Source organism: Pseudomonas sp. GCM10022186 (assembly GCF_042656385.1).
GTDB lineage: Bacteria > Pseudomonadota > Gammaproteobacteria > Pseudomonadales > Pseudomonadaceae > Metapseudomonas.
The window spans coordinates 1-57,546 of the sequence record NZ_JBHSOU010000075.1; the positions used below are offsets into that span (position 1 = coordinate 1).

At 66.8% G+C, this 57,546-nt stretch carries 49 protein-coding genes (1 of these 49 only partly in view); 24 read left to right on the forward strand and 25 right to left on the reverse strand.

Annotation, left to right across the window (positions count from 1 at the left end; all coding sequences use genetic code 11):
* Positions 1–666: aconitase family protein (locus tag ACFPU0_RS27595; RefSeq protein WP_377696479.1), on the forward strand; the 666-nt coding region annotated here is incomplete at its 5' end.
* A 144-nt stretch (positions 667–810) separates the two neighbouring features.
* Here ACFPU0_RS27595 and tagQ read toward each other — a convergent pair.
* The 12 genes from tagQ to tagH all read right to left on the reverse strand — a co-directional run bounded on the left by tagQ (position 811) and on the right by tagH (position 18,127).
* Positions 811–1,698, reverse strand: coding sequence for a type VI secretion system-associated lipoprotein TagQ (gene tagQ / locus ACFPU0_RS27600; RefSeq protein ID WP_377696480.1), 888 nt, complete (start codon positions 1,696–1,698; stop codon positions 811–813).
* A gap of 89 nt (positions 1,699–1,787) precedes the next feature.
* Positions 1,788–3,491, reverse strand: a complete 1,704-nt coding sequence (locus ACFPU0_RS27605) for a formylglycine-generating enzyme family protein (RefSeq protein WP_377696481.1) — start codon at positions 3,489–3,491, stop codon at positions 1,788–1,790.
* Positions 3,484–4,668, reverse strand: coding sequence for an ABC transporter permease (locus ACFPU0_RS27610; protein WP_377696482.1), 1,185 nt, complete (start codon positions 4,666–4,668; stop codon positions 3,484–3,486). Before ACFPU0_RS27610 ends, ACFPU0_RS27605 begins: the two co-directional genes overlap by 8 nt.
* Positions 4,665–5,381 (reverse strand): ABC transporter ATP-binding protein, encoded by a 717-nt coding sequence (locus ACFPU0_RS27615; protein WP_377696528.1) that lies wholly within the window; start codon positions 5,379–5,381, stop codon positions 4,665–4,667. Before ACFPU0_RS27615 ends, ACFPU0_RS27610 begins: the two co-directional genes overlap by 4 nt.
* Before the next feature lie 47 nt (positions 5,382–5,428).
* Positions 5,429–8,482, reverse strand: coding sequence for a serine/threonine-protein kinase (locus ACFPU0_RS27620; RefSeq protein ID WP_377696483.1), 3,054 nt, complete (start codon positions 8,480–8,482; stop codon positions 5,429–5,431).
* Positions 8,483–8,496: 14 nt separating this feature from the next.
* A complete protein-coding gene (locus ACFPU0_RS27625; RefSeq protein ID WP_377696484.1) occupies positions 8,497–9,225 on the reverse strand; it encodes a PP2C family protein-serine/threonine phosphatase in 729 nt (242 codons plus the stop codon).
* The gene (gene tagF / locus ACFPU0_RS27630) at positions 9,225–9,920 is read right to left on the reverse strand and encodes a type VI secretion system-associated protein TagF (protein ID WP_377696485.1); all 696 of its coding nucleotides are present in this window, start codon (positions 9,918–9,920) and stop codon (positions 9,225–9,227) included. The genes ACFPU0_RS27625 and tagF overlap by 1 nt, the downstream gene beginning before the upstream one ends.
* A complete protein-coding gene (tssM, locus tag ACFPU0_RS27635) occupies positions 9,917–13,429 on the reverse strand; it encodes a type VI secretion system membrane subunit TssM (protein WP_377696486.1) in 3,513 nt (1,170 codons plus the stop codon). Before tssM ends, tagF begins: the two co-directional genes overlap by 4 nt.
* Complete coding sequence (locus ACFPU0_RS27640; RefSeq protein WP_377696487.1) at positions 13,426–14,781, reverse strand: DotU family type VI secretion system protein; 1,356 nt, start codon at positions 14,779–14,781, stop codon at positions 13,426–13,428. The genes tssM and ACFPU0_RS27640 overlap by 4 nt, the downstream gene beginning before the upstream one ends.
* Before the next feature lie 4 nt (positions 14,782–14,785).
* Positions 14,786–16,120 carry a type VI secretion system baseplate subunit TssK gene (gene tssK, locus ACFPU0_RS27645; RefSeq protein ID WP_377696488.1) on the reverse strand — a complete coding sequence of 445 codons (1,335 nt, stop codon included), beginning with the start codon at positions 16,118–16,120 and terminating at the stop codon, positions 14,786–14,788.
* Between the two features lie 19 nt (positions 16,121–16,139).
* Positions 16,140–16,607, reverse strand: a complete 468-nt coding sequence (gene tssJ / locus ACFPU0_RS27650) for a type VI secretion system lipoprotein TssJ (RefSeq protein WP_377696489.1) — start codon at positions 16,605–16,607, stop codon at positions 16,140–16,142.
* A gap of 116 nt (positions 16,608–16,723) precedes the next feature.
* Positions 16,724–18,127 (reverse strand): type VI secretion system-associated FHA domain protein TagH, encoded by a 1,404-nt coding sequence (gene tagH / locus ACFPU0_RS27655; protein ID WP_377696490.1) that lies wholly within the window; start codon positions 18,125–18,127, stop codon positions 16,724–16,726.
* A 370-nt stretch (positions 18,128–18,497) separates the two neighbouring features.
* Here tagH and tssA point away from each other — a divergent pair, with 370 nt between their 5' ends.
* The 17 genes from tssA (at position 18,498) to ACFPU0_RS27740 (ending at position 37,552) form a co-directional block, all read left to right on the forward strand.
* A complete protein-coding gene (gene tssA / locus ACFPU0_RS27660; protein WP_377696491.1) occupies positions 18,498–19,538 on the forward strand; it encodes a type VI secretion system protein TssA in 1,041 nt (346 codons plus the stop codon).
* 72 nt (positions 19,539–19,610) lie between these two features.
* Positions 19,611–20,126, forward strand: coding sequence for a type VI secretion system contractile sheath small subunit (gene tssB / locus ACFPU0_RS27665; RefSeq protein ID WP_377696492.1), 516 nt, complete (start codon positions 19,611–19,613; stop codon positions 20,124–20,126).
* 26 nt (positions 20,127–20,152) lie between these two features.
* Positions 20,153–21,637 (forward strand): type VI secretion system contractile sheath large subunit, encoded by a 1,485-nt coding sequence (gene tssC, locus ACFPU0_RS27670; protein ID WP_377696529.1) that lies wholly within the window; start codon positions 20,153–20,155, stop codon positions 21,635–21,637.
* A 75-nt stretch (positions 21,638–21,712) separates the two neighbouring features.
* Entirely contained in the window at positions 21,713–22,201 is a 489-nt protein-coding gene (locus tag ACFPU0_RS27675; protein ID WP_377696493.1) for an Hcp family type VI secretion system effector, read from the forward strand.
* A 70-nt stretch (positions 22,202–22,271) separates the two neighbouring features.
* On the forward strand, positions 22,272–22,703 hold the full coding sequence (locus ACFPU0_RS27680) for a type VI secretion system amidase effector protein Tae4 (RefSeq protein ID WP_377696494.1): 432 nt from the start codon (positions 22,272–22,274) through the stop codon (positions 22,701–22,703).
* The gene (locus ACFPU0_RS27685) at positions 22,700–23,134 is read left to right on the forward strand and encodes a hypothetical protein (protein WP_377696495.1); all 435 of its coding nucleotides are present in this window, start codon (positions 22,700–22,702) and stop codon (positions 23,132–23,134) included. The genes ACFPU0_RS27680 and ACFPU0_RS27685 overlap by 4 nt, the downstream gene beginning before the upstream one ends.
* Positions 23,135–23,269: 135 nt before the next feature.
* Complete coding sequence (gene tssE, locus ACFPU0_RS27690) at positions 23,270–23,785, forward strand: type VI secretion system baseplate subunit TssE (protein WP_377696496.1); 516 nt, start codon at positions 23,270–23,272, stop codon at positions 23,783–23,785.
* Positions 23,782–25,641 (forward strand): type VI secretion system baseplate subunit TssF, encoded by a 1,860-nt coding sequence (gene tssF / locus ACFPU0_RS27695; protein WP_377696497.1) that lies wholly within the window; start codon positions 23,782–23,784, stop codon positions 25,639–25,641. Before tssE ends, tssF begins: the two co-directional genes overlap by 4 nt.
* Entirely contained in the window at positions 25,605–26,654 is a 1,050-nt protein-coding gene (gene tssG, locus ACFPU0_RS27700) for a type VI secretion system baseplate subunit TssG (RefSeq protein WP_377696498.1), read from the forward strand. The genes tssF and tssG overlap by 37 nt, the downstream gene beginning before the upstream one ends.
* Positions 26,651–29,362: a type VI secretion system ATPase TssH gene (gene tssH, locus ACFPU0_RS27705; protein ID WP_377696499.1), complete on the forward strand. Its 2,712-nt coding sequence runs from the start codon at positions 26,651–26,653 to the stop codon at positions 29,360–29,362. The genes tssG and tssH overlap by 4 nt, the downstream gene beginning before the upstream one ends.
* An 18-nt stretch (positions 29,363–29,380) precedes the next feature.
* Positions 29,381–31,606 carry a type VI secretion system Vgr family protein gene (locus ACFPU0_RS27710; RefSeq protein WP_377696500.1) on the forward strand — a complete coding sequence of 742 codons (2,226 nt, stop codon included), beginning with the start codon at positions 29,381–29,383 and terminating at the stop codon, positions 31,604–31,606.
* Between the two features lie 18 nt (positions 31,607–31,624).
* On the forward strand, positions 31,625–32,077 hold the full coding sequence (locus ACFPU0_RS27715) for a DUF6484 domain-containing protein (protein WP_377696501.1): 453 nt from the start codon (positions 31,625–31,627) through the stop codon (positions 32,075–32,077).
* Positions 32,078–32,089: 12 nt separating this feature from the next.
* Positions 32,090–33,202, forward strand: coding sequence for a DUF2169 family type VI secretion system accessory protein (locus ACFPU0_RS27720; protein ID WP_377696502.1), 1,113 nt, complete (start codon positions 32,090–32,092; stop codon positions 33,200–33,202).
* Positions 33,202–34,239 carry a hypothetical protein gene (locus ACFPU0_RS27725; RefSeq protein ID WP_377696503.1) on the forward strand — a complete coding sequence of 346 codons (1,038 nt, stop codon included), beginning with the start codon at positions 33,202–33,204 and terminating at the stop codon, positions 34,237–34,239. The genes ACFPU0_RS27720 and ACFPU0_RS27725 overlap by 1 nt, the downstream gene beginning before the upstream one ends.
* On the forward strand, positions 34,239–35,318 hold the full coding sequence (locus ACFPU0_RS27730; RefSeq protein WP_377696504.1) for an HNH/endonuclease VII fold toxin-2 domain-containing protein: 1,080 nt from the start codon (positions 34,239–34,241) through the stop codon (positions 35,316–35,318). The genes ACFPU0_RS27725 and ACFPU0_RS27730 overlap by 1 nt, the downstream gene beginning before the upstream one ends.
* A gap of 28 nt (positions 35,319–35,346) precedes the next feature.
* Complete coding sequence (locus ACFPU0_RS27735) at positions 35,347–36,243, forward strand: hypothetical protein (RefSeq protein WP_377696505.1); 897 nt, start codon at positions 35,347–35,349, stop codon at positions 36,241–36,243.
* Positions 36,244–36,304: 61 nt separating this feature from the next.
* The gene (locus ACFPU0_RS27740) at positions 36,305–37,552 is read left to right on the forward strand and encodes a TIGR02270 family protein (RefSeq protein WP_377696506.1); all 1,248 of its coding nucleotides are present in this window, start codon (positions 36,305–36,307) and stop codon (positions 37,550–37,552) included.
* A gap of 72 nt (positions 37,553–37,624) precedes the next feature.
* Here ACFPU0_RS27740 and ACFPU0_RS27745 read toward each other — a convergent pair whose 3' ends face one another.
* From ACFPU0_RS27745 to ACFPU0_RS27755, 3 genes are all read right to left on the reverse strand, one after another.
* Positions 37,625–38,563 carry a cyclase family protein gene (locus ACFPU0_RS27745; protein ID WP_377696507.1) on the reverse strand — a complete coding sequence of 313 codons (939 nt, stop codon included), beginning with the start codon at positions 38,561–38,563 and terminating at the stop codon, positions 37,625–37,627.
* Positions 38,564–38,663: 100 nt separating this feature from the next.
* A complete protein-coding gene (gene dkgB / locus ACFPU0_RS27750; protein ID WP_377696508.1) occupies positions 38,664–39,467 on the reverse strand; it encodes a 2,5-didehydrogluconate reductase DkgB in 804 nt (267 codons plus the stop codon).
* A gap of 44 nt (positions 39,468–39,511) precedes the next feature.
* Positions 39,512–40,693, reverse strand: coding sequence for an MFS transporter (locus ACFPU0_RS27755; protein ID WP_377696509.1), 1,182 nt, complete (start codon positions 40,691–40,693; stop codon positions 39,512–39,514).
* Between the two features lie 228 nt (positions 40,694–40,921).
* Between ACFPU0_RS27755 and ACFPU0_RS27760 the strand changes: the two genes are divergently transcribed.
* A complete protein-coding gene (locus tag ACFPU0_RS27760; RefSeq protein WP_377696510.1) occupies positions 40,922–41,707 on the forward strand; it encodes an SDR family oxidoreductase in 786 nt (261 codons plus the stop codon).
* 65 nt (positions 41,708–41,772) lie between these two features.
* Here the strand turns inward: ACFPU0_RS27760 and ACFPU0_RS27765 are convergent, their stop codons facing one another.
* From ACFPU0_RS27765 to ACFPU0_RS27775, 3 genes are all read right to left on the reverse strand, one after another.
* On the reverse strand, positions 41,773–42,183 hold the full coding sequence (locus ACFPU0_RS27765) for an SRPBCC family protein (RefSeq protein WP_377696511.1): 411 nt from the start codon (positions 42,181–42,183) through the stop codon (positions 41,773–41,775).
* Between the two features lie 86 nt (positions 42,184–42,269).
* The gene (locus ACFPU0_RS27770; RefSeq protein ID WP_377696512.1) at positions 42,270–43,280 is read right to left on the reverse strand and encodes an aldo/keto reductase; all 1,011 of its coding nucleotides are present in this window, start codon (positions 43,278–43,280) and stop codon (positions 42,270–42,272) included.
* 209 nt (positions 43,281–43,489) lie between these two features.
* Complete coding sequence (locus tag ACFPU0_RS27775; protein WP_377696513.1) at positions 43,490–44,794, reverse strand: MFS transporter; 1,305 nt, start codon at positions 44,792–44,794, stop codon at positions 43,490–43,492.
* 472 nt (positions 44,795–45,266) lie between these two features.
* Between ACFPU0_RS27775 and ACFPU0_RS27780 the strand changes: the two genes are divergently transcribed.
* Both ACFPU0_RS27780 and ACFPU0_RS27785 read left to right on the forward strand, forming a co-directional pair.
* Positions 45,267–46,430 (forward strand): iron-containing alcohol dehydrogenase, encoded by a 1,164-nt coding sequence (locus tag ACFPU0_RS27780; RefSeq protein WP_377696514.1) that lies wholly within the window; start codon positions 45,267–45,269, stop codon positions 46,428–46,430.
* Positions 46,431–46,465: 35 nt separating this feature from the next.
* On the forward strand, positions 46,466–46,780 hold the full coding sequence (locus ACFPU0_RS27785; protein ID WP_377696515.1) for an NIPSNAP family protein: 315 nt from the start codon (positions 46,466–46,468) through the stop codon (positions 46,778–46,780).
* Positions 46,781–46,823: 43 nt separating this feature from the next.
* Here ACFPU0_RS27785 and ACFPU0_RS27790 read toward each other — a convergent pair whose 3' ends face one another.
* Complete coding sequence (locus ACFPU0_RS27790; RefSeq protein WP_377696516.1) at positions 46,824–47,747, reverse strand: LysR family transcriptional regulator; 924 nt, start codon at positions 47,745–47,747, stop codon at positions 46,824–46,826.
* A 327-nt stretch (positions 47,748–48,074) separates the two neighbouring features.
* A complete protein-coding gene (locus ACFPU0_RS27795; protein WP_377696517.1) occupies positions 48,075–48,971 on the reverse strand; it encodes a LysR substrate-binding domain-containing protein in 897 nt (298 codons plus the stop codon).
* Positions 48,972–49,104: 133 nt separating this feature from the next.
* Between ACFPU0_RS27795 and ACFPU0_RS27800 the strand changes: the two genes are divergently transcribed.
* From ACFPU0_RS27800 to ACFPU0_RS27810, 3 genes are all read left to right on the forward strand, one after another.
* Positions 49,105–49,896, forward strand: a complete 792-nt coding sequence (locus tag ACFPU0_RS27800) for an SDR family NAD(P)-dependent oxidoreductase (RefSeq protein WP_377696518.1) — start codon at positions 49,105–49,107, stop codon at positions 49,894–49,896.
* Between the two features lie 365 nt (positions 49,897–50,261).
* Positions 50,262–51,704 carry a SulP family inorganic anion transporter gene (locus ACFPU0_RS27805; protein ID WP_377696519.1) on the forward strand — a complete coding sequence of 481 codons (1,443 nt, stop codon included), beginning with the start codon at positions 50,262–50,264 and terminating at the stop codon, positions 51,702–51,704.
* An 88-nt stretch (positions 51,705–51,792) separates the two neighbouring features.
* Positions 51,793–52,179 (forward strand): VOC family protein, encoded by a 387-nt coding sequence (locus ACFPU0_RS27810; protein WP_377696520.1) that lies wholly within the window; start codon positions 51,793–51,795, stop codon positions 52,177–52,179.
* Between the two features lie 158 nt (positions 52,180–52,337).
* On the opposite strand, the gene ACFPU0_RS27815 is transcribed toward ACFPU0_RS27810, so the two are convergent.
* The 5 genes from ACFPU0_RS27815 to ACFPU0_RS27835 form a co-directional block, all read right to left on the reverse strand.
* Positions 52,338–53,426, reverse strand: a complete 1,089-nt coding sequence (locus ACFPU0_RS27815) for a PAS domain S-box protein (protein WP_377696521.1) — start codon at positions 53,424–53,426, stop codon at positions 52,338–52,340.
* Between the two features lie 67 nt (positions 53,427–53,493).
* Positions 53,494–54,465, reverse strand: coding sequence for a PDR/VanB family oxidoreductase (locus ACFPU0_RS27820; RefSeq protein ID WP_377696522.1), 972 nt, complete (start codon positions 54,463–54,465; stop codon positions 53,494–53,496).
* Positions 54,466–54,530: 65 nt separating this feature from the next.
* On the reverse strand, positions 54,531–55,979 hold the full coding sequence (gene gabD / locus ACFPU0_RS27825) for an NADP-dependent succinate-semialdehyde dehydrogenase (protein ID WP_377696523.1): 1,449 nt from the start codon (positions 55,977–55,979) through the stop codon (positions 54,531–54,533).
* A gap of 55 nt (positions 55,980–56,034) precedes the next feature.
* Complete coding sequence (locus ACFPU0_RS27830; protein ID WP_377696524.1) at positions 56,035–57,156, reverse strand: aromatic ring-hydroxylating oxygenase subunit alpha; 1,122 nt, start codon at positions 57,154–57,156, stop codon at positions 56,035–56,037.
* Between the two features lie 244 nt (positions 57,157–57,400).
* Positions 57,401–57,546 carry the final stretch of a BCCT family transporter gene (locus tag ACFPU0_RS27835; RefSeq protein ID WP_377696525.1) on the reverse strand. Its footprint extends 1,468 nt past the window's final position, so the window shows 146 of its 1,614 coding nt (coding positions 1,469–1,614); the start codon falls outside the window, past its right edge; it ends in the stop codon at positions 57,401–57,403.

Here is a 57,546-nt window from a genome sequence, read left to right on the forward strand (position 1 = left end):
CAGGCCATGGAAGCCTGGCTGGCCAAGCCGCAACTGCTGGAAGCCGACGCCGACGCCGAATACGCCGCGGTCATCGAGATCGACCTGGCCGAGGTCAAGGAGCCAGTGCTCTGCGCGCCGAACGACCCGGACGATGCCCGCCTGCTGTCCACCGTGGCCGGCGACAAGATCGACGAGGTGTTCATCGGTTCCTGCATGACCAACATCGGTCACTTCCGCGCCGCCGGCAAACTGCTGGACAAGGTCAAGGGCGGTATCCCGACCCGCCTGTGGCTGGCCCCGCCGACCAAGATGGACCAGCACCAGCTGACCGAGGAAGGCTACTACGGCATCTACGGCCGCGCCGGCGCGCGCATGGAAATGCCGGGCTGCTCGCTGTGCATGGGCAACCAGGCCCGCGTGCAGGCTGGCTCGACCGTGGTCTCCACCTCCACCCGCAACTTCCCCAACCGCCTGGGCGACGCCACCAACGTCTACCTGGCCTCCGCCGAACTGGCGGCCGTGGCCTCGATCCTGGGCAAACTGCCGACCGTGGCCGAGTACATGGAGTACGCGAAGAACATCGACAGCATGGCTGCCGATATCTACCGCTACCTGTCCTTCGACCAGATCGCCGAGTACAAGGAAGTTGCGGCCAACGCCAAGATTCCGGTGATCCAGGCCTAAGCCGCCATCGGTAGCTCGGTAATGAAGAAGCCCCGCCCCGCGCGGGGCTTCTTTGCTTTCTCCGCTGGAAAAAGCAGGGCTCCAAGGCGATGCAACAGCGCGGCGAAGCGCTGTTTCATGGCGTTGCGTGACAGGATGCCGGCATCACACGCTGGAACACTGTTCGGCGCCCCAGTCGCCCACGTCCGGGTTGTTGCAGGCACTGGAAATCATGCTGGTGCCACGGGAGGTCACCTGCTTGATCTGGGTGCGCCTGGTGTCGGCCTGCTGCAGTTTGACTTCGGTGTCGACGGCTTCCTTCGGCACCTTCTTCGCCACCGCCGGCTTGCTGGTCTTCGTCTTGGCCACCTGGGTGACGCTCTGCCGCTCCACGCCGATCTGCTGGAGGTCCTTCTCGTAGGCCTGGGTGTAGGTGTCGATGTTCTCACCCGCGCGGCCGTCCGCCGCCGCCAGCAGCGCGTTGGTTTCCTTCAGGCCGCTGATGATCTCGGCGAAGCGCTTCTTGCCTTCCGTCTCGCTCATCTTGCCGGCCTTGTGCGCCGCTTGCAGCCTGGTGAATTCGCGCTGGTAGCAATCCTGCGCCGCCGTTGCGTAGGCGATGCTGCGGTCCATCTCACCGACGCTGTTGTCGATGTCCGTCCCGTAGGAGGCAATGCGTGCGCGGTCGTCGGTGATCTGTTTCTGCCGCTCGGTGTAGTAGCCGGCCGCGCCGCCGACCACCGCGCCGGTGGCCGCGCCGATCAGCGCATTGCGCGCGGCGTGGTCGCCGCCGGTCAGGGCGCCGGTCAGGCCGCCCAGCAGGCCGCCGGCAACGGCGCCGGTGGTCACGGATTTCTGCATGGCGGCATCGGAGCCGCGCAAGTGGTCGACAGGTTCGTAGCAGCCCGGGTAGTACTGCGCCTGGGTGGTGGCGGCTACCTTGGCGCTCGTTCCGCCACGGAGCGTCGTGCAGCCGCTGAGGAAAACGGCGGCACAGATCGCACCTACGGCGATACGCCGGCAGACAGACAAGCTATTGCGCTGATTTTCCATGGTCGCTTTCTCCTTTCAGTTGATTTCCGCTTCGGCCCCGTCGGCGGCTCCCCCCGACGCCGCATGGGACCCAGGCTTGCGCCGGCCCCTCAGGGCGCGAGCAATTCCTTCAGGATCGCCGCCGGTTCGGCGCGCTGTTCCTTGCGATACCGATCGACATGGCGAACGAACAGGGTGGCGCGCTTGACCAGGCTGTCGCCCAGTACCGGCTTGCGACCGAGTTCTTCCCGGGTGCGCTGGAACTGCGCCTGGATGACCGCATCGGTATAACGCGTACCGGTCGCCAGGTTGTCGATGTAGATCGCCACGGCGCCATCGAGGGCGCTGCGGCCATTGCCGATGGCGGTTTCGTAGAGTTCGGCGGCGGCGCTGTCCTTGGCCGCCCTGGCCTGCTGCAGGCTCTTGTTCAGGTTGGTCAGGCGGATGTTGTAGTTGTTGACGGTTTCCGCCACCAGGGCGGCCGACTGGATCAGGTTGCCGGCGGCCTCCTCCCGCTGGCGGGCGATCAGCGAGACGTTGCGCTTGAGCTCCTCGTTCACCAGCGACAGGCGCGCCTGCAGGTTCGGGTCGGTGCTGCCCTTGATGATCTCGTCGAGCAGCTTGGTCGGGTCCTCGGCGTCCTGGATTTCGTCGGTGAGCCCGGCCAGCCGGCCTTCGAGCTGCCATTGCTCGAACAGCTCCGGGTAACGCGAGCGTGGCGCCGACAGCGCGCCCAGCGCGACGCGGAAACCCGTGGTTTCGTTGCGCTGTGCGCTGCCATCGGCGGCGAACAGCGGGTACTCCCGGCGCATGCCGGTGAACAGGGTCATCTCGCCTTCCAGGTAGTTGCCGCCCTTGACCACGAAGCCGCCATAGGTGCCCTGGCGGCGCCCGGCGTGGACCAGCTGGAAGGGTTCCTCGACCATCTCGGCGGCATTCCCGAGCACGTCGAACAGGCCGATGGGATTGGGCTTCTTCAACCCGACAGGGAGCAGCCGCGCGCCCTGGCCGGTGCCACCGGCGACCTGGCTGAACACCGCCCAGTCGCTCAGCGGCCCCTCGTTGTCGCTGCCTTCGACCTTGCGCGGGAACAGCCGGGCTTCCAGTTCCTGGCGACTCACCCCATGGGCGCCCCGGGCGGCGAACTCCCATTCCACTTCGGTGGGCAGACGAACGAACCCCATGCCGCCGTCCTCGGCATTCGCCTGGCGTCCGCTCACCGGCAGGCGGTCGCGGTGATGCTTCAGCAGCCAGGCGCTGTAGGTCGCGGTGAAGCGCTCGGCCTCCAGGCGCGAGAGTTTCACCTTGGGCAGGCGCGCCTGCATGCCGGTGGCCGGTGGCTGGCAGGCGGGTGGCTCGCCCTGCTCCTCCAGCGCCGCTGCCTGGGCCATGACCAGGTCGTACTGGCGCTGGGTCACCTCGTACTTGCCGAGGAAATAGAACATCGGCTTGAGCGGGGTATCGGCCTCGGCCTTCGGCAGGTTCGGTTCGATGCGCGTACGCCAGTCCGCCGGCAGGTCGCCCAGCACGAACTGGCCGTTGATGTAGTCGCGCCGGTAGCCGGAAATGAAGGATTGCTGGTAGCCCGCATCGCCCTCGCTGAAGGGGTAGCCCAGGTTCACCTCACGGTCATCCAGCGTGCCCCGCGCCAGGACATAGACATAACGGAAGACCATTTCGCCCTCGCAGGGCAGCGGCAGGCTGACATCGTCCGCCAGCGGCCTGGGGTTGTCCGGCGAGGTGGTTTCTTCCGCCACTGCGGCCCCGGCCAGCAGGGTGAAGGCGAGCATGCAGCGGACGACGGGTCTAGACATCGCGCAATCCTTCCGAGGCTTCGATCCGCGCCGCGCGCCAGCCACCCGAGGCCGAGGCCAGCACGCAACAGGACAGGGTGGTCAGCAACGCCGCGAGGTAATGGCCCGGCAGCAGGCGGCAGGCGTATTCGCCGGCGCCCGTCTCGAACAGCCGGTTGAGGCCCATCTGCGCCACGCCGTAGAGACCGGAAGCCAGCAGCACGCCCAACAGGCCGGTGTAGAGCGACTGCAGCACGACGAAGGCGATCAGCGCCGCGGTGGAGAAACCCAGCAGGCGCAACACCGCCAGCGCCCGGCGCTTGCGCTCCACCGCCGCCAGGGTGCTGGCGGTCATCGCGGCGAAAGCGCCCAGCACCGCCAGGCCGGCGATGATCCAGAACACCAGCGCCAGGTTGCGGCTGAGGGAGCGCACCTGGGCGATCGCCGCCGCCTGGGTCGCCACCTCGAGCCCACGGTCGGCGAACAGCCGCCGCAGCCCTTCGACGCTGTCCAGGTCGCGGGCATAGAGGCGGAATCCCGGATACACCCGCGCGGGATCGGGCGTCGGCCGAAAGCCGGGCCAGGGCTCGCCGTCCCGGTAGTCTTCGGCGGCCTCCAGCAGGCCGGCACGGGAAAACAGCGCGTCACGGGGGAAGGCCTCCAGTGGCAGCACGCCTTTCACCCGCAGGCGAATGCGCTGGTACTCCTGCCGACCGTCGCGCTGGCGGCCGAAGGCGGCGGTGAAGCCATCGCCGGCCCGCAGGCCGAGCTTTTCCGCCGCCCGCCGGCTGAGGGTGACTTCATCCGCCGTTTCCGGCAGCAGCATGGGTGAGACGAGGGGATCGCCTTCGGCCGTGGGCAGCATTTCCACGGTCAGCGGCTGGCCCTCGCCGGCGTAGAGGTCGGCGGTGGCGGCGATCTGGCGGGTGCGCGGCAGGGCGAAGGCGACATCCTGGCGGGCCGCCAGTTCGGCGATGTCGCGGGCGCTGAAACGTCCGCCGGCCAGGGGGATGATCTCGCGTACCGCCGGGTCCTGCTGCAGGCGTTCGGTGAGGGTGGTGACCAACCCGAACTTGAGGCCGAACAGCACCAGCAGCGGCGCCAGCACCGCCACCAGCGCGAGTACCGCGCACAGCGACAGGCGCGACTCGGTGCGGTAGTCGTGCCAGGCGAGCTGAAGCATCAGCCCCGGCTTCATGAAGCCGCCTCCAGGGTCGCCGTCACCCCGCCGTCGTCGCCGGGCCGCACCTGCAGTGCCCAGGGTTGCAGGCCGGCGCGCCGGGCCAGGTTGGCGTCATGGGTGGCCACCACTATGCACACACCACGCTCTTCGGCCTGGGCCACCAGCAGGCGCATGACCCGCTCGGCATTCAGCGGATCCAGCGAGGCGGTGGGCTCGTCGGCCAGCACTATGGGCGGGTCGTGGGCCAGCGCCCGGGCGATGCCGACCCGCTGGCGCTGGCCGACGGAAAGCGCGGAGGGTCGCTTGTTCAACTGCTCGGCGATTTCCAGCCGCTCCGCCAGGCGCCGCACCGCGGGCTCCGCCGGCAGGCCGAGCAAGGCGCGGGACAGGCCGATATTGCGCTCCACGTCGAGGAAACCGAGCAAGCCGCCGGTCTGCAGCACGTAGCCCACCAGGTGGCTGCGCAGATCAGCCAGGGCGCTCTGCCGGCCGGCGTGCCAGAGCGCGGCGATGTCATGGCTGCGACCGTTGGCGGTAAGCTCGAAGCGGCTGCCCGGGTCCGGCGAGAGCACCAGGGCCAGCAGGTCCAGCAGGGTGCTCTTGCCACTGCCACTGGGGCCGATCAGGGCGAGCCGCTGCCCCGGCTCCAGATCGAGCCGGGGGACCACCAGGCGATAGCGCTGGCGCCCTTCGCCACGGGTCTTGCTCACCTCCCTCAGCCTCAGCATCGGCACGCTCTCGGCCCGGACTTCGCGCATTTCACCCTCCAGCCCCCTCAAGGCAATGTCGCCAGCGGCACGCGGTACAGCGCGTCGCCCGGCTGGGCATCGCCGAAGCGCACCCAGTTGGCGATGTCGTTGTGGAAGGTTTCGTAGAGGCGGATCTTCGATTCCAGCTCGTCGATGAAGTCCTGCTGCTCCGCCACGCTGAGGGAAAGCCAGAGCTCCTGGGTCATGTTCAGCGACTTGCTGCGGTACGGCAGCCCTTCCAGGTATTCGCCGAGCACGCCGCTCTGCAGCAGGTTGCTGCCACGGGCCAGCCGGGTCGGGTCCCGGCTCATGTGGGCGCTGGCGCTGGCGATTTCCTGGAAGAAGTCCTTCGGCGAGGTCTGGGTGCGCCGCGCGGCCTCGACTATGAGCTTGAGCGATTGCTGCAGTTCGTTGAGTTGCAGCTTGCTCAGCAGGACGCAGACCTGGAAGGCCGGCAACGAAGGGTTGGCCAGGTCCCGGTCGGCGGTCCAGGCGGTGACCAGTTGCGGTGCCCGCGCGGCGGAACGGCGGCCGAGGAAGTCCATGTGCATGGCATAGCCCACCGCCGTGGTCCTGGCTGCGACGCTGGCCCCTTCGCGCAGGGGCGGCAGGCTGGGCAGGCGGTCGTTGCGCGCTTCGTGGACCAGGTTGGCGATCACCGAGCCGATCTCCGCGACGGTGTCGCCGAAGCGGTCCACCCCGCCGTCGGCCACCGGCACATAGAGGTCGGCGATCTGCGGGTTGGGGTCGGCGGTCAGGCTGCGGTACTGCTGCTCGGCGAAGCCATGGTTGTTGCGCCCCGCCGGCGTGCGCAAGTGCAGGGCGAAGATGCGGATCTGCTTGGCCCTCGCGGCTTCGCGCACCTCCGCCTCGTTCATCTGGGTGCGCCCCAGCGGGTCGTTCTTGCGCAGGGCACCGGCGTCGGTGATCAGCAGGATCATGCGCCCGGCATAGGGCGTCCAGTCCATGTTCTCCACCGCGTCCATCACCCCGGCGAAGGCGTCTTCGTTGAAGGCGTGGCTGGAGACATCGGTGGCCCTGACCTGGCCGGCCAGTTCGGCGAAGCGCCGGGGATCGCCCCCCTCTTCCAGGGTGACCAGGGTCCTGGTCACGTATTCCAGGCCCGGCGTCTTTTCGACGTTGCTGCGAAAACCGACCAGGCCGAAGCTCACGCTTTCCAGGTCGCCCCGGCTGGCGATCTGCTGCTGCAACTCCTGCACCACCCGGTTGACCCGGTCGATGTAGGGCTGCATCGATACCGAGGTGTCCACCACCAGCACGATGCCGGTGCGGAAGCTGTCGCCGCCGGCGGCCGGCGCACCGCCCTCGCCCCTGGTCCGGGGAGCGTCGCCGGGGTCGATGGACGCCACGTCGAGCAGTTGCACGGGCTGGCCGCTGGCATCGAAGCTTTCCCGCGACTCGAAGATCGGCAGCAGGTAGAAGCTGTCCTGGGGCACGGCGCGGTCGCCGGGCTCCAGCGCCACCACCTGCGGATCGGCCTGGTCGAAGCGCGCCTTGTGCAGGGTATCGCGGGCCCGGGCCGGGTCGGCGAGCAGGCGCTCCACCGTCGCGGCATCCTTGAGGAACATCACCGGCGAGCGGCCGGAGCGTTCGGTGAACTTCAGCACCAGGCTCTGCTTCCAGTCGCTGACCTGCTCGGCCGGCAGCCAGCCGTCGCGCTGGCCATCGCTGGAGGCGCCGACCTCGACCCAGTGGCGCCCCTCCAGGTCCTTGCGCTGGTAGACGTAGAACACCGAGAACGCCGGGATCTCCGCGCCAGCGGCCGGCCCACCGGCCTCGCCGGCGAAACGCGCCCCGGGTTTGCTCAGCACGCGCTGGAACAGGGTCTTCTTGCCATCCATGAGCAAGGGGCGCTCCCCGCCGTCCCCGGTCGCCGTCACGTCCGCCGCGGGCCGGGTGTCGTCAGTGGTCGCGGCGTCACCACCGCTATCCTCCAGCGGCTCGCTGACCTCCCCGGTCCGGGCACTGTCCGGCTGCGCCGGCGCGTCCGGGCGCATGAACCAGTAGCCCGCCCCTGCCGCGACCACGACGCCGAAAAGCGCCAGCGCGGCCACCAGCGCCCATGGCTTGCGCGCCGGGCCGGGCGGAGCGCCTTCGCGGTTGGCCGCCGGGTCCGGCATGCGCAGCTCCGCCACGGCGGGATGGGGGATGGCGGTATCCAGTGCCGGCGTAACCCTCACCGGCTCCGGCTGCAGGGCTGCGGCCGGGAGTGCGGAGCGGCCGATCGGGCGGAGCTGGGTCGCCTCGTTGTCGGCCACCGGCACTGTGACTGTGAGATGGTCCAGCGCGGCGATCAGGGCGTCGGCATCGGCGAAACGGTCGGCCGGGTCCTTGGCCAGCAACCTGCGCAGGACGCCCTGGTAACGGCCGCGATCGATCGGCAGTTCGGGCAGCGGCTCGGTGAGATGGGCCAGGGCGGTGGAGAGCGAATCGCTGCCGCTGTAGGGCAGCTTGCCGGTGAGGATCTCGTAGAGCACCACGCCGAGGGCGTAGAGGTCGGCGCGACCGTCGATCTGCTGGCCGCGCGCTTGCTCCGGGCTCATGTAGCTGGGCGTGCCGACGGCGAAGCCGGCCTGGGTGAACTGGGTGTGGTCCTCCAGGGACTTGGCGATGCCGAAGTCCGAGAGCACCGCCGAGCCGTTGGCGCGGAACAGGATGTTGGCCGGTTTCACGTCCCGGTGCACCAGGCCCTGGGCATGGGCGTAACCGAGCGCCGAGGCGATCTGGCGCAGCCAGAGGATGCCCTGCTCCGGCGTCACGCCCTCGGCGATGCGGTCCTTGAGCGTGCCGTTGGGCAGGTACTCCATGGCCATGTAGTAGTGGTGGCCGACGTTGCCGATGTCGTGGATGGTGACCGTGTGCGGATGGCTGAGCCGCGCCAGGGTCTTGCCCTCGCGCAGGAAGCGCTCGCAGAAGCTCGGGTCGGCGGCCAGCGCCGAGGCCATGACCTTGAGCGCCACCTTGCGCTCCAGCGAGCGCTGGGTGGCCAGATAGACCACCGCCATCGCGCCGTTGCCGAGCTCTCGCTCGATCTGATACCCAGGAATCTCGATGTCCATGCTCGCTGCTTCCATCAACAGGCCTTGACCACCACCGCGGTGATGTTGTCCGGCGCCCCCCGGGTCAATCCCAGGTGCACCAGGCTGCGCACCATTTCGTAGGGCGCCGCGTAACCCAGCACTTCCCGCAGCTCGTCGTCCTGGACGGTCTTGTTCAGGCCGTCGCTGCACAGCAGGAAGCAATCGCCCTGCAGCACATCCAGTTCGGCACTGGCCAGCTCCAGCCGCTCCTGGGCACCCACCGCACGGGTGACCATGTTGGCCATGGGGTGCGTTCGCGCTTCGGCTTCGCTGAGCAGGGTGCTGTCCACCAGCTCCTGCACGTAGCTGTGGTCATGGGTGATGGTCTCCAGGCGGCCGTCGCGCAGGCGGTACATGCGGCTGTCGCCGGCCCACAGGCAGATGGCCCGGCCGCCACGGGCGGCGAGCAGCACCAGGGTGCTGCCCATCAGCGGCACGCCGCGCCGCGCGGCCTCTTCCCGGACCGCCGCGTTGAGCCGTTCCAGCATGGCGCGGATGGCCTGGACATAGGCCTGGAGGTCGGGCTCGGGCGGAATGCCGCGCAGGGTATCGACGATCAGGCTGCTGACGAAATCGCCGGCGGCATGCCCGCCCATGCCGTCCGCCACCACCCAGAGACCGGCTTGTGTCGCGTCGAGGCAGGCGTCTTCGTTGACCTGGCGCACCATGCCGACATGGCTGTGGCTGGCGGATCTGTATTGGTTCACGGCTATCGAGGCCATCAGAGGCTTCCAGACTCGGACCGAACGCATTCGGGGATGGACGGATGCCCGCCCTCGCCCACCAGGAATCCCGTGAAACTCTGTGGCGCCGGCAGGCCCCGGTAACGCAGCAGCCCGGCGGGGAGCCGCTCGGAGCCCTTGCCCCACCAGAGGCTGGCCCCCTCGCAAGCCAGCTGGAACAGGGCGGCACTCCGGCCCTGGGGCGTGGCGGCAGCGGCATGCAGGTGCCCGTCCCGGCCCTGCCGCCAGGCCGGCCCGGCGCTGCAGGCCGGACCACCGAGGCGTGCCACCGCCGACTCGAAGGCCTCGACTTCGGCGTCCTCGCCGAGAGTCGAGAGCAGCAGCGCCTCGGCCCGCTCGTACCAGTCCTCCGGCCCGCTCACCAGGGCGCCCAGGTCGGTGTTCGCCGGCAGCAGCGCCGCCACGGTGAGCGGGAAATAGCGCCCGACGCGGTCGATGCTGGGCATCATCACCCCGGTTACCGCCTCGCCGCCGAACAGGCCCGGCGCCACGGCGAAGCGCCACAAGGGGCTGACCAGATAGGCATCCAGCCAGCCGGCCCCGAGTTCCGCCTGGCTCGCCGCCATGCCCGCCGCCAGCCAGGCGTCCCAGGCCTCGATGAAGGCTGGCGGCAGGTCGCGGTGCAGGAAGTCGCCGCGGCCGGCCAGTTTTCCGTAGAAGCCGGGTGTCGTCATAGGCGCTCCGGCAGGCTGAAGCCGGATACCACCCGGCTGCGGAAGGGGTTGAAGGCGCTGCTGGCGCGCAGCTCGTAGGAGATGCTGGCGTTGTCCACGCGCATGCGCAGGGTGAAGCGGTCCGGCGAGCTGCCGGGGGTCAGGTCGGACTGTTCCAGCAGGCGGAACCAGGCCCAGGGGCCCTCCAGGGTCATCCCCGAACGCCCGCCGCTGGTGGGCGGATTGACGGAGACGCGGACCATGCCCAGGGCGTTGGGGCTGGGCCACTGCATCGCCACCGGGCGGCTCGGGCCGTGGTCGTAGCTGAGCTGCTGGCCGTCCAGGTCGAGCATGAACTGGCTGACCGAGGCGTCCATGGCCACCGGCTTGAGTTCGAAGCGCACCGCCGGCTGGGTGCCGCCCGCGCGGAAGAAGGCATCGCGGATGTTCGCCGCGCGCTGGAAGGTCTGCAGCACGCCGGAACCGATGCCGAGCTTCTCCGCCGCGCCCGGCTGCCAGCGCCAGGTGCTGGCGGAGGTATCCACGTAGGGTTGCAGGTACTTGCGGAAGTAGCTGTCGAGCACGCCACCCACGCCGAAGAAGTGGCCGAAGTCCTCCAGCGTCGCGTCACGGCTGCTGGAGCGGTCGAGGGGGTAGCGGCCGGCCAGGGACTGGCGGTAGACGCTCACCACTTCGCTGAGCCAGGCGGCGTTCAGTTGATTGCGGATGCCGCCCATCATGCTGCTGGTGGTGGCGCTGACCACCGACTTGACCAGGTTCTGCACCACCGGCGGCTGGCGCTCGGCGCTGAGCGCCACCCGGGCCGCCGCTGCGGAGGCCTGGTTCTTCGCTTCGCCCAGCAGGGCGTCGCCACTGGCGCCGCTCATGCCGCTGACCTGCACGTAGAGCTCGTTGAGGTCGGCCAACAGGCCATCGATGGGCGCGGGACCGTCGCCGTCCTTCGCCACCAGGCTGTTCAGTTCGGCAAAACGCGCACTGATGGGGTCTTCGACGGTGGCCGGCCGGCTCTCGCCGCCGCCGGACTGCCCCACCAGCGAACCCAGCTGCTGCTTGAGCTTGTCCACCGTGCCGTCCGCGGCCTTGGCCTTTTCCGCCAGCAGGCGCTCTTCCTGCTGCAGGTCGGTTTCCCTGGCCACCGCCACCAGCAGTTTCTTCAACGGCGAACCCGGCCCGGACAGCACCCGCAGCACATCGGCGGCCTGGGCCACGTTGGTGATGGCCACGAAGTCCAGGTCGGCGAGCAGCGCTTCCCAGTGGTTCAGGTAGTCCTGGAAGTACAGCTGGCGCACGTCCAGCGCCAGGCTGGCGGCGTCCTGGTCGTCGTCCAGGGTACGGCCGAGCACCCATTGCTCCTCGGCCAGCGAGCCGGACTGGGTCAGGCTGGCGGCGAGGAAACCTTCGCGGTAGCCGCGCTGGGTGAACAAGCCGCTCAGCGGGTCGTTCAGCGGCCGCCCGCTCTTGCGCGTGAAGACCAGCGGCGCGTCGCGGCCGGCGGCCTCGCTGATGCGGAAGTCCTTCACGCCATCGGGCAGCTTCTGCCGCTTCACCCGGTTGTAGACCCGTTGCGCCACCGACATCTGCTGCAACTGCCGGCGCTGGTCGGCGATCAGCGCCTCGTCCAGCCGGGCCGGCGGCGGCTTGCGCTCGAACAGTGCGTCGAGGTGCTCGCCCAGCGCCTGGCGCTGCCCGGGCGCGAGGTCGCGCGGCAGGCTCTGGTCCCAGTCGAGGTTGATCCAGGCCTTGATGAAGTCCGGGTCGTAATGCTCGGCACTGGCCAGCATCAGGTAGGCCTTCAGCCCCTCGTAGAGAAAGTCGGAGTTGCCGCCGTTGCGCAGCTGTTCCTCGATTCGGCTGAGCAGGCGCGGCGCGAGCACGGCGACCAGCAGCTTGCGGTAGACGCTGCCGGCCTCGGCACCGAGCATGTCGCCCTGGAACAGCCCGAAGCCCTGCGCCCAGGACGGTGGATTGGCCGCCACGTCGCGGATCGCGTTGAGCACCGGCAGCACGGCGAGCACGTCGCGCTGGGCCGGACCGATGGATTCGACCTGCGTCCTGAGCGGCTTGACCCGCCCGTCCACGGCGGCGATGTAGTCCTGGTTGGCGCGGTAGCTGGCGGCCCACACCAGGCAGACGGCAACGAACAGCAGCGCCGTCGTCGCCAGCGCCCCCCGCGTCACCCACCTGCGCCGCCGCTCCACCTTCGGATTGCTGCCGACCAGCCCGCGCTCGCCGAAGGCGACCTCGCGGAACAGCCGCTCGATGAAGTAGCTGCGGCCGCTACCGGTCTGCCGCGCCAGGTGCTGGCGGTCGAGGTTCATACTCTGCGCCATGGCGCCGATCAGCCGGTCGATCGGGCTGCCTTCCTGGGTTCCGCTGGTGAAGTACAGGCCACGCAAAAGCGGCCGCTCCTCATAGGGATTCGGCTTGAACACGGCGTCGAGGAAGCTGCCCAGGTTGTCGCGGATCGCCGCGAACTGCTGCCCGAAGCCGTAGATCAGGTCGCGCCGCGCCGGGTCGCGCTCCTGCTGCAGGCGCTCGACCAGGCGCTCGGTGAGCCGCTGTTCGAGGGCGGCGAACTCCGCCGGGAAGCTGGCCAGCGGGCCTTGCGCGCTCTTGCCGTCGTCCAGGGCGAAGGTGGTGCCCCAGACCTGGGCGCGCTCTTCCTTGCCCAGGTTGTCGAAGAACTCCATGAAGCCCGGCACCAGGTCGAGCTTGGTGAGCATCACGTAGATCGGGAAACGCACCCCGAGCTGGGTGTACAGCTCCTGCACCCGGGCGCGGATGGCCTGGGCATGGGCGGTGCGCTCGGCGTCGCTGCCCAGCAGCAGGTCGGACAGGCTGATGGCGATGAAGGCACCATCGATGGGCCGGCGCTTGCGCTGGGTGCGCAGCAGGTCGAGAAAGCCCAGCCAGGCGGCCTTGTCCACGGCGGCGTGGCTGTCCTGGGTGGTATAGCGGCCGGCGGTATCCAGCAGCACCGCCTCGTCGGTGAACCACCAGTCGCAGTTGCGCGTGCCGCCCACCCCGCGAATGGCGCCGCCGCCCATCTGTGCGGCCAGGGGGAAGTTCAGCCCGGAGTTGATCAGCGCGGTGGTCTTGCCCGAGCCGGGCGGGCCGATGATGACGTACCAGGGCAGCTCGTACAGGTTGCGCCGTTCGCCGCCGCCAAGCCTGGCGCGCTTGAGCAGCGCCAGCGCCTCGTCCATGCGTTGCCTGAGCGTCGCCAGCTCTTCGGCGGTGGCGACCGTGGCCGCGTCCGGCGCCACGGCCACCAGCCCCTGCATGACCTTCGCCGCGTTGCGCCGCGCCTGGACGATGCGCAGCACGCGGAAACCGATCCACAGCGCGAACAGCAGGGCTATCAGCAGCCAGCGCGCGGTGGCCGAAGACAGGGGTTCGTAGCCACCGAAGGCGATCAGCGGACCGAGGAACCAGATGACCAGGCCGAGGGCGACCAGCCCGAGCACCGGCACCACCCAGCGGATGCAGACATTGAAGAAGGTCTTCACTGGGCACCCTCCGCGAAAACGGTGATCTCGACCCGACGGTTGCGGGCCCGCCCTTCGGCGCTGTCGTTGGACGCCACCGGCTCGGTGTCGCTGCGCCCTTCGGCGGTGAAGCGCGCGCTCTGGCCGGTACGCGCGGTGAGGATCTCGAGCACCTGCTGGGCGCGGTCCTGGGAGAGCTTCCAGTTCGACGGATAGCGCAGGGTCTTGATCGGCCGGTTGTCGCTGTGGCCGGCCACCAGCACCTCGCCCTTGACCTTGCCGATGGCGTCGGCGATGCGCAGCAGCAGCGGCTGCAGGTCGCCTGCGATCGCCGCGCTGCCGGGCGCGAACAACTGGTCGCCGCGGATGGTCAGCACCGAACGGTCCGCCGCATCTTCCACGGCGACCCGCTGCGCCTTGATGTCCTCGGCCAGCAGACCGGCCAGGCGCGGCCGCTCGATCAGCCGGGGTTGCAGCGGTGGCCGGTCGATGGTCTGCACCGGGATTTCGCCCAGGGCATGGATGTTCCTGAACACCGGCTCGGCATCGGCGGCGAGCTTCAGGCGCAGACCGAGCAGGAGCAACAGCAGCAGCGCGGCGCAGACGGCGAACCCGACCCAGGGCGGCAGGTACTGGGTGAGCCGGTCGCGGGCCACCGTCAGCCCGCGCCAGTGCGGCGACAGCTCGCGCTCGATCTCGCCGCGCACGCTGCGGATGGTCGCGCCGGTACGCTCACGCAGCGCTTCGAGCTGGCTGCGGCCATCGTTCATCACCCGGTAGCGGCCTTCGAAGCCCAGGCACATGCACAGGTACAGGAGCTCCAGCAGGTGCAGGCGCCGCCGTGGATCCTGCAGGCAATGTTCGAGCAACTGGAAGACCTTCTCGCCGCCCCAGGCCTCGTTGTGCAGGGTGATCAGCAGGCTCTGCTTGCCCCAGTCGCTGCCGCTGCCCCAGGGCGTGCTGAGCACGGCTTCGTCCAGGGCGGTGCAAAGCACATAGCGGCTGAGCATCACCTCGTCCGGCGCTACCCCCGCCTCGCGCGCCTGCTCCTCGAACTGCCGCAGGTAAGCCAGCAACTGGGCCCGCAGGCTGGCGGGCATGGGGTGGGCCAGGGTCCGGCGCAGCCGGGTGAGCAGGGCCAGCAAGGGGCCGGCCGCCCGCTCCAGGGGGTTGAGGCCCTGGGCGCGGACGTTCGCCAGCGGTGCGCCGGCCATATGCGGCGTGGGCCCCGGCGGCGGGCTGGGGTCCGGCCGTGCCGGCTGCGGGTCGGGCCCCCGTCCGCCGGGCCGGGGCATGATCATGGTGCGGTCGCTGCCGCCCCCGGAGCCGCTGCCGACGGGCGCTCCGCCGAAGGGGTCGTCGATCGGATGCATCGGATTATCCTCGAATGGCCCAGAAGGCCAGGTTCAGGCCGGGGAACTGGCCGGCGACGTAGAAGGCGAAACCGCCCGAGTGGGTCAGTTGCTTCCAGTGGTCGCTGCCGCGATCCAGTTCGAAGTAGGTGGAGCCGGCGTGATAGGGAATCTGCCGAGGCGCGACGGGCATCGGCAGCAGCGCGATGCCCGGCAGTTGCAGGTTCACCAGATCGCGGATGTGTTCTACCGAGCCCACTTTCGCCTGCTGCGGGAACAGGCTGCGCAGGTGCTCGGCCGGCACGTCGGCGCGCACCACCAGGACGAAGCTGGCGGAGTCGATGAGGGTGCGGTCCGGCAGCATCGCCACATGCACCCCGTAGGATTTCTCGACGATGGGAATCGGGATGGCGCGGCTATCGATCACCATCGACAAGGCCTGACGCAGGGCGAGCATCACCGGCGCAAAGCTGGCGGCGAGGTCGTCGTGCTGGTAGGCCGGAAACTCGGCCGGGCGCCGCTCGCTGGAGGAAAAGGTGCAGAACTCTCCCGCCAGGGCCACCAGCTCGCGGTAGAAGGGCTCCGGGTGCACGGGGCTGAGCCGGGCCAGGTGGGCCATCAGCGGCTCGGCGCGGTTGACCAGCTGCAGCAGCAGGAAGTCGGCGATTTCCGAGGCGCCGCCGGCGCCCGATGCCACCACCCGCCCGGCCAGCGCCTCGCCACGTTGGTGCAGCAGGCCCTGCAATTCGTGGCGAAAGCCGGACAAGGTGGCCGAGGCGGCCACGTCCAGCAGCGGTGGAATCCAGGTCTCGTCCAGTTGCAGCGCACCATCGGCGCGCTTCTCCAGCACCCGCACCAGCCCCAGGCCGGCATATTCGCCCAGGCCGTCCCGTTCGGTCAGCAGGCGCAGCGCACGGGCTCCCACCGCCACCGGCGCGCGGCTCTCGAAGGCGGCGTTGTCGTCACGCACCTCGCGGACCCGGCTGATATAACGGGCGCCGCCCGGCGGCTCGCCCTCGTCCGCGGTGTCGCGGGTACCGGCTCGCTTGAGCGGCAGGGCCAGATAGACCAGCCCATCGCGCAGGCTGTCGTCGACGTTCAGCGGCGGCGGCGGCGGATCGTCGCCGGGAATGTCGAACGGCGTGCCGTCGGGCAGCACGCCACGGGCGGCGACTATGGCCAGCTTGCCCTGGGTCAGCAGGGCGTCGTCGATGCGCAGCTCGGAGAAGCCCCAGCCACCGGCGATCAGGCTACGGCAGCGGCCGTCCACCAGGGTTTCGAGGAAACGGTCGTGCTGCTGGAAGTGCTGGGGCCGGAGGAACATTCCCTCGGACCACACCACGCGGTTGTTCCAGGACATGATTGGGCTCCCGACCGGCCTATTGCTCTTTCACGGGCACGGCGGTCACGGCGCGGGCCCCGAGTGCGATGTCGAACCGGCTCTCCTGGTTGGCCGGAACCGTCACCAGCTGCCGCCACACGGCGCTGTCCAGGTCGCGGTAGGCGACCACTATGCCGAGCAGGCGGGTCGCGGCGTCGAGGGTCCGTTCCAGCGCCTGGCGGTCGCCGGGTCGGACCAGCAGCTCATCCTGTTCGACGAGATCGGCCGCGAGGGTGGCCTGGGGGGATTCGACCAGGGAAAAGTAATCGGCCCGATTGAACGCGGCGCCGCTCTTCAGCTCGAAGAGCCGGACGCGCACCGGGGCGGGCTGGCCGCTGGCGGAGGGATTGAGATCGGCGGAAGCCTGGAACTGCAGCAGGACCCGGGTCGGTGGTGGAGGCGGTTCGCTGGAAGCACAGGCAGAGAGTAATAACACGGCCACCGCTATCCATAATCTCCTTGGCATGTATCCGTCCTCCATGACGTTCGATTCCAAACCAGAATAGTCCGCAAAAACCAACCGGACTTGCAGAAGCGAGAAACTTATCAAGTCCAATAAAGTGCCACTATTTCAATATCTCGCTAGTTGCGCCTCAGCCTGAGACTTTGCTCTTCATAGGCACGACTGAATTCGCGCCCGAACAGATCCTGGAAATCATCTTCGGCTTCTTTCGAGATACTGGCATAGAGTTCGGTGAACAATTCCCAGTATTGCGCCTGCCTTCCCCCCGGCAATAACCCGGAAAGTCCCGAAGGTTTATCGAGGCGCGCTTCCAGTTCCGCCGGTTCGAACCGTTTCAGCAGATGCTTGATGGCGGCCTGCACACCGGCCATGACGGCCAACTGGTGCGCCTTGAGGTCTTCGAAACTCTCGGCGATGGCCCGGTCCGGCGCCATGAAGGCCTGGTTTCCGTGGCGCAACAGCAGCAGCAAGGCTTCATCGACATTCGGCGCGAACTTCAGCGGGTTGTTCTCCACCGGGCGGATCATCGTCTGGGCCATGCGAAACTCGCCTTTCAGGCTGCTGCGGGCACGCAACACGTCCAGCAGCCCTTCCACCATGAGCCGGTAGCTACGGCCGATGGCTTCCATCTGGGCCGCGGCTTCGGCACGGTCCACCTTCAGCTGGTCCATGCCGGCACCACGCAGGAAGGCTTCCAGGGCCTCGCTGTGGCTGGCCGGCGCGGCGCTTCGTTCGGGCTGGGGCGCAGGGGGAGCGGGTTTCGGCGGCGCTTCGGCAGCCAGCGGCATCGCCGCGGGCGGTTCGCTCGGCCCGGCCTGCGGGACGCTTGCGGCCGGCTGCGAAGGCGCGACAGCGGCGCCCGCCGCAGGCGCACCCGGCTCGGCGAAGGGGTCCCAGTCCGCCGGAATCGCCGGCTGCCGGGCGGGTTCCGCGGCGGCGCTGGCCGGCTCCGGCGGCCGGAAGTCGTGACGCTCGGCCGGTACGTGGTCCGGCCGGGGAGCCGGCGGGGCCGGTGGCGCGGCGAGGAAGTCGAACAGGTCGGGCTTGGTGTCGAGAGGCGAGCGCCCCTGGAAATGCGCGCTGACCGGCGCGTCGGGCACCGCCGGCTGGGGCGCCGGGGATGCGTCCGGCGCGCCGGCCTGGCGGCTCATGAGGGCGTCGAAGCTGGTGAAGGGATCGGCCGTCGCCACACCCGGGGCGACGGCTTCGAGCTGCACCAGGATCTCGTATTCGCCCAGGCGCAGCACTTCGCGGTCCTGCAGCGACTCGCTGTTGCCGCGACGCATGCGCACGCCGGAATTCACCAGCAGCACGCCGTTGGTGCTGGTATCGGTCAGGTAGTAGGTCCCGTCGCGGAACTGGATGGTGCAGTGCTGGCTCGACACCAGGCGCTCCGGATCGGGCAGCACCCAGTCGTTATCCGTGCCCCGTCCTATCTTCAGTTCGCCTCGGTCCAGCGTCATTTCCGCACACTGTCCCGGTGTGATCTTGTGATAACTGGTGATGGTCAAACGCAGCGGCATCAATGCTCCTTTTTCTCCGTCCATGATGGCCATTAAACATCATTACCCGTGGAATCAAGTATAAACTTCACAAAGGCAACGAGTGTCGCCCATGAACTGAATTAGTGTTATGTTTTTTTGGAATTTGATCTATCTCGAAACAAGATAAACATATCCCTACCGCTTCGCCTATCTTGTATTCCCCTGAACTTCCGCCGCCACTCAGGACTTCTTGACAAGTTTGAATGGCGACCAAGAATTGGATCACTCCTACATGCAGATTCACTGATAACGAATTTGCCTGAACGTAATTCCAAGGACTGCATCAAGTCTTGCGTACATGACATCGGCTCGCCGGCTTTGATGCAGGTTGATATGGAGATCATCCGCCGTGGTGGACTTACCACTGTTGATTGCGGCCGTTAGCGCAGACTCGCCCTGTGGCGAGGACCTTGAATACGATTCCTCCTTTCTCGAACTGGAGCGTGCCGCGCAGGGCCTGCCTGAACGGCAGATGGGCGATGCCGTGCTGGCGGCCGAACCGCCCGAGTGGCGCAAGGTCCGCGATCTGGCCGCGGGATTGTTCGGGCGCAGCAAGGACCTGCGCATCGCCAATTACCTGGTGCAGAGCGCCGTCGCCCTGGATGGCCTGCCCGGCCTGACCCGGGGGCTCGCCCTGGTCCGCGAACTGCTCGAACGCTACTGGGACGGGCTCTACCCCCGCCTGGACAGCGAAGATGACAACGACCCCACTTTCCGCCTCAACGCCCTGCGCGGGCTGGTCGCCGACACCCAGCTGCAGTTGCTGCGCGATGCGCCGCTGGTGCGTTCGCGGGCCTTCGGTACGGTCAGCCTGCGGGCGGCCCTGAATGCCGCCGGGCTGCAGCGTTTCGCCTCGGAAACCCTGAACCTGGAGCAGGTCGCCGGCGCCTTCCAGAACGGCGAAGCCGGGGAGCTGGAACGCACCCGCGCGGCGCTCGCCGAGGCCCAGGCCCACCTCGCGGCCATCGAAAGCCTGGTGAGCGAGCGGGTCGACGCGGCCGAGGGCATCGATCTCGCGCCGCTCAAGCAGTTGATCCGCCTGGCGCTGCAATTGATCGACGAACACGCTCCGCAGCTGGACGGCGCCCCGGCCGGCATGGCCGACGCCGGGGCCACCGCGAGCGATGCGCAACCCCATGACGCTTCCAGGGCCGGCGACGCGCCCGCCGCGCCCCGGGTTTCGGCCGAAATCGCCAGCCGCGACGACGTGCTGAAGACCCTCGATCGCATCCTGGCCTACTACGCCAGTCACGAACCCTCCAGCCCGGTGCCCGTCCTGCTGAGCCGCGCCAAGACACTGGTGACCGCCGATTTCGCCGCCATCGTGCGCAACCTGATCCCGGACGGGCTTTCGCAATTCGAGAATCTGCGCGGCCCCGGTTCCGAGTAGCGCACAGAGGCTGCCGCAAAAGATCCGTTTCCGACGCCAACCCAGCCGTAGAGGCTTTCAAGGAGGAGCAACATGGCCAACAGCAGCAGTCAGAAGTTCATCGCGCGAAATCGCGCACCCCGCGTCCAGATCGAATACGACGTGGAGCTCTACGGTGCGGAGAAGAAGGTTCAGCTGCCGTTCGTCATGGGGGTGATGGCGGACCTCGCCGGCAAGCCGGCCGAACCGCTGCCGGCGGTGGCCGACCGCAAGTTCCTGGAGATCGACGTCGACAATTTCGACTCCCGCCTGAAGGCCATGAAACCGCGCGTGGCCTTCGGCGTGCCGAACGCGCTGACCGGCGAAGGCAACCTGAGCCTGGACATCACCTTCGAGAGCATGGACGACTTCAGCCCGGCGGCCATCGCCCGCAAGGTCGACTCGCTGAACCAGTTGCTGGAAGCCCGCACCCAGCTGGCCAACCTGCTGACCTACATGGACGGCAAGACCGGCGCCGAGGACATGATCCTCAAAGCCATCAAGGACCCGGCATTGCTGCAGGCGCTCGCCAGCGCGCCCAAGCCGACCGATCCCGAGCCGCAAGCCTGAGGAGGACCCGAACCATGGCCGACCCCATGAGCACCGAAGCGCTGCAGCCCGAAGCCGCCACCGAGCAGACCAGCGAGTTCGCATCCCTGCTGCTGCAGGAATTCAAGCCCAAGACCGAGCGCGCCCGCGAGGCGGTGGAAACCGCGGTGCGCACCCTGGCCGAACAGGCGTTGTCGCGCACCGAGCTGATTTCCAACGACGCGATCAGCTCCATCGAGTCGATCATCGCCGCGATCGACGCCAAGCTCACCGCGCAGGTCAACCTGATCCTGCACCACCCGGACTTCCAGCAACTGGAAAGCGCCTGGCGCGGTTTGCACTACCTGGTGAACAACACCGAGACCGACGAGCAACTGAAGATCCGCGTGATGAGCATCGCCAAGGGCGAGCTGCACAAGACGCTGAAGAAATTCAAGGGAACCGCCTGGGACCAGAGCCCGATCTTCAAGAAGATGTACGAGGAGGAGTACGGCCAGTTCGGCGGCGAGCCCTACGGCTGCCTGGTGGGCGACTACTACTTCGACCAGTCGCCGCCGGACGTTGAGCTGCTCGGCGAGATGTCGAAGGTCTGCGCGGCCATGCATGCCCCCTTCATCGCCGCGGCCTCGCCCACCGTGATGGGCATGGGCTCCTGGCAGGAGCTGTCCAACCCGCGCGACCTGACCAAGATCTTCACCACCCCGGAATACGCCGCCTGGCGCTCCCTGCGCGAATCGGAAGACGCCCGCTACATCGGCCTGACCATGCCGCGCTTCCTCGCCCGCCTGCCCTACGGCGCGAAGACCGATCCGGTGGACGCCTTCGCCTTCGAGGAGGAAACCACCGGCGCCGACAGCTCCAGGTACGCCTGGGCCAACTCGGCCTACGCCATGGCGGTCAACATCAACCGCTCCTTCAAGCTCTATGGCTGGTGCTCGCGCATTCGCGGCGTGGAATCCGGCGGCGAAGTGCCGAACCTGCCGACCCACACCTTCCCCACCGACGACGGCGGCGTGGACATGAAGTGCCCGACCGAGATCGCCATTTCCGACCGCCGCGAAGCGGAACTGGCGAAGAACGGCTTCATGCCGCTGCTGCACAAGAAGAACACCGACCTCGCGGCTTTCATCGGCGCCCAGTCGCTGCAGAAACCGGCCGAGTACGACGACCCGGACGCCACCGCCAACGCCAACCTGGCGGCGCGCCTGCCCTACCTGTTCGCCACCTGCCGCTTCGCCCATTACCTCAAGTGCATCGTCCGCGACAAGATCGGCTCCTTCAAGGAGAAGGACGACATGCAGCGCTGGCTGCAGGACTGGATCCTCAACTATGTCGACGGCGACCCGGCGCACTCCACCGAGACCACCAAGGCCCAGCACCCGCTGGCCGCCGCCGAAGTGGTGGTGGAAGAAGTCGAGGGCAACCCCGGCTACTACAGCTCGAAGTTCTTCCTGCGCCCGCACTACCAGCTGGAAGGGCTGACGGTATCGCTGCGCCTGGTATCCAAGCTGCCGTCAGCCAAGGCGGCCTGACCGCTCACGACAAGCGTCCGCCGCGGAGGCGGCCGCCACAGGGAAAACAGTGGCGCGAGCCACTAGGGAGGCAAGATGGCTGTAGATATGTTCATCAAGATCGGGGACGTCAAGGGCGAGGCCAGGGACAAGGCGCACGTCGACGAGATCGATGTGCTGGCCTGGAGCTGGGCCATGGCGCAGTCCGGCTCCATGCACATGGGGGGCGGAGGGGGCGCCGGCAAGGTCAACATCAACGACCTGTCCTTCACCAAGTACGTCGACAAGGCATCGCCCAACCTGATGATGGCCTGCTCCAGCGGCAAGCATTATCCCGAGGCGAAACTGACGGTGCGCAAGGCCGGCGGCGAGAACCAGGTCGAGTATCTGGTGATCACCCTCAAGGAAGTCCTGGTGTCCTCGCTGAGCACCGGCGGCAGCGGCGGCGAGGACCGCCTGACGGAGAACGTCAGCCTCAACTTCGCCCAGGTGCTGGTCGACTACCAGCCGCAGAAAGCGGACGGCGCCAAGGACGGCGGGCCGATCAAGTACGGCTGGAACATCCGCGAGAACGTCAAGGTCTGAACCCGCCGTCCCCTGCGGTGGTCGCCGCAGGGGACGCGGAACCTTGCCTGCCACGAAGAGGAGCTTCGACATGGCAAAGCCGGCATTCATCAACCTCTGGAACAACTACCCGAGCGAGAACCACCCCTGCGACGGGGGCTGGGACAACCAGTGCGCGATCCGCATGAGCATCACCCTGAATGCCGAGCGCACCCTGCACGTCGACCGCAACACCTACTCCGAACCCAAGTGCAGCCATGGCCATGCCCGTGGCGCCGAGTCCCTCGCCAACTGGCTCTGGCGGCGTCACCTCGGGCGCCCGGCCATCTACACCGACGGTGCCGCGGCCAAGCGCACTCTCATCGACAAGACCGGGATCATCTTCTTCAAGGACTGCTTCACCCGCCAGGGCGAGAGCCGGGCCGTGGGCGACCATATCGACCTGTGGAACCGCGGCTTCACCAAGACCTACGACGACCCCTCGAACCTCTCCGCCCAGGTCTGGTTCTGGGAGCTGTCATGATGCGCCCAATCCATGCCCTGCTCTGCACCGCCCTGTGCATCGCCCTGCCCGCCTGCGCCCAATCCGGTGCTGATACCGCCACCCAGGCGCGCTTCGGCGAACGGCAACTGGCGCTGCAGGAGCGCGAGGGCCGCTGCGCGCTGGTGGAGCCCGGCCAGGCCAACCTGGATCTGCAACTGAAATGGCCGTGCCAGTTCCATCTCGACCAGGAGGGCGGCCTGAGGACGCGGCAGGTGGGTGACAACCGGGTGCTGCTGGTGGAGAGCAGCGAAAAGGTGCCGGACAGCCAGGACTGCCGCACCGAAATCCAGGCGATCAGGGCCCACGGCAATGGCCTCGAAGCCTCGAGGGCGGTCAGCCGGGTTGCGGCCTGCCCCCCCTTCCAGTGGGACGAGAAGGTCTTCATCGGGCTGTTCGAGTCCCGTCCCTGAGCCGCTCCGGCGGACAACCGGAGGAAGCCGCGATGAATGCCGATGAATCACTCCGTGCAGGGCGCCTCGACCAAGCCCTGGATGCGCTGCAGGCGCAGCTGCGCAGCCTGCAGTTCGATGCGGCGGAAGCCTGAGATGGCCGAACTGACGCCCCAGGAACGCCTGCAGCCGTCGCTGCTGGACCGCCTGACCGACGACGAGCCGGGCAATCCGCGGGAAGGCGCCGACCGCCGGATCATGTCGCTGAACCAGCTCAAGGCCTCGGTGCTGCGCGACCTGGCCTGGCTGTTCAACACCACCGCCCTGTTCGCCCCGGACACCGGCACGCAGATCCCGGCCGGCAGCTCGGTGCTCAACTACGGCCTGCCGGCCCTGGCCGGGCATACCGCGTCGAGCGTCGACGTCCAGGCGCTGGAGGCGCTGCTCGCCGACGCCATCGCCGCCTACGAGCCGCGCATCCTGCGCAGGTCCCTGAAGGTGCGCGCGCAACTGCGCCCGGAAGAAATGGACCACAACGCCCTGAGCTTCGAGATCGAGGGCGACCTGTGGGCCGAACCGGTGCCCCTGCGCATGCTGCTCACCACCAACCTCGACCTCGAGACCGGCCACGTCCAGGTGGTGCCGGCCGAGCAGCAGCGGAGGCCACGATGAACCCGCGCCTGCTGGACTACTACAACCAGGAACTGCTGCACATCCGCGAAAGCGCGGCGGAGTTCGCCAGCGAATATCCGAAGATCGCCGGCCGCCTGGGCCTGTCCGGCGTCGACTGTGCCGACCCCTACGTCGAGCGCCTGCTGGAAGGCTTCGCCTACCTCACCGCGCGGGTGCAATTGAAGCTGGACGCGGAATACCCGACCTTCACCCACAACCTGCTGGAAATCGCCTACCCGCATTACCTGGCGCCCACGCCGTCGATGGTGGTGGTGCAGCTCCAGGCCGATCCCAACGAAGGCTCGCTGACCGGCGGCTTCACCGTGCAGCGCGACGCGGCGCTGCGCGGGCTGCTCGGCGCCGAAGAGCAGACCGCCTGCGAATACCGCACCGCCCACCCGGTCACCCTCTGGCCCCTGGAAGTCGCCCGTGCCGAATACTTCGGCTCGCCGGCCGCCACCCTCGGACGCCTGGCCGCCGGCGAGCCCCGGGCCAAGGCGGGGCTGCGCCTGCGGCTGCGCACCGGCGCCGGACTGCCCTTCAACAGCCTGGGCCTGGACAGCCTGCCGCTGTACCTGCACGGCGCCGACGAGCAGCCCTTCCGCCTTTACGAGCAACTGTTCGGCAAGGCATGCGCACTGCTGGTGAAGTGCCCGCAGGAGGACTGGGTGGAACGCCTGCCACCGGGCGCGCTGCGGCCGCGCGGGCTGGACGACGAGGATGCGCTGCTGCCGGTGGTGCCGCGGGCCTTCCAGGGCTACCGCCTGCTGCAGGAGTACTTCGCCCTGCCCCAGCGTTTTCTCTTCGCCGAGTTCTCCGGGCTGGGGCCTGCGGTGCGCCGCTGCGCCGGCCAGGAGCTGGAGCTGATCGTCCTCTTCGAACAACTGGACCCGACCCTGGAAGGCACGGTGGGCGCCGAGCAGTTCGTGCCCTTCTGCACCCCCGCGGTGAACCTGTTCCCCCGGCGTACGGACCGCATCCACCTGTCCGAACGGGTGCACGAGCACCATGTGATCGCCGACCGTACCCGCCCGCTGGACTTCGAGATCCACTCGCTGCAACAGGTGACCGGCTACGGCAGCGGCCCGGAGCAGCCCTTCCAGCCTTTCTACGCAGTGCGCGACCCGGCCCGCTACGGCCGCGACCAGGCCTACTACATCGTCCGCCGCGAGCCGCGCCGGCTGCCCAGCCAGCGGCGGCGGAGCGGCCCGCGCGCCAGCTACATCGGCAGCGAGACCTTCGTGTCCCTGGTGGATGCCAACCAGGCGCCCTATCGCCATGACCTGCGCCAGCTGGGCGTCAAGGCGCTGTGCACCAACCGCGACCTGCCCCTGCTGATGCCGGTGGGCACCGCGAAGAGCGACTTCACCCTGGAAGACAGCGCACCCGTGCTGGCCGTGCGCTGCCTGGCCGGGCCGAGCCGGCCGCGGGCCAGCCGCGCCCACGACGCCAGCGCCTGGCGCCTGATCAGCCAGCTGTCGCTGAACTACCTGTCGCTGACCGAGCAGGGCCAGGGCGCGGCGGCCCTGCGCGAACTGCTGCGGCTGTACGGCGACCCTGGCGACCCGGCGGTGCAATTGCAGATCGAGGGGCTGCTCGAGGTACGCAGCCGGCCCTGTACCCGGCGCCTGCCGATGCCGGGGCCGATCGTCTTCGGCCGCGGCCTGGAGATCAGCCTGGAGTTCGACGAGAACGCCTTTCGCGGTAGCGGGGTATTTCTCCTCGGCAGCGTGTTCGAGCGTTTCCTGACCCGTTATGTGTCGATCAACAGTTTTACCGAAACGGTGCTGCGCACCACGGATCGAGGCGAGGTGATGCGATGGCCGGGGAGTCCCGGACGCCGTCCGAACCTGTGAGCACCATCGCCGCGATGGCGGCCGAGCCCTGGGACTATGACTTCTTCCAGGCGCTGCGGCGCATCGAGTGCGAGTTGCCGACACGCCCGCGCATCGGCCATTCGCTGCGCCTGGGTGAGGACCCACTGCGCCTCGGCCAGCGGCCGGACTGCGGCTTCGCCCCCTCGACCCTGGCCGCCGTCGATGTCGGCGCGGAAGGCCGTCCGCCGCGCCTGGAGCAGTTCTTCTTCGGCCTGACCGGCCCGAACGGGCCACTGCCCCTGCATCTGACCGAATATGCCCGCGAACGCCTGCGCCACCATAAAGACGGCGCCTTCAAGCGCTTCCTGGATGTGTTCAACCATCGCCTGCTCACCCTCTTCTACCGCGCCTGGGCCGAATCGCGGCCGACGGTCAGCCACGATCGGCCGGACGATGACTACTGGGCCGCACGCCTCGGTGCGCTGTCCGGGCGCGGCATGCAGAGCCTGCTCGGCCAGGGACCGCTCTGCGACAGCGCGCGCTACCACTACACCGGCCACCTGGCGGCGCAGACCCGCTACCCGGACGGCCTGCGCGCCATCCTCGCCACCTATTTCGAACTGCCGGTGAGCATCGAGGAATATGTCGGCCAGTGGCTGGAACTGCCCACATGCAGCCGCCTCGGCCACGGCGCCAGCACACTCGGCATGGACCTGTGCCTGGGCAGCCACGTCTGGGATCGCCAGCACAAGTTCATGATCCGCCTGGGCCCGCTGAACCTGTCGCAATACCAGCGCCTGCTGCCCGGCGGCGAGCTGTTCGGCGAGCTCGCCGCCTGGGTCGCGGAGCATCAGGGCGAGGAACTGGACTGGGAAGTGAACCTGGTGCTGCGCCGGGAAGAGGTGCCGCCGCTGCACCTGGATGGCGGCGCGCGCCTCGGCTTCGACACCTGGCTGGGCACGCCGGACAAGGCCCCCGCGGACCTGCTGCTGGCCCGCCACTACGCATTGGAACGCCCCTCCACCCCAAGGAACGAGGAGACAGGAACATGAGCGAAATCAGCCGCGCCGCGCTGTTCGGCAAGTTGAACGGTGTTGCCTACAAGGCCATCGAAGCCGCCACCGTGTTCTGCAAGCTGCGCGGCAATCCCTATGTCGAACTGGTGCACTGGCTGCACCAGATCCTGCAGCTACCGGATTCGGACCTGCACCGGCTGATCCGCCAGTTCGACGTGGAACCCGCGCGCCTGGCCAGGGACATGAGCGATGCGCTGGACCGCCTGCCGCGCGGTTCCACCTCGATCACCGACCTGTCCTCCCATGTCGAGGAAGCGGTGGAGCGCGGCTGGGTCTACGGCAGCCTGATGTTCGGCGAGAGCCAGGTGCGCACCGGCCACCTGGTGGTCGGCATCCTCAAGACCCCGAGCCTGCGCCATGCGCTGCTGGCCATTTCCCGCGAGTTCGACAAGTTCAAGGTGGAGGCGCTGACCGAACGCTTCGGCGAATACATCGGCAATTCGCCGGAGAACGGCCTTGGCGCCAGCGACGGCTTCAATGCCGCCGCCGCGCCCGGCGAGGCCAGCGGCGCCATGGCTCCCAGCGCGCTGGGCAAGCAGGAGGCGCTCAAGCGCTTCACCGTCGACCTCACCCTGCAGGCCCGCAGCGGCAAGCTCGACCCCATAGTCGGCCGCGACGAGGAGATCCGCCAACTGGTGGATATCCTCATGCGCCGCCGGCAGAACAACCCCATCCTCACCGGCGAGGCCGGTGTGGGCAAAACGGCGGTGGTGGAAGGCTTCGCCCTGCGCATCGTCGCCGGCGACGTGCCGCCGGCCCTCAAGGATGTCGAGCTGCGCAGCCTGGACGTCGGCCTGCTGCAGGCCGGTGCGAGCATGAAAGGCGAGTTCGAGCAGCGCCTGCGCCAGGTCATCGAAGACATCCAGAGCTCACCCAGGCCGATCATCCTGTTCATCGACGAAGCCCATACCCTGGTCGGCGCCGGCGGCGCGGCGGGCACCGGGGACGCCGCCAACCTGCTGAAGCCGGCGCTGGCCCGCGGCACCCTGCGCACCGTCGCGGCCACCACCTGGGCGGAATACAAGAAGCACATCGAGAAGGACCCGGCACTGACCCGGCGCTTCCAGGTCGTGCAGGTGGACGAACCCTCCGAACCCAAGGCCCTGCTGATGATGCGCGGCGTCGCCTCGACCATGGAACAGCACCACAAGGTGCAGATCCTCGACGAGGCGTTGGAGGCGGCGGTCAAGCTGTCCCACCGCTACATTCCGGCGCGCCAGCTGCCGGACAAGTCGGTCAGCCTGCTCGACACCGCCTGCGCGCGGGTCGCCATCGGCCTGCACGCGGTGCCCGCCGAGGTTGACGACAGCCGCCGGCGCATCGAAGCGCTGACCACGGAACTGGCGATCATCGGGCGCGAGCAGGCCATCGGCATCGACACCGGCAAACGCCGGGCCGATGCCGACGCGGCGCTGGCCGCAGAGAGTGAACGCCTGGCCGCCCTGGAAGCTCGCTGGAGCGAAGAAAAAGCCCTGGTGGACGAGCTGCTCGCCGTACGCGCCCGGCTGCGCGGCTCGGCAGAAACCGTGGACGATACGGGTAAGGACACCCCCGAAGCGCCGTCCGGGCGCCTCGACGACGCCGAGCGCCAGGCCTTGCGCCAGCGGCTCGGCCAGTTGCAGGAGCACCTCGGCACCCTGCAGGGTGAGTCGCCACTGATCCTGCCGAGCGTGGACTACCAGGCGGTGGCCTCGGTGGTGGCGGATTGGACCGGCATTCCCGTCGGGCGCATGGCGCGCAACGAGATCGAGACCGTGCTGAACCTCGACCGCCAGCTGAAGAAACGCATCATCGGCCAGGACCACGCACTGGAGATGATCGCCCGGCGAATCCAGACCTCACGCGCCGGCCTCGACAATCCGGGCAAACCGATTGGCGTGTTCCTCCTCGCCGGCACCTCCGGCGTCGGCAAGACCGAAACCGCCCTGGCCCTGGCCGAAGCCCTGTACGGCGGCGAACAGAACCTCATCACCATCAACATGAGCGAGTTCCAGGAAGCCCATACCGTGTCCACCCTCAAAGGTGCCCCGCCCGGCTATGTCGGCTACGGCGAAGGCGGCGTGCTGACCGAGGCGGTGCGGCGCAAGCCCTACAGCGTGGTGCTGCTGGACGAGGTGGAGAAGGCGCACCCGGACGTCCATGAAATCTTCTTCCAGGTCTTCGACAAGGGCGTGATGGAAGATGGCGAAGGCCGCCAGATCGACTTCAGGAACACCCTGATCCTGCTCACCACCAACGCCGGCACCGAGCTGATCGCCAGCCTGTGCGGCGCCCCGGACCCGATGCCCGATCCCGAGGGCATCGCCAAGGCGTTGCGCGAGCCGCTGCTCAAGGTGTTCCCGGCGGCGCTGCTCGGCCGCCTGGCGACCATCCCCTACTACCCCTTGAGCGACGCGATGCTGAAAAGCATCACCGGCCTGCAACTCGGCCGGATCAAGCGCCGCGTCGAGGCCAGCCACAAGGTGCCGTTCGACTACGACCAGGACGTGGTGGACCTGATCGTCTCGCGCTGCAGCGAAACTGAAAGCGGCGGCCGGATGATCGACGCCATCCTCACCAACACGCTGCTGCCCGACCTCAGCCGGGAATTCCTCACCCGCATGCTGGAGGGCCGGCCGCTGGCCGGGGTGCATATCAGCTGCCGCGACAACGCCCTTCATTACGACTTTGACCGCAGGGCTTGAAGCGAGGCCTGAGTATCGATGGCGATCACACAGAACACGCGCCTGGTACAGGTCAGTAGCCCCCTCGGGGAGAACGTGCTGGTCCTGCAGAGCCTGGATGGCAGCGAGGAACTCGGGCGGATCTTCCAGTACGAACTGGAACTGGTCTCCGAGGACCCGGCCGTCAAGTTCGACCAGTTGCTGGGCAAGCCCATGAGCCTGGCGCTGGAGCTGCATGACGGCAGCAGGCGCCACTTCCACGGCATCGTCAGCCGCTGCAGCCAGAGCGCCGGCAATGGCCAGTTCGCCGGTTACCAGGTCAGCCTGCGGCCCTGGCTGTGGCTGCTCAGCCGCACCTCCGACTGCCGGATTTTCCAGAACCGCACGGTGCCGGACATCATCAAGCAGGTGTTCCGCGATCTCGGCTTCTCCGACTTCGAAGACGCCCTGAGCCAGACCTACCGCGAGTGGGAATACTGCGTGCAGTACCGCGAGACCAGCTTCGATTTCGTCAGCCGGCTGATGGAGCAGGAAGGCATCTACTACTACTTCCGCCACGAGAAGAGCCGCCATGTGCTGGTGCTGGCCGACGCCTACGGCGCGCACTCGACGGTGAGCGACTACGCCAGCGTGCCCTACTACCCGCCCACCGATGAGCAGCGCGAGCGCGACCACTTCTTCGACTGGCGCCTGGCCCGGGAAGTCCAGCCCGGCTCCCTGGCCCTCAACGACTACGACTTCCAACGGCCCGGCGCGCGCCTGGAGGTCCGTTCCAGCGTGTCGCGCAGCCACGCCCAGGGCGACTACCCGCTCTACGACTACCCGGGCGAATACGTGCAGAGCAAGGACGGCGAGCACTACGCCCGCACCCGCATCGAAGCCATCCAGGCCCGGTTCGAACGCGTGCAGCTCCGGGGCAAGGCCCGCGGCCTGGGCTCCGGCCACCTGTTCAAGCTGACCAACTACCCGCGCGAGGACCAGAACCGCGAGTACCTGGTGGTGGGCGTGCGCTACCACATCACCCAGGAAAGCGCCGAGTCGGGCCGCCTGGAAGGCATGCTGCAGTACGAGAGCGAGCTCGACTGCATGGATGCCGGCCAGACCTTCCGGCCGCTGCCGCAGACCCCGCACCCCATAGTCCAGGGGCCGCAGACCGCCCTGGTGGTCGGCCCCGGCGGCGAGGAAATCTGGACCGACCAGTACGGCCGGGTGAAGGTGCACTTCTACTGGGACCGCCACGACCAGTCCAACGAGAACAGTTCCTGCTGGATGCGCGTGTCCCAGGCCTGGGCCGGCAAGAACTGGGGCGCAGTGCAGATCCCGCGTATCGGCCAGGAAGTCATCGTCAGCTTCCTCGAAGGCGACCCGGACCGCCCGATCATCACCGGCCGGGTCTACAACGCCGAGCAGACCGTGCCCTACGAGCTGCCCGCCAACGCCACCCAGAGCGGCGTGAAGAGCCGCTCCAGCAAGGGCGGCAGCCCGGCCAACTTCAACGAGATCCGCATGGAGGACAAGAAAGGCGCCGAGCAGCTGTTCATCCACGCGGAAAAGAACCAGGACATCGAGGTCGAGAACGACGAGACCCACTGGGTCGGCCATGACCGCACCAAGACCATCGACAACGACGAGACCGTCCACGTCAAGCACGACCGCACCGAGACGGTCGACAACAACGAGACCATCACCATCGGTGTCGACCGCAAGGAAAATGTCGGCAACAACGAAACCATCAGCATCGGCGTGAACCGCACCGAGAAGGTCGGCAGCGACGAGAAGATCAGCATCGGTGCCAACCGCACCGAGGATGTCGGCAGCAACGAGACCATCACCATCGGCGCCGACCGCAAGGAGAGCGTCGGCAACAACGAAACCATCAACATCGGCGCCAACCGCACCGAGGACGTCGGCAGCAACGAGACCATCACCATCGGCGCCAACCGCACCGAGAAGGTCGGCGACAACGAAAGCATCAGCATCGGCAGCAACCAGAGCACCGACATCGGCAAGAACGAAAGCCGCAGCGTGGGCCAGAACCGCGACACCTCGGTGAACCAGAACGACAGCCTGGACGTGGGCAGGAATTTCTCCCTCAGCGCCGGCGACTCCATCACCCTGACCACCGGCTCGGCCAGCATCACCATGAAGAAGGACGGCACCATCGTCATCAGCGGCAAGAACATCACCATCGACGGTTCCGGCGCCATCGATATCAAGGCCAACCGCAACGTCGTCATCAAGGGTCAGAAGATCCTGCAGAACTGAAGCCAAGGAGCGAGCGCCATGACCGTCGAATTCCACCTCCCCGCCTCCGCCACCCCGGTACGCCTGGACGGCGTCGTGATCGGCGTATTGCTCGACGTGCCGAAGGTGGATGCCCCGGTGGTGGCCTTCCCGGGTTGCCCCGGCGAAACCGGCATCGCCGCGCGTACCACCACCACGTTCAGTCGCGAAGACATCGGCGCCCAGGTCGCCCTGCTGTTCGAAGCCGGCGACCCGGCCCGGCCGCTGGTCATCGGCCGCATCCAGCGCCTGCCGGAAACCGCGCCGCCGGCCGTCGCGCAGCTGGATGGCGAGCGCCTGGAATTCTGCGCCGAGCGGGAAATCGTCCTGCGTTGCGGCAAGGCCAGCATCACCCTGACCCGCGAAGGCAAGGTGCTGATCCGTGGCGCCTACCTGTCGAGCCGATCGTCCGGCGCCAACCGCATCAAGGGTGGTTCGGTGCAGATCAACTGAGGCCAGGCGCAGATGGAACTGCTCAACGCAACGAAGCTCGCCGCCGCCTATACCCAGGGCCTCGCCCCGGACGGGCGCGAATCGCTGGTGGTGGTCGCCAAGGGCACCTTCGACCTGCCGCTGGACGGCAGCGAGGCGCGGCTGGCGGATGTCCAGCGCCCACTGCTGATGACCGACACCTTCCACGGCGAGCCCGGCCTCTCGGCCCCGCGCCAGGAGATGGACTTCGCCCCGGTCAAACCCTTCTGCGACGTGCTCGTCCTGGGCAAGGCCTTCGCCCCCGGCGGCCGGCCGGCCACGCGCATCACCGCCGGCATCCGCGTCGGCCGGGTCAGCAAGGCCTTCGCGGTGGTCGGCCCGCGCCAGTGGCAGCACGCCGTGCTCGGCCTTGGCGCCAGCGCGCCGCAGCCGTTCACCGAAAGGGAGATTTCCTACGGCCAGGCCTTCGGCGGCAACCACCCCATGGAAAACGAGCCGGAGATGTGTCACTGCTATCTGGACAACCCGGCCGGATGCGGCTGGTACCCGCGCGCCATCGCCGCCGCCGACATCGTCGGCATGCCGCTGCCCGCCACCGAAGAACTCAACCAGCCCATCGAAAGCCCCGGCGGCGACTACCGCCCCATGGCCCTCGGCCCCATCGGCCGCAGCTGGCCGCAACGCGCCGCCTTCGCCGGCACCTACGATGACGCCTGGCTGGCCGACTGCTTCCCCTTCCTGCCGGCGGACTTCGACGAGCGCTACTTCCAGGCCGCTCCCGCCGACCAGCAGACCGAGCACCTCAAGGGCGGTGAGGACGTGCTGCTGCTCAACCTCACCCCGCAGGAGCGCGCCGGCTTCAAGGTGCCGACCCTGCAGGTGCCAGTGACCTTCTTCCTGAAAAAAGGCGGCCACGAAACGCTGCAGGCGGTGATCGACACCCTGGCCATCGACACCGACAGCCGCACGGTGGAAGTCACCTGGCGCACCAGCCGCCCGCTCAGGCGCAACCTGTTCGAGATCGCCCAGGTTCTGGTGGGCACCATGTCAACCGCCTGGTGGCGCGCCCGCGCGCTGGGCAAGGACTACTACCCATCCCTGTCGGCGCTGGTGAAGTCCAGGCGTGAACCGGAGGAGAGCCCTTGATGTCCGCCATCTGCATCCTCGGCTCCGGCATGGTCAGCGCCGTGGGGCTCGACGCGCCGTCGAGCTGCGCCGCCATCCGCTGCGCCCTCGACAACTTCCAGGAAACCCGCTTCCTCGACCGGGGCGGCGAATGGCAGATCGCGGCCACGGTGCCCCTGGAGCAACCCTGGCGCGGCCGCAGCAAGCTGGTCAGGATGGCCGCCCGCGCCATCGCCGAAGCTCTCCAGACGGTGCCGGATAGCGCTCCGGAGCAGACGCCCCTGCTCCTGGGCCTGGCCGAAGCCGAGCGCCCCGGCCGGCTCGAGGGGCTGGACATCAGCCTGCTGCACGACATCGAGCGGGAACTGGGCCTGCGTTTTCACGACAATTCCAATGTCATCCCCCGTGGCCGGGTCAGCGGTGCGGTCGCCCTGCTCAATGCGCGCAAACTGATCCATGAGCAGGGTCATCGCCATGTGCTGATCGCCGGTGTCGATTCCTTCCTCGCCGGACCGACCCTCGCCGCCTACGAAGCACGCGAACGCCTGCTCACCAGCCGGAACTCCAACGGCTTCATCCCAGGCGAAGGCGCCGCCGCCGTGGTGATCGGCGTGCCGGTGGCGAGCGAGGAACCGCAGCTGGCCTGCATCGGCCTCGGCTTCGGCATGGAAAAGGCCACGGTGGAAGCCGAAGGCATCCCCCTGCGGGCCGACGGTCTGACCCAGGCCGTCCGCTCCGCCCTGGCCGAAGCCGGCTGCGGGCTGGAGAAGATGGACTATCGGCTGACCGATATCTCCGGCGAGCAGTACTACTTCAAGGAAGCCGCACTTGCCCTGAGTCGTACCCTGCGCGTGCGCAAGGAACACTTCCACCTCTTGCACCCGGCCGACTGCATCGGCGAAACCGGCGCCGCCATCGGCCCCGCCATGCTCGCCGTCGCCCTCGCCGCCTGTCGCAAGCAGTACGGCGATGGCCCGAACATCTTCTGCCACCTCGGCAACGACGCCGGCCAACGCGCCGCCGCCCTGCTCAGCTACCAGATCGTGAGGGCTGCCTGATGGGCAATGATGTCTATGCCAACAACATGGAGATTGCCTGCAAGGCGGCCGATGGCAAGGCAATCGCCGCCTTCCCCGATGTCTGCTTCACACCGCCGCAAACCCCCGCAACCCCTCCGGGCGTACCGATTCCCTATCCCAACACCGGCATGGCCAAGGACACCACCAACGGCAGCAGGACGGTGAAGATCAGCGGCAAGGAAGTGATGCTCAAGGACAAGAGCTATTTCAAGACCAGTTATGGGGATGAGCCGGGTTGTGCGCCGAAGAAGGGCGTCGTCACCAGCAAGATCAAAGGAAAGGTGTACTTCAAGGCCTGGTCCATGGACGTGAAGTTCGAAGGGGAAAACGTCGTACGCAACCTGGACCTGACCACTCACAATCACGCTTCCGATCCAGGCAACAGCCCGACCTGGCCCTACCTGGACACGGCGGCGGCCGCTGACCCCTCCCATCCCTGCCATAACGTGAGGAAGGGGCTGAAGGACAACAACTGCCAGCGCCATGTCGATGCCAACACCTACTCCACCGGAAGCATCAATCGAGCGGGGGCGTCGGAAGCGCTCTGTGCCGACCCGAAGTGCAAGAAGGCGATGGAGTGCGTGCTGACACCCTACTCACCCTCGAACTGTTGCGATGGGAAGACGCCCCACCACATCGTGCCGAAATCACAGTTCAAGGAAAGAGGCGCGAGCGGCAAGCCTCTCCTGACGGATGCGAACGGGGACAACAAGTACGACCCCGACAAAGCGCCCTGCATCTGTGAGGATGGCCATAGCCACTCCACCGGCACCCACGGCGATATCCACGAAGAAACGAACCTCCTCACCGTGACGCACCCGACAGTGGAGCCCCATGTGACAGGCAAGACCATCGATGCGAATGCCCGCTGGACAGTGGCTGAAGCTGAAGCGGTTGGCGCCGAAGCGACGCAGAAAGGCGGCAGCAAGTGCGATAAGGCCTGTACCGAAAGTCAGGTCAGGGAGGGCCATCAGCAAATGAAGATCGGCCCGAAGGCCAAGATCCGACCGTCGACTGCGGGTCACGTACCAGAGCCTTCGGACACCACGACCCTATGACCAACGCTTGATCCTGGAGGAGCCTCATATGGCCGACACCCCCTTGAAAGGACTCATCATGCGCACCGCCGTCGTGCGCCAGCCCGGCCTGGGCTATATCTATGCCGCCGACCCGGCCAGGGAAGCCGCCGACATCCCCCATGCCATTACCTTCAAGTACAAGGACGGCGTATTCACGCGAGGCGAGGCCAACTACGACGCCCACTCGATCACCATGGTCTCGCAACCCGAACTTGGGCTCATCGCGGTGTCTGGTGCCGGCTACTACTCGGCGATCATGGCAAGCGGTACCAGCGCTGGAGATATATTCGACGACAGTACGCCAGCGCCCGGAACGCCGCGAACAGGCGGTATCCGCTCGGTAGCGACCATCGATGGGCGCGCCTTCGCCGTCGGCCTGAGGGGTATCGCCTACCGCTTCGATGGTCCCAAGCATTGGGTACGCATCGACGAAGGTTTACCAGATACGTTCAATGCCCAGGCGATTCACGGCTTCTCGGCTGAAGAAATCTACGCAGTGGGTCGAGAGGGTGCGATATGGCACTTCGACGGCCAGCGTTGGCAGTCATGTGACTCCCCCACCTCGGTGACACTCACTTCGGTCAAGTGCGCACCTGGCGGCGTCGTCTACGCGGCAGGCCATAGAGGGGTTCTGCTGCAAGGACGCCACAATACATGGAGCGTCATCGATCAATCGGAAACCAGCGATGACATCTGGGACCTGGAGTGGTTCATGGACCATCTCTACGCCTCCACCATGTCGAACGTCTATCAACTGAAAGACGATCAGTTGGCGCCGGTGAACTTTGGCGATGATCGTCCGAAATCCTGCTATCAGCTAAGCGCTGCCGAAGGTGTCATGTGGTCGAACGGCGAGTTCGATCTCATGTCCTTCGATGGCACTCAGTGGCGCAGGATCGTGTAACGACAGCGCATCAGTGAATGGCGCACACAGCCCCTTCCAGACCTGGCGCACGAGGCTCTCGGTGAACTCGGTTCCTGCCGTTATCGAACAACATGCCGAAGAAGCCTCCTTCCTCGCCCTCCTGCGCAGCTATGCCGTGCGCGCCCCGCATTACGACCTCAAGCATCTGGCCATCCTGGATGGCCGCATCGAAGCCCACCTGGACGGTCTGAGAATCTCCGGCCCCACAGGGCTGGAAGCCCTGCTGGCGCGGCTCGGCCCGCACGCTGTCGGCGAGATGTTCGCCAGTACGGTGCTGGCCTTCGAGTCGGGGGATGCCCAGGTGCTGATGCGGCTCAGCGAGCACCTGCGGAGTGCAGGAGAAACGGAGCCTGGCTATCGGATGGCATTGGGTTGGCTCGACTGGGAGCACGTATCGCCCTGGATCGAGCGCATGCTCGCCTCTCCCGAGCCCCTGTTCCGCCGCCTCGGTCTGGCCGCCTGCGGCATGCACCGGCGCGATCCCGGAGCGGCCTTGTTGGCAGGCCTATCCCATACCGACCCCGGCGTACTGGCCCGCGCGGCGCGTACCGCCGGCGAGCTGCGGCGGCGCGACCTGATGCCGGCGATTCGTGCCCATCGCCTGCATGCCGACGACAACCTGCGCTTCTGGTCCAACTGGGCGACGGCGCAGATGGGCGACGAGGAAGCCCTGGGGCCACTGCGGCCATTCGCCGAACAGCCGGGCGAGCACTGTGACCGTGCGTTCGACGTGCTGCTGTGCTGGCAGAAGCGCGAGACCTCCATGGCCTGGCTGCGCGGCCTCACCCAGGATGCCGGGCAGCGCCGCCTGCTGATCAAGGGCGCCGGCCTACTCGGTGACCCGGTGAGCATTCCCTGGCTGATCCAGCAGATGGGCGACCTGCCCCAGGCCCGGGTGGCCGGCGAGGCGTTCAGCCTGATCACCGGCGCCGACCTGGCCCTCCTGGACCTCGAATCGGTCGCGACCCCCGATTACGACGCCGGCCCCACGGACGACCCCGACGATCCGAACGTGGCCATGGACCCGGACCAGGACCTGCCCTGGCCCGACCCGCAGTTGGTGCAGGCCTGGTGGCAGGCGAACCAGCGGAGTTTCCAGGCGGGCACCCCGTACCTCCTCGGCGCGGCGCTGAACGAACGGCGCTGCCTGGAGGTGCTGGCCAGCGGGCAGCAGCGTCAGCGGATCGCCGCGGCCTGTGCCCTGGCCCGTTTTCGACCGACCCGGGCGCTGTTCCCTACCAGCGCCCCTGCCAAACGCCAGCGGGCCCTGGTCACCACCGGCCCCTGAGAATCGGTGGCGCGCCGATGCGCCCACCAACGGATATCCGTGACCTGCGAATGACGGCGTCGATGGGCGTCCTCATCGAATCGCCACGGGATTGATGTTGACCTGGGTGGAACCCACGTAGAGGGGCTGCCCCAATACGAAGAGAAACTCCCACGCCTTGTCACGAACCAGCGCTCGGCTGTCGATCAGCTCCAGGTTGTAGATGCCTCGCTTGGCCAGCATGAACTGATTGACCGGAAACTCCGCGGCCACCGAGGGATTGGGATAGACCTCCGAAGCCCAGGTATCGCCACCGAAGGCGACTATGCCCTGGTCGGCCAGCCACTCTGCCGCTTCCATGCCGATGCCCGGCTCGGTATCGAGGAACTGCCGATTGTCCTTGCCGATCAGTTCCAGCCAGCCGGTATTGAACAGCACCACATCGCCCTTGCGCAGGCTGATGCCCTGCTTCGCCAGCACCGCCTTGATGTCGGCCACCTTGAATTCGGTGCCGCCCGGCACTACGGCCTGGCCGTAGTGCGCGGTCATGTCCAGCACCACGCCGCGGGTCACCAGCGGTGGAACCTTCTCGATGCCCAGCCTGGTCACGCCCTCGACCGTGACGAAGTCGGCCGCCTTGTTGCCGTTGTAGTAGAGGTTGTCGATGCCGATATGGCCGATGCCGTTGAGCTGCGTGCCGACTCCGGTCCAGGCGTTCACCAGTTCATCGTTGAAGGTGAACTTGTTCGGCCCGAGGGTCTCGCCCGCCTGCTCGCCGGGCTGGATGTTGTACAGCTTGAAGCTGCGGTGGCGGAACGCCGGCAGGTCCTTGCTGACCGGCACCGCCAGCGGATAGGTCTTGCCGGACTTCACCAGCTTCGTCGCCTGCAACACCAGGTCCGGGGTGAGCAGGTTGGCGGCGCCGATCTCGTCGTTCGCGCCGTAGGCCGAGGGATACCAGTCGGCGGCAACGACGCTGTGGCTGGCCAGGGCGATCGCCGAGGCGAGCACGAGACGATTGATTGGTTTCACGTTGGGAATCTCCAGGGGGTGCAGACGCCGGCCTGCGCCAGCGTCGGGTAGTCGGTCGGACACAGGGCGCCGTCGGCAATCCCGTGCGGCACCGGCGTTCTCAATCCCAGACCGGCGCCAGGCCGTCGGGGCTGACCTCGCGGCCGTTACGCTCCAGCTCGGCGATCCGCGCCATGTCTTCGTCATCCAGCTGCAACTCCCGGGCGATCAGGTTGCTGGCGAGGTTCTCGCGCCGGGTGGAGGACGGAATCACCGCGTGGCCGAGCCGCAGCGCCCAGGCCAGGACCACCTGTGCCGGCGTGGCCTGGTGCTTGGCGGAGATCTCGCCGATGACCGGGTCCTTGAGCGCTTTGCCATAGGCCAGGGTCATGTAGGAGGTAACGCGGATGCCCTGCGCTTGCAGGAACTCGACCAGGGCGCGGTTCTGCAGGTAGGGGCTGAGCTCGATCTGGTTGGTGGCGATCGCCTCGCGGCCGACAACCTCGATGGCCTGCCGGGTCAGGTCGATATTGAAGTTGGAGATGCCGATCTGCCGGGTCAGCCCCTGCGCCCTGGCCTGCGCCAGCGCCTCCATGTACTCCTCCAGCGCGACGCCATTGCCCGGAGCCGGCCAGTGGATCAGGGTGAGGTCGACCTGGTCGAGGCGCAGCTTGGCCAGGCTCTCCTCCAGGCTGGGGAGCAGCTTGTCGCGGGCGTAGTTGGCGACCCAGATCTTGGTGGTGACGAACAATTCGTCACGGGGCACGCCGGATTCGGCCATGGCCTGCCCGATATCGGCCTCGTTGTCGTAGATCTGCGCCGTGTCGATGGCGCGATAGCCCAGTTCGAGGGCGTTACGAACCGAGTCGATCACGGTTTGCCCCTGCAGGCGGAAGGTGCCGACACCAAATTCGGGAATGCTCATGGAAATCTCCTTGGAGTGAGTGGGGGACGTATCGGAAAAGGGATTCAGGCACTGGCCAGGCGGGCTTGTGCCTGGTTGTCCAGGCGGCCGCTGAGAACGGTCAGGCCGAGCGCGCCGAGGGTCACCAGTGCGGCGATCCAGGGCGTATGGGCGAGGCCCAGTTGGCTGACCACCTGCGCACCGCCCCAGGAGCCGCCGGCCACACCAAGGTTGAAGGCGGCGATGTTGAAACCCGAGGCCACGTCGACGGCGTCGGGCGCGACCTTCTCGGCCTGCTGGACCACGTACACCTGCAGGCCGGGCACATTGCCGAAGGCCACCGCGCCCCAGGCCAGTACCGTCAGCACCACCAGCCAGGGGTTGGGCGCAGTGAAGGTGAGCACGAAGAGCACCACGGACAGGGCCAGGAAGATGGTCTTGAGCGCGCTCACCGCCCCCTTGCGGTCGGCCAGCCGGCCGCCCCACAGGTTGCCCGCCGCCACCGACAGGCCGTAGGCCAGCAGCACCGCGCCGACCATGCCCGGCTCGAAGCCGGCGATGTCCTGGAGGATCGGCGCCAGGAAGGTGAAGGCGATCAGCGAACCGCCATAGCCCACCGCGGTCATCGCATAGACCAGCAGCAGGCGTGGTTGCAGCAGCACACGGACCTGGCGCAGCAACGGCGCCGGCGGGTTGTGCGCGATGCCCCTGGGCACGAACAGCAGCGCGCCGAGCAGCGCCACCAGGCCGAAGGCAGCGACCACCAGGAAAGTGACACGCCAGCCGAAGTGCTGGCCGATGAAGGTACCCAGGGGGATACCGGTGACGAAGGCCACGGTCATGCCGCTGAACATGGTGGCGATGGCGCTGGCGGCCTTGTCCTTGCTCACCAGGCTGGTGGCGATGATCGAGCCGACCGAGAAGAACACGCCATGGGCCAGCCCGGTGAGGATGCGTGCGACGATCAGCGACTCGTAGCCCGGGGCCTGCCAGGCCACCAGGTTTCCGGCGGTGAACAGCGCCATCAACGCCACCAGCAGCAGCTTGCGCGGCACCCGGCCGGTGAGCGCGGTCAGCAAGGGCGCGCCGATGGCCACGCTCAGGGCATACAGGCTGACCAGCAGCCCGGCCGAGGGCAGCGTGACGCCAAGGTCACTGGCGATGGTGGGGATCAGGCCGACGATCACGAACTCGGTCGTCCCGATGGCGAAGGCGCTCAGGGTCAGCGCAAGCAGAGCGAGTGGCATATCCGTGGTCCCTGTTCGGAATTGAGAGGCCACGAAGTCTGCAGGCTGAACACTTTTCTAAAAAATACCTGCCCGAGCCAAATACTTTTGAATTTTTATCAAGAGTAGGCACTACACCCGAGGAACCACAAACCCCTATCCTGAGCGGCCGGATCTTCGATCCCGGAACGCTCCGGAGCGCCAACAGCGGCGCCCCGGATTCGCCGACTCACTTCGAGGAGATATGACATGGACCTGGGAATCGCGGGGCGATGGGCAATCGTCTGCGCCGCCAGCAAGGGACTGGGCAAGGGCTGCGCCGCCGCCCTCGCCCGGGAAGGTGTGAACCTGGTGATCAACGCCCGTGGCAGCGAGGCGCTGGAACAGACCGCCAGCGAGTTGCGTGCGCAAAATGCCGGCATCGAAGTCCGCAGCGTGGTGGGCGACGTGGCCCGGCCCGAGGTGCGAGAGGCACTGCTCGCCGCCTGCCCGCAGGTGGACATCCTGGTGAACAACGCCGGCGGGCCGCCGCCGGGAGATTTCCGCGACTGGACCCGTGAGGACTGGCTCAAGGCACTGGATGCCAACATGCTCGCCCCCATCGAGTTGATCAAGGCAACGGTGGACGGCATGGCGGCACGGGGATTCGGCCGTGTGGTGAACATCACTTCGGGGGCGGTGAAGGCGCCCATCGACGTGCTCGGGCTGTCCAACGGCGCACGCAGTGGCCTGACCGGCTTCATCGCCGGCCTGGCGCGCCAGTCCCGGCTGGCGTCCTGCAACGTCACCCTGAACAACCTGCTGCCCGGCGCGTTCGATACCGAGCGGCTGCAGAAGACCTTGAAGGCCGCCGCCCAGGGGCAACACGACGTGGAAGACGTGGCGGAGCAACGCCGTAGTCGCATTCCGGCCGGGCGCTTCGGCAATGCGGACGAGTTCGGCGCCTTCTGCGCCTTCCTGTGCAGCGCCCATGCCGGCTACCTCACCGGCCAGAACCTGCTGCAGGATGGTGGCGCCTATCCGGGGACCTTCTGACGGCCTCCCGACAGCCAGGGACAAACGGCGATCCCGACTTCAGAAGCGGGATCGCCGGGCGTCGATCAACCCTCCATGGCCTGTTTCAATGCGGCGAGGCCGTCCTTGTAGATCCCCTCGAACATGGCTTGAGCTTCCGCCTCGCTGATGTTCTCGGGGGTGAACGAGCCGAACCATTCCACTTTGGAACCCCGGCCCTGCGCCTGCACGCGCAGGGTGGACTGGTAATCCCGCACCGGCGCCGGCCCCTGGAGGATGGTGTAGCTGTAGCTCCGCTGGCTTTCGCTGAAGTCCAGCAGGCGTTCGATGATGACGTCGCCGTCGACGGACTTCAGGGTCCGCACGCGTCCCCCCTCGCTCAGTCCGCTCTGGGGAATGAAGGGCAGCCAGTCGGGCAGCGAGTCGAAGCCACCGATCAATTGCCATACCTGCTCGGCGCTGGCTTGAAGTTCTACGGATGCATAGGCGTTGCTCATGGCGATATCTCCCGGGGCCTCGGCCCCTGAATCGAAAAAACAGGTTCTGCAGAGAGGCCCGGCGGATGCCGGACCTGGAGAGTTCTTCAGTTGGACGGAACCGGCGCCTGCGGGGAGATCAGCCCCTGCTCGCGCAGCTCTTGCCAGAAAGCCGCCGGGATAACGGCCGACAAGGCGACATGATCCTCATTGGCGTGCTGCGGGCGGGTCGAGCCGGGAATCACCGCCACCACCGCCGGATTGGCCAGGGCGAACTGCAGGGCCGCGGCCTTGATGTCGACTGCATGGTGCTGGGCGACCGCGCGAATCCGCGCGAGCCTGGCCAATACCGGCGCCGGGGCTTTCTGGTACTCGAAATGCTCGCCGCCGGCGGTGACCCCGGAGCTGTAGGGGCCGCCGACGACTATGCCGACACCCCGCTCGGCGGCGGTTGGCATCACCCGCTGCAGGGCGCGCTCGTGGTCCAGCAAGGAATAGCGGCCGGCAAGGAGGAAGCCATCGGGACTCGGCTCTTCCAGGTCCAGGGTGAGTTCGATGGGCTCGACGCGGTTGACGCCCAGTCCCCAGGCCTTGATCACACCCTCCTCACGCAGGCGGGTGAGGACGCGGAAGGCGCCCTTGCGCGCGGTTTCGAAGCGTTCGAGCCACTCGTCGCCGTAGAAGTCCTGGGCGATGTCGTGGATCCAGACGATATCCAGGTGGTCGGTCTGCAGGCGTTTCAGGCTGCCCTCGATGGCGCGCAGGGTGCCATCGGCGCTGTAGTCATTGACGATGCGGTTTCTGTTGCCGTGCTCGAACAGCCCGCTTTTCTCGCCCAGCTCACGACTGGCCGGATCCTCCAGTTCGTCGAGGACGATGCGGCCGACCTTGCTGCTGAGCACGTACTGGTCACGCGGGCGTTCGGCCAGGGCGGCTCCCAGGCGGGACTCCGCAAGCCCGGCGCCGTAGAAGGGAGCGGTGTCGAAGTAGCGCACGCCGTTGTTCCAGGCCGCGTCGACGGTAGCCTGGACTTCCTCCTCGGACACCGCGCGATACATGTTGCCCAACGGGGCGGTGCCGAAGCCGAGCGGATGAGGGATCAGGGACTTCAGGTTCATGGGGTTCTCCGGATTCTGTGGTTGAAGGAGCCGGTTTCGATCTCCTGTGGGCTCATCCTATGGGCGAGATATCAAGACCGTCCAAGTCATAATTCGACACGCTTGAGACCCTGAAAGTCTGATTTTCCAACCAAAGGGCCGCGCCCCTCCGCCATCGGAGCGAAGAGGCGTGACCGCTGGGGAGATTCATCGGCCGGAGCGATGTCCGCTCAAACCCGCTCGCGGTAGTCGATCAGGCTGGAGAACAGCGCCAGCAGTGCCGCCACGACCACGAAGAAGATGAGCGCCAGGAAATAGGACCCGCTGAACTGCACGATCAGGCCGATCAGGATAGGCACCACCACCCCACCCATGTTGCCGCAGAAGTTCATGGCGCCAGCCAGCACGCCGGTCCTTGCCGGGCCGCCGATGATCGTCGGCAGGCACCAGTACATGCCACACCAGCGGATGAAGAACATCGCCACACAGAGCAGGCCGATCACCACGGGGGCACTGGAAACGTAGGCCGCGCCGAGGATGCAGGCCGCGGCCACCAGGGCCGAGCCGCTGAACATGCTGCGCATGACCAGGTTCGGTGAGGCTCCGGCGGATTTCCAGCGGTCGCCGATCCAGCCACCGATCAACTCCCCGACGAAGCCGCACATGAAGATCAGGAAGGTGGCGCCGCCCATGGCCGAGATATCCAGCCCATGGGCCTTGTGCAGGTAGCTCGGCATCCAGGTCAGCAGGCCGTAGAACACGCTGCACACGCAGCTGTAGCCCGCGAACATGGCAAGGATGGAGCGATCCTTCAGCAGGGTTCGCAAGGGCGGGTTGTGTTCCCGGCGAGCACTGCGGGATCCGGCGTTGGCCGAGGTGATGTGCTGCAACTCGGCTTCGTTGACCCCCGGGTGTTCGCCCGGGTGGTTGCGGATGTACTTCCAGGCCAGGATCCCGGCCAGGACGGTGCCGACGCCCGCCACCACGAAGGCCACCCGCCAGGAGCCCAGCCAGGCGATCAGAGCGGAAATGATGATGGCGCCCAGGGCGCTGCCCAGTGGCGCGCCGCCGTCCACCAGCACCGCGCCACGGCCACGCTCGTTCGGCGTCAACCAGGCGCTGTTGAGCTTGGCGCCGGCCGGATAGATGGGCGATTCGGCAACCCCCAGGCCGATACGCGTCGCGAGCAGCACCAGCCAGTTGTGCGAGGCCGCGCCCAGCGCCTGGAACAGACCCCAGCTGACGGTGGCGACCCCGATGATCCCGCGGGACTGGTAGCGATCCAGCAGGATGCCACCGGGTATCTGCATCAGCGCGTAGGACCAGAAGAAGGCACTCAGCAGCAGCCCCTCCATCGCCGGTGAGATGTCGAACTCGGGGGCTATCAGCGGCATCGCCACCGACAGCGAGGCTCGGTCGATGTAGTTGATGGCGGTGAGCAGCAACATGATCAGGAAGATGCGCCAGCGCACGTTCGTGGGCCGGCTGGCATTCAGCGCCTGGAAGGTAGTCGCGTCCGGGGAAGGTATTTTCATGATGTGTCTCATTCTTGTGATTGTCGGGTCGAGAAAGGTCACGCCAGCCCACTGGAATGCAGAGGCCAGTCAAGCGCGGAAGAGCAATGGAAGAGTGGGCGGAGTAACTTTTTAAATCACAGGGTCGATCCTGCGTAATGAAACTTCATGATTGGGGGATAACTGATCCTGATCTTCTTGCCGGCCATATCCGGCAGCACGTCGAAATAGCATCCCGAGCAAAAGGCGGATAACCAGGGGTTATCCGCAGATCAGCTCTTTTCATTTGGAAGTGCAATGGTTGATTTGTAGCTTCGACTGCGAAGTTGCTTTTGCGCAACTTGAAACAGCCAATCAATAAGAAGGGAAATTCCATGTTCGCCGCACTCCTGTCGCCCCCTCCTCCTCTGCGGATTTCGCAGGCCTGATCCGACACTTTTCGAACCTGACGCTGCCGGTGCCCTCACCCCGGCGGACTGCTCACGAGGCTGCCATGAACCAGTTCCAGTTCTTCTTTCCCACTCTCCTGAAATCCGGCAACGGCCTGGCCCGGCAGGCCGGCCAACTGCTCAAGCCCTACCTGCGCGAAAAGCTGCTGGTCATCACCGACGAAGGCCTGATCAAGTCAGGCGTTCTCGAAGGCTTTTTCCAGTCCCTGGCAGACGCGCGGATACCCTTCGAAGTCTTTTCCGGCGTAGAGCCCAACCCCAGCACCGAGGTGCTGGACCAGGCGGTGGCCGTACTCAAGGCCAGCGGTTGCGATGCGGTCATAGGTGTCGGTGGCGGCAGCAGCATCGACACTGCGAAAGGTGTGGCGGCCATGGCCACCAACCCTGGCAGCATCCTCGACTACGAGGGCTATGACCGCCTGCCGAACGCGCCCTTGCCGATCTTCGCCATCCCGACCACCTCGGGTACCGGCAGCGAATGCACGGCCTCCACCGTGTTCACCAACAGGCAGACGCTGTTCAAGACGGTCATCGTCAGCCCGCGGCTGTTCCCCAGGCTGGCCATCCTCGATGCCGAACTGACCTGGAAACTGCCACCGGCCATCACCGCGGCGACGGGCATGGACGCACTGACCCACGCCATCGAGTCCTATGTCTCCAGACAGGCCAACCCGATCAGCCAGGCCCTGGCCATCCAGGCCATCCGCCTCATCGGCGCCAATCTGCGCAAGGCCTATTTCGTCGGCAGCGACGCCGAGGCAAGGGAAAACATGCTGCTCGGTTCCTTCCTTGCCGGCGTCGCCTTCTCGCAATCGAAACTGGGCAACGTGCATGCCATCTCCCACACCTTCGGCGGCGTGTTCAACATTCCCCATGGCATCGCCAACGCCACCCTGCTGCCCTACGTGATCGGCTTCAACCTGCCGGCCTGCCCGGAGCGGTTCCGCGAGATCGCCATCGCCCTGGGCCGGGACATCACCGGCCTGGACGACCTGGCCGCCGCGCGCGAGGTGGTGGACTTCGTCGTGGAGCTGAACGCCGCGCTGGGCATTCCCGACAACATCAAGGACCTGGGCGTCAGCCTGGATCTCCTGCCACAGATGGTCAGCGACTCCATGCGTAGCGGCAATGTGCTGGTCAACCCCCGCCTGACCACCGCCGCAGACGTCGAAACCATCATCACCCACGCCTACCACGGCACTCGCTGAGCGCCGGGTAGCCGCACATCCGAGGAAACCTCCAGATGTTCTACGAAATGCGTACCTACACCATCCAGATCGGCAAGATGAAGGAATACCTGCAGCACTTCGAAGCCGAAGGCCTGCCAGTGATCTCCCGCTACACGACCCTGGTGGGCTGGTGGTACACCGAGATCGGCGAACTGAACCAGGTCGTGCACATATGGGCCTACGAGAGCCTCGACGACCGGATCAGGAAACGGGCGGCGCTCTACGAAGACCAGGACTGGCTGACCCGCTTCGTGCCCAAGGCTTTCCCCATGCTGATCAGGCAGGAATCGAAGCTGCTGATGCCGGCCGCCTTCTCCCCCATCCGCTGAATCAGGCAGACCTGGCCCCGCCCTCCACGGATTGGCGGGGCCCTCAACACTCGCTCAGCAGTTCCTCCAGCAGCAGCCGTGCGGAAGGCGAAAGCTCAGTGCCCGCACGACTGACCGCGCCGAAGGGTTCGACCAGGGCCCGCAGGGAAACCGGCAATTGCACAAGCACGCCGAAGCGTTCCGCGAATTCGGCCACCTCGCGGGGTATCACCGCCACCAGCCTGGGGTCCTCCTGCAGCAGCATCATGGTGGCGAAGGTGGATGAGGTTTCCAGCGGATAGCGCGGCACTTCCAGCCCCGCCTCGCTCAACTCGCGCTCCAGGGCCTGGCGCATGGGCATCTGCACCGGGTAGACGATCCAGCGGTAATGACTGAGTTCGCTGATTTCCAGGTGGGTGGCACCCGCCAAGGGGTGGTTGCGCGTGGCGACCACTGAAAGGGGTTCGTCGCCAAGGGCCACGCTCTGGTAGGCACTGGCCCTGCGACTGACGCCGGTTCGGCAGATGGCCAGGTCCAGCCGTCCCTCGTCCAGCAGGCCGAGCAGGCTGGCACTGGTGTTCTCCACCACCTCCACCGACAGGGCCGGCTGTTTCTGCCGCAGGCGGCTCAGGGCGCGACTCAACAATGGAACGGCGCCCATGACGACCCCGACCGATAGACGCCCGCCCTCGCCCTGGGTGATGCCCATCACCTCCTCCCGCAAGTGCGCCAGGTCGCTGTAGATCAGGCGCGCATAGCGCGTGATGCAGCGCCCCACATCGTTGGGCACCAGCCCTTTGGGTTGCCGGTCGAACAAGGGCATTCCGAGGATGGACTCGATTTCCCGCAGGACCTTGGTCGCCCCCGGCTGGGATATCGCCATTTCCTCGGCCGCCTTGTGCAGCGAGCCATGGTTATCGAGTTCGATGAGCAGCCGCAGCTGCTTCAGACGCAAACGCGCGGCGATGTTTTCCAGGGAAGGGAACATGGCGGTGAGTTCTCACGGAAGGCAGGCGGGAATTATAACTTTCGCGATGAGCCGATACTTGCGAAGGCAGCAATACATAATTGCTGGAAAATCACGAGCCGGGCAACTGGCGAATCAACACCGAACCGCCGATAACGGAGCATTATCAGGTAATCCAGCATTTTCATTAGGCAGCATGAGAAGAACTCGTTAGAGTCGTCCTGACACAACTTTCATTCATGTCGTGGACGATCGACATTGCCCACCGGCAATACTCTCCAGAACCTTCGATTGTGTTCAGAAAGTCCTGCCGGAAAATCATGCTGAAGCACTGTCAGTGGGCTAACTTCAGTCTTGCGCTCCGGCCAGCACCATCTGGCGGAAGTCACCGACGATCGGCCTCAGGTCGACCCGGTGCCAGGCCGCCCAGAGCTCGACGCCCTGATGCAGCCATGGCAGCTCCCGCAACACCACGTTGGCATTGCCTTCGCCCTTGATGCTCCGCTGGATCAGGGCCAACCCCAGGCCGGCGGAAACGAGACCAAGTGCACTCAGGGGTTCGGCGGCCTCCAACCTGATCTGCGGGGTGAAGCCCGCTTCCACGCAACTGGCCAGGAAGCGCTCGCGCCGGTGCTGCTGCAGCTGACCTTCGACCATGATCCAGTCCTGCTCGTGCAGGTCGGCCGGTTCGATGACCGCCTTCCCCGCCAATGGATGCTGGACGGGCAGCGCGAGGTACAGGGGATCCTTGAACACCGAGGCCGCCAGCAGGTCGGGGTCATCCTCTGCCGGAGCCTCGCAAACCAGTGCGATATCCAGGCTGCGCTGGCGCAGTCCCTCGAACTGCTCCTGTGCGCTGAGGTTGTAGAGTGCGATGTGAATACCGGGGCGCTGCTCGCGCACCGTGCGCAGGGCCTCGGGCAGCACACCGGCATGGATCGCGTGACTGACGTAGCCGATGCACAGCCCGCCCTCCTCGCCCCGGCCCAGGCGCCGTCCCAGGGATTCCAGGCGCTCGGCATGCTTGAGCAACGCCTTGGCTTCATGGAGGAAAGTCCTTCCGTCGGACGTCAGGCGCAACCGTTGCTGGCTACGCTCGAATAGCAGCAGGCCGAGACGATCCTCCAACTGGGCGATCTGCCGGCTCAGGGGAGACTGGGAAATGTGCAGCTGCTCCGCCGCGCGACCGACGTGCTCGACTTCGGCCACGGCGACGAAATAGCGAAGCTGTCTGAGATCCAACATATGTCCCCCAAGGACTCAAGTATGACCAAGTCCGTCATGGACGGTCTTATACGCCGATTCTAGGATGCTGCCCAGAGCCCAATGATCACCGGCAGCCAACCAGCGCTGCCGAACACCGGAGAGGACCTGAAACATGCAAATCGATCTGAGCGGCAAAACCGCTGTCATCAGCGGATCCACCGGCGGTATCGGCCTGGGCATCGCCCGGAGCCTGGCCCTGGCCAACGCTGAAGTCGTGATAGTCGGCCGCACCGCGGCCGCAGTCGACGAAGCCGTCGCCGGCATCACCGCCAGCGGCGGCAAGGCCCGTGGCGTGGTGGCAGACCTGGGAACCCAGGCGGGCGCCGAAGTGCTGTTCGCCGCCGAGCCCCGCGCCGACATCCTGGTCAACAACCTGGGGATCTACAACGATGTCGATTTCTTCGCCACCGACGACGCGGAGTGGTTGCGCTTCTACGAGATCAACGTGCTCTCCGGAGTGCGCCTGGCGCGTCACTACATCCCGGCGATGGTGCAGCGGAAATGGGGCCGGGTGATCTTTCTTTCCTCCGAATCGGGCATCGCCATCCCGGCGAACATGATCAATTACGGCGTTACCAAGAGCGCCAACCTGGCGGTCTCCCATGGCCTGGCCAAGCGCCTGGCCGGCACCGGCGTCACGGTGAACGCCATACTTCCGGGCCCGACCTTCACCGAGGGCGTGGCAGCCATGGTCTCGGATGCCATGCGCCAGTCCGGGCGCAGTGCCCGGGAAGAGGCGAACGACTTCGTCCGCCGGGAGCGTCCCAGCTCCATCATCCAGCGCGTGGCGGAGGTGGAAGAAGTGGCCAACCTGGTGACATACGTCGCCTCGCCGCTCTCCTCGGCAACCACAGGCGCGGCCCTGCGAGTGGACGGCGGCGTGGTGGACAGCCTGGCAATCTGAGGGCGAGGCACCCCTCGTCAGGCGGGCTGGTGCCGGCGGCGGATCTGCGCTGCAGTCAATTCGGGCGAAAGGGGCAAAGCTGCACGGAGGTTGCCATGGCCGTTGAGCAGCCCAACGATTCCCGCACCGGCTCCTCAGGTTGGGCTTCGTGGCCTCAGCCACAACGGCGGTCGTGCGTATTCATTCGCGAAAGGCGAACTGGCTCAAGGCACCGGATGCCGATGCCCGGGCATCCACAAGTCCCGGATCGACCGCAGAGTCGCCCCTTGCCGCTGGCCGCATCATCTTCATTTCCGTAACATCCGCGCCCCATTTTCCCGCTCGTTCCCGAGGCCGGCCTTGCCGGCCCTGATTCCAGGTACACCATGAAACCACCCCGCCTGCGCGCCGATGTCCTGGCCGGACTCACCACCTCCTTTGCCCTGGTGCCCGAATGCATCGCCTTCGCCCTGGTCGCCCACCTCAACCCGCTGATGGGGCTCTACGGTGCCTTCATCATCTGCACCCTGACTGCGCTGTTCGGCGGCCGCCCGGGGATGGTCTCGGGCGCGGCGGGGTCCATGGCCGTGGTGATAGTGGCGCTGGTGGTCCAGCACGGGGTGCAGTACCTGTTGGCCACGGTCCTGCTGGGCGGATTGATCATGGTCGCCTTCGGCCTGCTGCGCCTGGGCAAGCTGGTGCGCATGGTGCCGTACCCGGTGATGCTCGGGTTCGTCAACGGCCTGGCGATCATCATCGCCCTGGCCCAGCTGGAGCATTTCAAGGCCGATGACGACTGGCTGAGCGGCACGCCGCTGTACCTGATGCTGGGACTGGTGGCGCTGACCATGGCCATCGTCTACCTGCTGCCACGCCTGACCCGCGCAGTGCCGCCGGCGCTGGTGGCGATCCTTGGCGTCGGCCTGCTGGTCTACTTCCTTGGCCTGCCCACCCGCACCCTGGGCGACATGGCACATATCGCCGGCGGCCTGCCTGCCCTGGCGCTGCCGGAGGTTCCCTGGAACCTGCAAACCCTGGCGATCATCGCGCCCTACGCAGTGCTGATGGCGATGGTGGGCCTGCTGGAGACCCTGCTGACCCTCAACCTCACCGACGAAATCACCGAGAGCCGCGGCTATCCGGACCGCGAGTGCGTCGCCCTGGGTGCCGCCAACCTGGTGTCCGGCGCCTTCGGTGGCATGGGCGGCTGCGCCATGATCGGGCAGACCGTGATCAACCTCAGTTCCGGTGGCCGTGGCCGGCTCTCGGGCATGGTGGCCGGGGTAATGATCCTGCTGTTCGTTCTATTCCTCTCGCCGCTGATCGAGCGCATACCGCTGGCCGCACTGGTGGGCGTGATGTTCGTGGTGGCCCAGCAGACCTTCGCCTGGGGTTCGCTGCGGGTCGCAGGCAAGGTGCCGTTCAACGATGTGCTGGTGATCATCGCGGTAACCGTCATCACCGTGTTCACCGACCTCGCCACCGCAGTGCTCTGCGGCATCGTCATCGCCGCGCTGAACTTCGCCTGGCACCATGCCCGCGAGCTCTACGCCGATGGCAACGAGGAGCCGGACGGCAGCAAGCTGTACCGCCTGCACGGCACGCTGTTCTTCGCGTCCACCACCCCCTTCCTCAACCAGTTCGACCCGGCCGGCGACCCTGCCCGGGTGACCCTGGATTGCCGCCACCTGAGCTTCGTCGACTACTCGGCCATCGCCGCGCTGAAGACCCTGCGCGAGCGCTACGCCAAGGCCGGCAAGCACCTGCGCGTGGTGCACCTGTCCGAGCGCTGCAAGCAGCTGCTCAAGCGCGCCGGGGAGCAGCACTAGGCACCCCTCGTCAGGCGGATTGGCGGGTGCGGCGTTTGTGCGCTGCAGTTAGATCGGGTGGAAGGCGCAAACCTGCAGGGAGGTTGCCATGGCCATTCAGCTCGATCACCTGATGGTGCCGGCCCGCGACAAGCTGAAGTCGGCGCAGCTGCTGGCGGAACTGCTCGGGGTGCCCTGGTCCGAGACCGGCATCGGCCCTTTCGTGCCGGTGTATGTGAACGACGGGCTGACGCTGGATTTCGATCAGTGGGACGAACCCTTTCCATTGATCCACTACTGCTTCCGGGTGAGCCCGGTGGAGTTCGAGGCCATCCTCGGGCGCATCAGGGCGGCGGGGATCGCTTATCGGAGCACCGTGCACGGCCCGGTGGATCATCAGGTGGATACGCAGCATGGCGGGCGCATCGTCTACTGGAATGAGCCGGACGGGCATCAGTGGGAGATGCTGACGGTGAGTTATGCGCGGATGGGTTGAGCGGCCTGTAGGGGCGAATTCATTTGCCAAGCGCCGCGTAGGGTGGAAATCCCTTTCGGGATTTCCACCATCGGTGTCCTGCACCGCCTCGCTGGTGGATAGAAAAGCGCTATCCCCCTACATGGCTGTGGGAGCGAATTCATTCGCGGAAGGCGGGTTCAGCCTTTCAGCGCACGGAGCTGCTCTTCCAGCTCGGCGATGCGCGCCTCCAGTGCCTGGCGTTCCGCGCGGAGGGCGGTGATGTCGTCGTAGACGCTGATGATGTGCTCGGGGCTGCCATCCCGGGCGTTGCGCTGGACCGAGGCGCGCACGCTCACCCAGATGTAACTGCCATCCTTGCGGCGGAAGCGCTTCTCCATGGTGCTGACAGCCACCTCGCCGTTCAGCAGGCGCTTGACCCTGGCGAGGTTTTCCGCGAGGTCGTCGGGGTGGGTGAGTTCCTGGAAGGTCAGCCCGGCAAGCTCCTCGGCGCTGTACCCCAGGAGTTCGCACAGCGGCTGGTTGACCCGTTGCCAGCGGCCGTCGAGGCCGATGTAGGCCAGGGCTCCGCCGGCCAGCTCGAAGATCGCGCGGAAGCGTTCCTCGCTCTGCCGCAGTTCTTCCTCCACCCGTTTGCGTTCGGTGCTGTCCAGGCTCACGCCGACCATCTTCACCGAGCGCCCGGCGGCATCCTTGAGCGAAGTGGCGCGGGAGGTGATCCAGCGTTGCTCGCCATCGGGGCGGTAGATGCGGAAGTCGAATTCGTAGCCCTTGCCCTCGGCCACGCAGTCCCGATAGATGGCCTGCAGCGCGGTGACATCGTCCGGGTGCAGGTGGGCCCAGAAATCCTCGTTGCGGCGCACCGGCCAGCCATACACGGCTTCGACGTTGGCCGAGTAGGAGACTTCGTCGGTGATCAGGTTCCATTCCCAGTTGACGATGCCGGCGCTTTCCTGGGCCAGCTTCATGCGCGCTTCGCTTTCCATGATCTCGGCGGTGTACTTGCGCCGCACATCGGTCATGGGCAGGTCCTGTACTTCCACGTGCTGGGCGTCCTGCAGGGCCTCGTCGCCATAGCGCAGCCAGATCCAGTTGACCTTGAGGAAGCTGGCCAGCTTGCGCAGGTTGTCGTAGTCGATCTCGCCGCCACGGGTCCACTTGTGCACGGCGGTGCGGGAGATGCCGAGCACGGTGGCCACGGCCTGCAGCGTCAGTTTCTGGTGTTCGAGCAGTTCTTTGAGGCGAAAGGCGAAGCTGTTTTCTGTCATGGCGAGCGTGTCCCTGAGCCAGGCGACGCAGTATACACGCCGCCGGCTCGGGTACCCGGACGCGGCCTTACAGATCGAGTACCAGGCGCTGCCCACGGGCACGGGAGACGCAGAGCATCATGGTCTGCTGGGCGGCCTTTTCCTCGTCCGAGAGGTACTGGTCGAAATGCTCGGCCTCGCCTTCGAGGATGCGCGTCTCGCAGGTGCCGCAGACGCCTTCGCGGCACAGGCACTCCACCTGGGCGGCATTGGACTTCTCGATGGCCTGGAGGATGGTCATGCCCTCCTCCACCTGCAGTTCGCGGCCGGACTGGGCCAGCACCACGGTGAAGGCCCCGCCGCTGGCGGGGGCGGCGGCGAACTGTTCCCAGTGCACGCGGGCGTCGGCGATACCTTGGGCCTTGGCGGTGGCAATCACGGCATCGATCAGTGGCTTGGGTCCGCAGACGTAGAGGTGGGCATCGGCGTCCAGATCGCCGATCAGATCGGCCAGGTTCAGCGAGGTGCCCAGGCTGTCGACATAGAAACGCACCTGCTCGGCATGGGGGCCGTCGCCCAGTTCGGCCTGGAAGGCACCATGCTCCGGGCTGCGGAAGGCATAGTGCAGCTCATAGCGGGCGCCCATCCGGCCCAGGTCATGCAACTGCGAGAGGAACGGCGTGATGCCGATGCCGCCGGCGATCAGCACATGCTTGCCGGCGGCAGGATCGATGGCGAACAGGTTGTTCGGGCTGGAGATCACCAGCTCGGTGCCCACCTCCACCTGCTGATGCATGAAGGACGAACCGCCCTTGGACTGTTCTTCCAGGCGCACGCCGATCTGGTAGCTGGAGGTATCGGCCGGGTCGCTCATCAGGGAATAGGCGTTGCTGAACTGGCGGCCGTCGGCGCCCTTCATCTGCACGATGATGTGGCTGCCGCCGGTGAAGGCCGGCAGCGGCTGGCCGTCGGCGCGCTCCAGGGTGAAGCGCTTGATCAGGGGGGTCGCCTGCTCCACCGCGGTCACGCGGGCAGGCATCATTTCATAGGGGTTGGCCATCGTTCACCTCTGCTGCGACTGCGGGCGGCGCCAGGCGCCGCCCTGATGGTGCGTGGTGCCCGCCATCACACGGCGAGGCACAGGTACTTCATTTCCAGGTAGTCCTCGATGCCGTACTTCGAGCCTTCGCGGCCGAGGCCGGACTGCTTGACGCCACCGAAGGGGGCCACCTCGTTGGAGATCAGGCCGGTATTGATGCCGACCATGCCGTACTCCAGCTGCTCGGCGATCTTCCACACGCGGCCGATGTCGCGGCTGTAGAAATAGGCCGCCAGGCCGTAGAGGGTGTCGTTGGCGAGAAGCACCACTTCCTCGTCGGAGGAGAAGCGCACCAGGGGCGCCACCGGGCCGAAGATTTCCTCGTCCAGCAGCTGCATGCCCGGCGCCACGCCGGTCAGCACCGTGGGCTGGAGGAAGTTGCCGCCCAGTTCGTGGGCTTCGCCGCCCACCAGCACTTCGGCGCCCTTCTCCAGCGCGTCGGTCATCAGGCTGCGGACCTTGTCCAGGGCCTTGCCGGTGATCAGCGGGCCGATCTGGGAGCCGCCTTCCAGGCCATGGCCGACGCGCAGCTCGCTCACCCGTGCGGCGAAGCGCTGGGCGAAGGCGTCATAGACGGCATCGTGGATATAGAAGCGGTTGACGCAGACGCAGGTCTGGCCGGCGTTGCGGTACTTGGCGACCAGCGCGCCTTCCACCGCCGCGTCGATATCGGCGTCGTCGAAGACGATGAATGGGGCGTTGCCGCCCAGCTCCAGGGAAACCTTCTTGATGGTGGGCGCGCACTGGCCCATCAGCAGGCGGCCCACCGGGGTGGAGCCGGTGAAGCTGAGCTTGCGCACCAGCGGATTGCCGGTGAGCTGGGCGCCGATGGCCACCGCGTCGCCGGTGACGATGCTCAGCACGCCGTCGGGCACGCCGGCGCGCTTGGCCAGTTCGGCCAGGGCCAGGGCGGAGAACGGCGTCTCGTTGGCCGGCTTGACCACTATGGTGCAGCCCGCCGCCAGGGCCGGCGCCACCTTGCGGGTGATCATCGCCGAGGGGAAGTTCCAGGGCGTGATGGCGGCGCAGACGCCGATGCCCTGCTTGATCACCAGCAGGCGCTTGTCGCCGGCCGGCGAGGGAATCACGTCGCCGTAGACGCGCTTGCCCTCTTCGGCGAACCACTCGATGAAGGAGGCGGCATAGCGGATCTCGCCCACGGCCTCGGCCAGGGGCTTGCCCTGCTCCAGGGTCATAAGGCGCGCCAGGTCGTCCTCGTGCTCGAGCATCAGCTCGAACCAGCGGCGCAGGATCTGCGCGCGCTCCTTGGCGGTACGGGCGCGCCAGGCGGGCAGCGCGGCGTCGGCGGCCTCGATGGCGCGCAGGGTTTCCATGCCGCCCATGTCGGGCACCTGGCCCAGCAGTTCGCCGCTGGCCGGATCGGTCACGTCCACCGTGCGGCCAGCATCGGCGTCGCACCAGGCGCCGGCGATGAAGGCCTGCTGGCGGAACAGGTCGTTGTCTTTCAGGTTCACTCGAAAATTCCTCCTCGCGAGGCGGGCCACCGCGCTGCCGCGGCGGCCACGGCCATCAACGGTCCAGGTGGGCGACGGCGATCAGGTTGTGGAAGTGGGCGATGCCGTGCTCGCTCTGGCCGCTGCGCTGGCTGTCCACCATGATCCGGCCCTGGCCGCGGTAGCCACGGGACTTCAGGCCCTTCTGCACGCTCTCCACCAGGCGCAGGTCTTCCGGACGGAAGACGTCGCGGTACCACTCGATCAGCGACTGCTGCTCGGGGGTGATGTCCTTGTTCAGGAAGTAGATGTCGTAGTGCTGCAGGGTCACTTCGGCGCTGACCGGGAACTCATAGATCACGGTCATGAAGTTGCCGCCGGGCGGTGCGTTGAACATGGTGCAGGGCCAGGCCCAGAAGCCGCTGAAGGACGGGTCCTTGACCGACTCGTCGAACTTGAAGGATTTCTCCGAGGGCTTGGCCACGCCGTACTGCAGCGACCAGTTGCCGTGCATGGTGTGGGTGTACTGGCCGACGTCGACGGAGTCGGAGAAGCCCGGGTGGGCCGGCGCGCAGTGGTAGCACTCCATGTAGTTGTCGACGATGGACTTCCAGTTGGCCGGGGTCTCGGTGACGAAGCGGGCGGCCAGGTGCAGGTCATCCACCACCGGGCAGGCCTGGCGCAGGCGCGCTTCGAGGCCGGGCAGCTGCTCTTCGACACTGCCGGCATCCTTGTTCATGTTGACGAAGATGAATCCGGCATATTCCTCGACGCGCAGCTGCACCAGGCTGGAATTGGCCTTGTCGAAGTCGGCCACGTGGTCGCAGTTGCGCGCGTGGGCCAGCTCGCCGTCGAGCTTGAAGGTCCAGGCGTGGTAGGGGCAGGTGATGACGTTCTTCGCCTTGCCGTCACCTTGCAGCAGCTGGTGGCCACGATGCGGGCAGACGTTGTAGAAGGCGCGCAGCTCAGCATCGCGGCCACGCACGACGATGATGCTCTCGCCGATGTATTCGCGGGTGATGTAGGCGTTGTTCTCGGCGACCTCGCTGCGGTGGCCGACGCAGACCCAGCTGTTGGCGAAGATCTTTTCCTTCTCGTGATCGAAGATCTCCGGGCGGGTGTAGTAGCTGGCCGGAATAGTGTAGGCCACGTCCGGGTTGGCGCAGAAGTCTGCGGGCAGGCGTTGGATGTCGTTCATCTTCTGTACTCCAGGCATTTTCAAGGCGCCGGCAAGGCCGGGCCATCACAGCCATTTACTTATGGTTAACGCAAATCTGTCAGTTAACAGATAGGGCAAAAAAATTTGAAATCGCTTTTGTAGGTTGGTGCAGAGCTTGCGAGGCCCAACATTGGATGCATGACCATCGTTCCGAAGCGTCGGGCTTCATGCTTCAGCCCAACCTACCCTGCACATCCGTGTGCAGAAGTGGGCACAACTCAACTCATTGCGCGGTGGCGGTGTTCAGGCGTACGCCCTCTTCCGCTTTCGGCGGCTCGACGCTCTCGTCCAGGCCACGGCGCACCGCTTCTTCCTCGATCAGGTGGGCCGGCATGCTGGCGTAGTCCTCGAACATCCATTTGAAGAAGC

Bases quoted from the DNA above. Each gene is read 5' to 3' on its own strand.
- ACFPU0_RS27725 (WP_377696503.1), top strand. From the start codon at position 33,202: ATGTCCGCCATCTGCATCCTCGGCTCCGGCATGGTCAGCGCCGTGGGG.
- tssC (WP_377696529.1), top strand. From the start codon at position 20,153: ATGAGCACCGAAGCGCTGCAGCCCGAAGCCGCCACCGAGCAGACCAGC.
- ACFPU0_RS27735 (WP_377696505.1), top strand. From the start codon at position 35,347: ATGGCCGACACCCCCTTGAAAGGACTCATCATGCGCACCGCCGTCGTG.
- ACFPU0_RS27810 (WP_377696520.1), top strand. From the start codon at position 51,793: ATGGCCATTCAGCTCGATCACCTGATGGTGCCGGCCCGCGACAAGCTG.
- tssK (WP_377696488.1), bottom strand. From the start codon at position 16,120: ATGTCCTGGAACAACCGCGTGGTGTGGTCCGAGGGAATGTTCCTCCGG.
- tagF (WP_377696485.1), bottom strand. From the start codon at position 9,920: ATGACGACACCCGGCTTCTACGGAAAACTGGCCGGCCGCGGCGACTTC.
- ACFPU0_RS27770 (WP_377696512.1), bottom strand. From the start codon at position 43,280: ATGAACCTGAAGTCCCTGATCCCTCATCCGCTCGGCTTCGGCACCGCC.
- ACFPU0_RS27820 (WP_377696522.1), bottom strand. From the start codon at position 54,465: ATGGCCAACCCCTATGAAATGATGCCTGCCCGCGTGACCGCGGTGGAG.
- ACFPU0_RS27675 (WP_377696493.1), top strand. From the start codon at position 21,713: ATGGCTGTAGATATGTTCATCAAGATCGGGGACGTCAAGGGCGAGGCC.
- ACFPU0_RS27710 (WP_377696500.1), top strand. From the start codon at position 29,381: ATGGCGATCACACAGAACACGCGCCTGGTACAGGTCAGTAGCCCCCTC.
- ACFPU0_RS27830 (WP_377696524.1), bottom strand. From the start codon at position 57,156: ATGAACGACATCCAACGCCTGCCCGCAGACTTCTGCGCCAACCCGGAC.
- ACFPU0_RS27775 (WP_377696513.1), bottom strand. From the start codon at position 44,794: ATGAAAATACCTTCCCCGGACGCGACTACCTTCCAGGCGCTGAATGCC.
- tssE (WP_377696496.1), top strand. From the start codon at position 23,270: ATGGCCGAACTGACGCCCCAGGAACGCCTGCAGCCGTCGCTGCTGGAC.
- tagH (WP_377696490.1), bottom strand. From the start codon at position 18,127: ATGCCGCTGCGTTTGACCATCACCAGTTATCACAAGATCACACCGGGA.
- ACFPU0_RS27640 (WP_377696487.1), bottom strand. From the start codon at position 14,781: ATGCATCCGATCGACGACCCCTTCGGCGGAGCGCCCGTCGGCAGCGGC.
- tssJ (WP_377696489.1), bottom strand. From the start codon at position 16,607: ATGCCAAGGAGATTATGGATAGCGGTGGCCGTGTTATTACTCTCTGCC.
- ACFPU0_RS27765 (WP_377696511.1), bottom strand. From the start codon at position 42,183: ATGAGCAACGCCTATGCATCCGTAGAACTTCAAGCCAGCGCCGAGCAG.
- ACFPU0_RS27610 (WP_377696482.1), bottom strand. From the start codon at position 4,668: ATGAAGCCGGGGCTGATGCTTCAGCTCGCCTGGCACGACTACCGCACC.
- ACFPU0_RS27780 (WP_377696514.1), top strand. From the start codon at position 45,267: ATGAACCAGTTCCAGTTCTTCTTTCCCACTCTCCTGAAATCCGGCAAC.
- ACFPU0_RS27680 (WP_377696494.1), top strand. From the start codon at position 22,272: ATGGCAAAGCCGGCATTCATCAACCTCTGGAACAACTACCCGAGCGAG.
- ACFPU0_RS27800 (WP_377696518.1), top strand. From the start codon at position 49,105: ATGCAAATCGATCTGAGCGGCAAAACCGCTGTCATCAGCGGATCCACC.
- ACFPU0_RS27785 (WP_377696515.1), top strand. From the start codon at position 46,466: ATGTTCTACGAAATGCGTACCTACACCATCCAGATCGGCAAGATGAAG.
- ACFPU0_RS27795 (WP_377696517.1), bottom strand. From the start codon at position 48,971: ATGTTGGATCTCAGACAGCTTCGCTATTTCGTCGCCGTGGCCGAAGTC.
- ACFPU0_RS27620 (WP_377696483.1), bottom strand. From the start codon at position 8,482: ATGGACATCGAGATTCCTGGGTATCAGATCGAGCGAGAGCTCGGCAAC.
- ACFPU0_RS27625 (WP_377696484.1), bottom strand. From the start codon at position 9,225: ATGGCCTCGATAGCCGTGAACCAATACAGATCCGCCAGCCACAGCCAT.
- tssF (WP_377696497.1), top strand. From the start codon at position 23,782: ATGAACCCGCGCCTGCTGGACTACTACAACCAGGAACTGCTGCACATC.
- ACFPU0_RS27685 (WP_377696495.1), top strand. From the start codon at position 22,700: ATGATGCGCCCAATCCATGCCCTGCTCTGCACCGCCCTGTGCATCGCC.
- ACFPU0_RS27805 (WP_377696519.1), top strand. From the start codon at position 50,262: ATGAAACCACCCCGCCTGCGCGCCGATGTCCTGGCCGGACTCACCACC.
- dkgB (WP_377696508.1), bottom strand. From the start codon at position 39,467: ATGAGCATTCCCGAATTTGGTGTCGGCACCTTCCGCCTGCAGGGGCAA.
- ACFPU0_RS27605 (WP_377696481.1), bottom strand. From the start codon at position 3,491: ATGTCTAGACCCGTCGTCCGCTGCATGCTCGCCTTCACCCTGCTGGCC.
- tagQ (WP_377696480.1), bottom strand. From the start codon at position 1,698: ATGGAAAATCAGCGCAATAGCTTGTCTGTCTGCCGGCGTATCGCCGTA.
- ACFPU0_RS27755 (WP_377696509.1), bottom strand. From the start codon at position 40,693: ATGCCACTCGCTCTGCTTGCGCTGACCCTGAGCGCCTTCGCCATCGGG.
- ACFPU0_RS27815 (WP_377696521.1), bottom strand. From the start codon at position 53,426: ATGACAGAAAACAGCTTCGCCTTTCGCCTCAAAGAACTGCTCGAACAC.
- tssH (WP_377696499.1), top strand. From the start codon at position 26,651: ATGAGCGAAATCAGCCGCGCCGCGCTGTTCGGCAAGTTGAACGGTGTT.
- ACFPU0_RS27720 (WP_377696502.1), top strand. From the start codon at position 32,090: ATGGAACTGCTCAACGCAACGAAGCTCGCCGCCGCCTATACCCAGGGC.
- ACFPU0_RS27615 (WP_377696528.1), bottom strand. From the start codon at position 5,381: ATGCTGAGGCTGAGGGAGGTGAGCAAGACCCGTGGCGAAGGGCGCCAG.
- ACFPU0_RS27790 (WP_377696516.1), bottom strand. From the start codon at position 47,747: ATGTTCCCTTCCCTGGAAAACATCGCCGCGCGTTTGCGTCTGAAGCAG.
- tssB (WP_377696492.1), top strand. From the start codon at position 19,611: ATGGCCAACAGCAGCAGTCAGAAGTTCATCGCGCGAAATCGCGCACCC.
- ACFPU0_RS27760 (WP_377696510.1), top strand. From the start codon at position 40,922: ATGGACCTGGGAATCGCGGGGCGATGGGCAATCGTCTGCGCCGCCAGC.
- tssG (WP_377696498.1), top strand. From the start codon at position 25,605: ATGGCCGGGGAGTCCCGGACGCCGTCCGAACCTGTGAGCACCATCGCC.
- ACFPU0_RS27730 (WP_377696504.1), top strand. From the start codon at position 34,239: ATGGGCAATGATGTCTATGCCAACAACATGGAGATTGCCTGCAAGGCG.
- ACFPU0_RS27715 (WP_377696501.1), top strand. From the start codon at position 31,625: ATGACCGTCGAATTCCACCTCCCCGCCTCCGCCACCCCGGTACGCCTG.